Consider the following 57,671-nt stretch of genomic DNA (forward strand, 5'->3'; position numbering starts at 1 on the left):
GGGTTTACCTAATGCCAGACCGGTTTCCCGCGCGTGGGCCGCCATGGTGTGCAGCGGATTAAACGCGCTACGCGGGTTCTGCATAATGGTGGCGATTTTGACGCCGCGCAGATCGCAGGGGGAAATGTGTTTACCATCCGCCAGCAGGGATCCCGCCGTTTGACGTACGCCCGCAGGCAGAATGCCCAGCGCCGCCGCGCAGGTCAGCGATTTTCCGCTGCCGCTGCCGCCTACCAGCGCCAGTACCCGCCCGCGTTTGAGCGACAGTGAAACGCCATGCACCAGCGGTCTGTCCGCTGCCAGGGTAATATTCTGTAATTCAATCTGTTGCGGCATCAGTGAGCATGCTCCGTGTCCAGATGGGGATCGAGATGATCGCGCAGTGCGTCACCCACCAGGTTAAAGGCCATCACGCTGATAAACAGCGCCAGACCCGGCCAGAACATTTGTAATGGCTGAGTCCAGATATACTGGCGGGCATCGTTAATCATCACGCCCCATTCCGGGGTGGGCGCGGTGACGCCGAGGCCGAGGAATGACATCCCGGCAACGTGCAGCATCATGTGGCCAATATCCAGCGTCGCCAGCACCAGCAAAGAGGGGATCACCGCCCCGGCCAGATGGTCGACAAACACCCGTACATGACCCGCACCGGAAAGGCGCGATGCGAGCACAAATTCGCGCTGGCGCAGAGAGATGACCAGACTACGCACCATGCGGGCGTACCATGCCCAGTGTGAGAGCGCGATGGCAATGATGACGTTGGTCAGTCCCGTCCCCAACACGCCCACCATAAAAAAGGAGAGGATCGAGGTAGGGAAGGTCATAAACATATCCGCGATGCGCATGGTGATTTGATCAACACGACCGCCGATCAACCCGGCGCTACCGCCGACGGCAAGCCCCAGCGCCAGTACTAACAGCAGACAAGCCATCACCGAACCCAGCGAGACCCGCGTTGCCGCCAGCAGACGAGAAAAAATATCACGACCCAGATGGTCGGTGCCCAGCCAGTGCTGGCTATCCGGGGAGAGCAGACGCGACGATAAATTAATGGCCTGCGGATCGTACGGCAGCCACCACTGGCTGGTGAGCGCAATCATCGCCAGCAGGGCGATAATGACCATTGCCAGGCGCACCGACCAGCGCGAAGAGAGGAAAAAGTTCACGAATGCGCTCCTTCATGGCGGCGAATGCGCGGGTCCAGCGCAGCGTTCAGTAAATCCACAATCAGATTACAGACGACAAAAACCACCACCATCATCAGCGTAAAGCACTGAATAACGGGGTAGTCCCGGTTAAAAATCGCCGAAACCGCATAGCGCCCGACGCCAGGCCAGGCAAAGATGTTTTCGATAATCATGGTGCCGCCAATCAGCTCGCCAATGTGCATGCCCACCGCCGTAATCATCGGCAGTGACGCATTACGCAGAATATGATGACGTTCCGTTTGCTTCTCATTCAGGCCACGCAGACGCGCCCAGGTGACGTGCCGTTGTCCGGCGACCTCGAGCATGCTGGCGCGTAGCAAGCGGGCGTTGATCGCCAGTGACATAAAGGCTATCGACACGGCAGGCAAAACGATGTGCTGCCAGCCGCCGTAACCCATCGCGGGTAGCCATTGCAAATAGACGGAGAAGAACATCACCAGCAAAAAGGCGAGCCAGAAGTTAGGCATCGATACGCCGAGAAAGGCGATGAAACGCACGGCAAAATCTGGCAGACGGTCGCGGTGACGCGCCGCCCAGATGCCGAGCGGTACGGAGGTGAGCAGGATCAACACCAACGCCGCGCCCGCCAGTTGCAGTGTGGCGGGCAGGAAGTTGAGTACGTCATCCAGCACCGGACGCTGAGTGGCGAACGAGATGCCGAAATCCAGATGCAGCGCTTTCCACAGCCAGGTTCCGTACTGGATGGCCAGCGGCTGATCCAGTCCCAGCATGACCCGCGTAGAGGCGACCATTTCCGGCGTCGGCGGCAGGTTAGAGAGACGCAAATAGTCGAGTGCCGGGTCGCCAGTACCCAGGCGCAGCATCAAAAAGATAATCACCGAGGCGGCGAAAACCATCGGGATCAGCAGCAGAATACGCCGCAAAACATAACGTAACATCAGGGTTTCACCGCGCTTATCTGTTCAAATGGGATTTCAGTAGCGATAGGGGCATAAGGGATGGTTCCCAGTGCCGGTTTCGCGACCACCATCATGGAGATGTAGCTGATCGGGAGATAGACCGCGTCGTTGTGCAGGCGGGTCAGAATGTCGCGGTACAACGCCTGGCGCTTGTTCTCGTCGGTGGTGGAAAGCACCTCGCCAATCTCTTTATCGATCAGCGGTTTGTCTGCCAGTCCTTGCTGTGCCTGAAAATCAGCATGTGAGGGAACGCGCATTGAACTCATAAAGGCATGCGGATCGTACGGCGCGCCCCAGGTGCGGTTGAAAACCATGCCGAAGCGCCCGTCGCGCTGGCGGGCGTAAATACTGCTCTCTTCTTCACCGATAAGTAGAACATCGACGCCAACCTGACGCATATCAGCCTGAATGATTTCGGCCATCGATTTGCTCAGCGCATCGGTGCCGATAAACGACAGTTCAATGCGCAGCGGCTGGCCGTTTTTCTCGCGGATCTCTTTCCCTGCGGGCAGAACCCAACCGGCTTTTTCCAGCAGGGATTTGGCCTGCAGCGGGTCATATTCGCGTGGTTTCAGACCAATGTCGGCGTAAGGCACAGAGGGCGAAAACAGCGTATTTGCCACCTGTTGTGTGCCGTACAGCGCATTGTCGATGAGGGATTTTTTGTTCACGGCATGATTCAGCGCTTCGCGAACTGCCAGCTCGTTGGTGGGGGCTTTAGCAGAGTTGAGCGCCAGCATCACGGTTTCAATCGGTTGTGAAAGCTGGGTGTGGTAAGCCGGTGTCTGGCTAAACCGGGCGAACGTGTCGAGGGGCAGCAATCCTTCGTTACCGTAAAGCAGATCGATATCACCGGTTTCAAAGGCCACGGCGCGGGTGGTCGGGTCCGGGATCACCTTGACGGTGATCTGGCGAATCTGGGGTTTTTCTCCCCAGTAATGGTCGTTACGTACCAGCACGTCGTATTGATTGAGCTTCGATTCTTTCAGTATCCACGGACCGGTGCCGATGGGCGCTTTAATACCGTTCATCGTTTCGTTGTTTTTAAATTGCGATGGGGCGATAAAGCGGAATGGACGCGGCAGGGCGAGCTCCTGCAAGAAGGGGTAGTACGCGCTTTTCAGCGTGATTTGCAGCTCGGTTTTGCTCAACGCTTTGACGTCGGTTATCTGATTGGTCAACTCCAGCCAGCTGTGGCGTTGGCGGTTATCTAACACCGTGCGAAAATTCTCCGCCGCAGCGTGCGCATCAAAGACTTCGCCATTAGAGAATGTGACGTCATCGCGCAGGGTAAACACCCAGGTTTTGCCGTCTGCTGAGTGGGTCCAGCTTTTTGCCAGCCACGGTTTCACGGAACCGTCTGCCTGATATTTCACCAACGGTTCATACACCATGCTCTGGGCGAACATTTGATTAGGCGTGTAAAGGTGTGGGTTGAGTGGCCCCACATTTACCGGCCATGCGGTGGTTATCTCGTCAGGTGCGGCGGCATGTGCGAGGAATGACGCACAGGCCAGCAGCGCAAATATAGTGCGGCGTAATCTGGTCAAAATGGTGGCCCCGGATGATGAATAGAAGTACGACTAATTGGGTATGACGATTCTAGGGATTCATCATACTTTTGACGTGTTCTGGATCAATAGATGGGCAAGCAGAAGGGAAAAGTACACAAAAATCGTAGAGTAAATAGGGAGAAACGGGCGCGGGATGCCCGTGTTTCTCAGCGGTTGTATCAGGCAACCGCGTCCAGTCTCTGTACTGATGCGGCGGTTACCTGAAACGGTGTAGGGGTGCATACGGCCAGGCTTAGTGCGTCAAGCTGGCAGTGACTGACCGACAAGGCAGAAGCGAGTGTGCTGTCGACGCTGACAATTTGCCAGGCGGTGCCGCCGCGCTGTTTCACCATCGCTTCTTTGCGTGTCCAGATGCGCCAGAACGCGGCCAGTCGCTGGTCCGGATGCTCAGCTTCCATTTCGGCATGTTCCCCGAGGCTGAATACCGCATTGGCCAGCGCCTGCCAGTTATGGCGTGGACGGATGATTTCGATGTCGCAGCCCACTTCGCCTTCGTCGCTCAGCAGCAGGGCGATGTCATCACCGCTGTGGCTCAGGTTGAACCACAGCGGGGTTTGGGCTGAAAACGCCGGTTTACCCTGTTCGCCGTAAACAATCTCGGGCAAGGGTGAAAGCGCGTGGGAAAGCAGCACACGACCCGCCAGCCAGCGGGCACGGCGCCTGCCTTGTGGGGCTTGAGCGTACAGCGAAGACGGCAGTGCGCCTTGGCTCAGTGTCGACACTTTTCCCAGAACGATCCGGTACATATCAGGACCAACGTTTAATAATAATGGAATTTATACAGTGTATCATTTGTCATCTTATCCCGGTAATCGACTCTTGGGCCGTCCAGGCCCCAGTAATATCGCCAGTTTGCTGCCGCCTTTGGTGGTTTCCATCCAAATTTTGCACACGCTGGTTAAGGGAACAGAAAGTAACATACCTACCGGACCTAATAACCATCCCCATACCAGTAATGAGAGGAATACCACGAGAGTGGACATTCCCAGACGATGCCCCATGATGCGTGGCTCCAGGATATTACCAATAACCATATGGACCACTAAAAAGAGCGCCCCCACCAGGATACATTCATAAAACCCGTTAAATAACAGCGCCTGGATCATCGGCGGCACCGCAGAAATAACGGAACCAATATTGGGGACATAGTTCAGCAGGAAGGCCAGCACGCCCCACATGAGTGCAAACTGAATCCCCATCAGCGCAAGTCCCAGCCAGATAATGGCGCCGGTCCATAAACTCAGCAGCGTTTTCAGCGCCAGATAGTGTGAGACGCCTTTTAACGCCCGATGCAGACCGGCAATGTGGATCTGCGGATTGTTCAGCGCAAAACGCAGTTTGTAGGGGACGTGGCGGACTTCAAACAGCATGAACACGACGGTCATCACCAGCAGCACAACACTGGCCATCGCCCCTGACAGCCCGGTCATCAACGCCGTGGTGAAGGTCATCAGCTTGTCAGAATCAATGCGTTGCAGCATACGCTCCGGCGACAAATGGAGATTGAGAAACGGCACCATCTCTTGCAGATGCAGGAGTTTGCGCGTCAGCTCTTTGTTGTATTTCGGCAGCATAGCAATGAACTCATTCACCGAGGAGGCCAGCACGCCGATCACTGCGGTGAGAACGATGAGCATCACCACGACCACCAGCGTAATCGCCAGTGGACGATGCAAACCCCGACGGATGAACCAGGTGACCAGTGGGTTCAGAACAATGGCGAAAAAGAGCGCCAGTAAGAGTTGCACAATGATATCTGCTGCGGCATGAATCCCGGCCAGAATGACCACTAACGCTGCCAGTTTTAGCAGGATGTGCAAACCCGTTTTGTCAGGCTGAGGGGTCGTCATGTCTACGTCCTTCTTGTGTTCCGTTTGCTAAGTGTAGCGGCTGGCTTGCTACTGCTAATCTGAATCTTGCTGCTGATTTTCGTGGCCGGGCATGATAGAAATGAAACACTGTTGTAAGAACGTGGTGGATCCCATGTCAGAACCCGTCGCTGAACCGGCGCTCAATGGATTACGTCTTAATCTACGCATCGTCTCGGTTGTCATGTTTAACTTCGCCAGCTATCTGACCATCGGCCTGCCGCTCGCGGTACTGCCTGGCTATGTTCATGATGTGATGGGATTTAGCGCCTTCTGGGCGGGGCTGGTCATCAGTCTGCAATACTTTGCGACCCTCCTGAGTCGGCCCCATGCCGGACGATTCGCCGATCTCCTGGGACCGAAAAAAATCGTGGTATTCGGTCTGTGCGGCTGTTTTTTAAGTGGCCTGAGTTATTTTTTGGCAGGTGTCACCAGCGGTTGGCCGATAGCGAGCTTACTGCTGTTGTGTCTGGGACGGCTGATCTTAGGCATCGGCCAAAGCTTTGCGGGCACTGGCTCCACGCTGTGGGGCGTAGGGGTAGTGGGATCGTTGCACATTGGGCGGGTGATTTCGTGGAACGGGATTGTCACCTATGGGGCAATGGCGATGGGGGCGCCGCTCGGTGTGCTGTTCTACGCCTGGGGTGGTTTGCAAGGGCTGGCGATGACGATTATGGGCGTCGCTTTGCTGGCGGTGTTGTTTGCGCTTCCACGTCCCGCCGTGAAAGCCAGTAAAGGCAAACCTTTGCCGTTTCGCGCTGTTCTCGGACGGGTCTGGCTGTACGGCCTGGCCCTGTCGCTGGCGTCTGCCGGATTTGGCGTGATCGCCACCTTCATCACACTGTTTTATGACGCCAAAGGCTGGGACGGCGCGGCGTTCGCCCTCACACTGTTTAGCTGTGCGTTTGTCGGCACGCGTCTGTTGTTTCCCAATGGCATCAATCGGATCGGCGGTTTAAATGTGGCGATGATCTGCTTTGCGGTGGAAGTCGTCGGGCTGCTGCTGGTGGGGGTGGCGGTACTGCCGTGGATGGCGAAAATCGGCGTATTGCTGGCAGGGGCCGGGTTCTCGCTGGTCTTCCCGGCGCTGGGCGTGGTGGCGGTGAAAGCGGTGCCGCAGCAAAACCAGGGCGCAGCGTTGGCAACCTATACCGTGTTTATGGATTTATCGTTGGGCGTCACCGGGCCGCTGGCCGGGCTGGTTATGACATGGGCGGGTGTGCCGGTTATCTATCTAGCGGCGGCAGGACTGGTGGCGGTTGCGTTTTTGTTGACCTGGCGGTTAAAAAAACGGCCCCCGGCAACAATGCAGGAGGCCGTATCATCGTCTTAACCGTTACTGAATGACCAGCGTGTTAATGATGTTTTCAGCGGCAGTTTGCGCTTTTTGCTGATCGTCGGCAGGCAGTGTGATCTGCATGGTCAGCAGTTGGTCGCCCACTTTACCCAGTACGACGGAGGAGTAAGCGGTCTGGCCTTTCGCCGAGATAATGCTGTCTAACTGCTGGAACGTGTGGCCCTTCAGCTCGATAGATTTGTTGGTCACGACCTGCAATTGCGGGTCGCGGCTACGCTGTTGCTCTTCCAGACGTTTCGCCAGTACGGCCAGCTCTTCTTTGGTGTCGTCGCCCACAATCACAATCACGGCTTTCTGGCCGGTGGCGTCAGAATAGACGTGCATATTGTTGGCCTGAGTTCCCAGCTTGCCGCTCTGATCGGTCATCTCTGCCGGCAGTGAGAAGCTGAGTTTGCCATCCATCAGGCTGACAGGTTGTCCGGTTGCGTTACTTTCCGCTGTGGCACCCTCTGCCGGAGCTTTCGTATCGCTGTTATCACAGGCCGCAAGCCCCATAACCAGCAGGCCAATACCGACATATTTAACCAGATTGCGCATTGACTTCTTCCTTTCGATAAACGGCCATAACGGCTCATTCACCCATCTTATCACAACTCGGAAAATGAACCTTTAACTCGTCTGCAATGCCGAGATTTCAGATTTATCTGCCAGCCTTTTCAGCAACATATTCAGCAATACGCCATACATCGGCAGGAAGAAAACAAGGCTGATCAGCACCTTGAATGCGTAGTCGACGAGGGCGATTTCCATCCAGTGCTCGGCCATAAACGCGTCCGGGCTACGCCAGAAAGCGATAAAGAAGAAGGCGAGCGTATCACTGACGTTACCAAACAGCGTCGATGCTGTCGGCGCCAGCCACCAGCGACGATTCTGACGCAGGCGATTAAAGACATGCACATCCAGAATCTGCCCCAGCGCGTAAGCCATAAAACTGGCGGCGGCAATACGGGCGACAAACAGGTTGAAGTGCAACAGCGCGCCAAATCCCTGCCAGGAGCCCATATAGAACAACGACGAGATGACATAGGAGATCAGCAGCGCCGGGATCATTACGGCAAAGATGATTCGGCGTGCCAGCGGCGCGCCAAAAATACGCACGGTCAGATCGGTGGCGAGAAAAATAAAAGGAAAGCTGAACGCGCCCCACGTGGTGTGGAAACCAAAAATGGAAATCGGGAGCTGCACCAGATAGTTACTGGAGGTGATCACCAGCAAATGGAATAGCGATAGCCAGAACAACGCGTTTACGCGCTGCGTTTGAGAGAACTGCGTCATATTGTACCTTTTTAATTAAATTGGGGTGAGGGAACCCATTTCGTGCGACACGCTATTTTACTGGCCCCAATCAAAGGGCTGCGCCAATAACGCGTCTTAACATTTTCAAGCCGCCGCATGATACTGCTTTAACTACGCAATGCAATGGTTGTTTTTCACGCAATCGTTAACCTGATTGGCTTACTCGCAAACTGGGCGTAAACTACGGCCGTTTTTTGCGTAAATGAGACGATAATGACCGATCTGCTTTCTACCCCCGACCATACGCTTGATGCTCAGGGACTGCGCTGCCCGGAACCCGTCATGATGGTGCGTAAAACTGTGCGCAACATGCAGACAGGTGAAACGCTGTTGATTGTCGCCGACGATCCGGCGACGACCCGCGATATTCCTGGTTTTTGTACCTTTATGGAACATGAACTGTTAGCGAAAGAGACGGAATCACTGCCGTATCGCTATTTGATCCGTAAAGGACAGTAAGCGGTGCCGGATGGCGCTTACGCTTATCCGGCCTACAAAGAATAATACTCCACGTGCAGCCCGTAGGCCGGATAAGGCAACGCCGCCATCCGGCACAAACACATTAGCCTTTTCGCAACAACCGCAGCGCGTTCGCAGTCACCAGCACCGTCGCCCCCGTATCAGCCAGCACCGCCAGCCAAAGGCCAGTTATCCCCAGCAGCGTCGTGACGAGGAAAATCCCTTTTAATCCCAGCGCAATGGCGATGTTCTGCCGAATATTGGCGTGGGTCGCGCGCGCCAGTTGAATCATCTGCACCAGGCCGCGCAGGCGGTTATGGGTCAGGGCGGCATCGGCGGTTTCCAGCGCGACGTCCGTACCGCTTCCCATTGCGATGCCAATCGTGGCCGCTTTCATGGCGGGGGCGTCGTTAATACCGTCGCCAACCATCGCCAGCGGCGACTGCTGGTTAAGGGCAGATACGGCCTTGACCTTGTCTTCCGGCAGCAGTCCGGCTTTAAATTCCAGCCCAAGTTCACTGGCGATGGCTGCCGCGGCACGCGGGTTATCGCCGGTCAGGATCACGCCATTCACCCCTAACGTTTTGAGCTCGCTAACGGCGGTGTGGGCATCCTCACGCAACGTATCCTGTAGCGCAATCACGCCAAGTACCGTCTCGTTACGCAGCACCAGCACCACCGTTTGTCCGGCGTTTTCCAGCTCGCCGATCTGCCCGGAGAAGGCGTCGGCAGGTTGTTTACCCGCCGCACAAATCAGTACGCGCTCGCCGTTGACCAGCGCTTCAATGCCGGAGCCGACCAGTGCTCGTTGAGACTGCGCGGCGGGAATACTCAGCTTGCGCGTTTGGGCTTCAGCGACGATGGCCTGTGCCAGCGGGTGCGTCGCCCCTTGTTCCACCGCCGCTGCCAGCGCCAGCAGGTCAGATTCGCTCATTGCTGCAGCCGGATGGATAGCCGTAACACGGGGTTTCCCGACGGTCAGCGTACCGGTTTTATCAAAGGCGACATGGGTGACTCTGCCCAGTTGTTCCAGCGCTGCCCCCCCTTTGATCAGCGCGCCACGGCGCGCCGCGGCGGCCAGTCCGGAGGTAATGGCGGCGGGTGTTGAGATAACCAGCGCGCACGGGCAGCCAATCAGTAACAGCGTCAGACCCTTATAAATCCACTCCTGCCACGAAGCAGCGAACAGCAACGGCGGGACGAGGGTGACCAGCAGCGCGATGGCCATGATCGCCGGGGTATAAATTCGGCTGAAGCGATCGATAAATCGTTCGATCGGCGCGCGGCGTTCTTCGGCCTCTTCAATCAGCTTCAGAATGCGGTCAATCGCACTGGCGCCAGGTTCAGAAAGCACTTCGAGCGTAACAAGACGGTCAACGCTGGTAGCGCCCGCGGGCACTTTTTCGCCTGTTGCCCGTTCAACCGGGATGGATTCACCTGTCAGCGCGCTCTCATCAAAACTGGCAAAACCGGAAACCAGTTTACCGTCGGCGGGCAAGCGACCACCGGCGGCAACTTCAATCGTATCCCCCGGTTGCAGGGTAGCGATCGCCACCTCTTCACGCTGTCCGTTACGGATGCGCGTGGCGGTTTCTGGCTTGAGCGCCATCAGCGCGCTAACCCCTTTACGAGCGCGGCTGGCAGCCCAACCCTCCAGGCGTTCGCCAATCAGGAACAGCAGCAGCACCATTGCCGCCTCTGCGGTTGCGCCAATAAACAGCGCGCCAATGGCGGCGACGCTCATCAGCGTTTCAATGGCGAAGTAGCTGCCGGTTTTCATCAGGCGCAGCGCCTGGCGGGCAATCGGGTAGAGACCGACCAGCGTGGTGGCGATAAACGCGAACTGACCAAAAGGATGGTTGAACTGCTCCAGCCCCCAGCTGATAGCCATCATGATGGTAAGCGTAATCAATGGCAGGTTTTCTTTAAACCGGGACTCAGCGGCGTCTTCCGGTGCCTGTTCGTCGCGCAGGGTGTAGCCCGCGTTTTGGACGGCGCTTTCAATTTGCTGACGCAGATCGGGGCCTGCGTCTACCACCAGTTTTTCCGTCGCGAAGAGAACCTGAACCTGATTGACGCCGCTCACCTGGCGTACCGCATTCTCAACTTTTCGCGCGCAGGCGGCGCAATCCATACCCGCGACTTTCCAGGTATAACGGGTGCCTTCAATAGCGTCGGAAACAAGGGGGGCAGGGGTGCTACACGTCCCTTCACAGCAGCAGTCATCTGACTTCTGTGGCGCGGGAGCAAGGGTAAAGGATGAAAATTGTGGTGCCTTTTTGCCATCAGTTTCGGGTGTCGACATGGCATCCTCCGGTCGATGATAATTTTCTCATTAACCGAAGGATACACTCTGGAGTCGACTCCAGAGTCAAGCGTTATTAGAGATAAAGTGAGCGAACAATCAGGAAGTGCCCCGCGAAGTAGCAGGCGGCGGCAATCGCGTTATCCGCACGGAAGCGATAGCGATAGTGACTCCCCAGCCAGACAATATTGCCAATGAACAACAACGCCGCCCCCATAAACGCAGAAAATGCCGGAGCGGTGGGGCGGAAGAACCACAGTTCACCGGCCAGCCAGACCATCACCAGCGTCATCGCGATAAACGTACACACCGGTAAGCGTAACTCTTCCAGACGCGTCCAGATGACTGCGATCAGCAGCGCGCCCAGCACCAGCAGTACCAGCGGCAGCGGCCAGAAGAAAGAGAGTGTCATCTGGCTGGCGAAGTAGATGGTGTACAGCAGGTGCGACAGGAAGAACGCGCCAATGGCATACAACAGACGCTGGCGAGGCAGCAGTGTCAGCGCGTCGCCCACCAGTGTGGCGCACAACCCCGCGAGGACCAGGTAGCTGACGGCACTGAACATCGGCGCTTGCCAGGCCAGTAACAGCAGGAGTAATAGAGTGACGGGTTTAAAGACCCAACGTTGCCACGCAGGCCCACGATAAGAAGCATCCACAAATAACCATGCGGAAAGACAGACAGCGATAAACGACCAAAGCATCTTAGTTCCTTGAATTCGTTATTTTTTCGCAAGCGATATGCTCACGGCCATAGTGTCCAGTGTAGAGGCGGGTACAGGCGGATGACAACACCATAACAGGCAAGGTATGCTTATTTCCGTATTTTCTGATGGGTTAAGAACATGAGTAAGCCACCTCTTTTTTTCATTGTTATCATTGGGTTGATTGTCGTTGCTGCGTCGTTTCGCTTTGTTCAACAGCGGCGTGAAAAAGCGGATAACGAGAGCGCGCCGTTACTGCAAAAGGCGGTGGTGGTCAGTAATAAACGCGAAAAACCGATCGATGACCGACGCTCGCGCCAGCAGCAGGTCACCCCGGCGGGCACGAGTATGCGTTATGAAGTGAGCTTTAAACCGCAGAGTGGCGGTCTGGAACACACCTTCCGTCTGGATGCGCAGCAATATCATGCGCTGACCGTGGGAGACAAAGGCACGCTGAGTTACAAAGGAACGCGCTTTGTCGATTTTGTGGGTCAGACAGAGGCCCGGTAACTGTGGCGCCACCGGGCAAAAAAATCACTTCTTCATCTGTGACTTCAGTTTCTTCTGCCAGACCAGCAGTTCAAACACACCGAACAGGAAAATGCGGATTTTTTCACCGGTAGTCATTTGCGGCCCCTCTTTTGGCAAGGTGCTTTTCAGCAACGCGAGCTGCATACCGTGCATCAACGCCATAAAGATCAGCGCGACGTTCACGAAGATATTGAGTGGCCGTGGGAAAGGTTGTACTACGTTAAGCAACAAAAATGCCCAGACGCAGAGCATCAACAACCGTCCCAGATTAATCAACATTACGTTCTCCTTATTTTTCTCTTTGATATAAACGGTATGCGACTTGCCCGGCCACTTTTTCGCGATACAGCGACCAGTTTTCCGGGACGGGCGGCAGACCGTTTTCGACTTCGCTTTCGATATAAATATAGGCTTCATCAGCCAGCCAACCGTGCATTTCCAGTAACGTTAGCGTCTCTTCCAGCAGTCCTTTACGAAAGGGGGGATCGACGAAGACCACGTTGTGCGGTGTTCCGGTTTGGGCAAGGTGCGCCAGGGTGTTGGCGTTGATGACCCGGGCATTGCTGGCTTTCAGCGTCGCCAGATTTTTTTGCAACTGTTGGGAAACCGCGCGATCCATCTCCAGTAGCGTCGCGCCTGCCGCGTAGCGGGACAGCGCCTCCAGCCCCAGTGCGCCGCTGCCTGCAAAACAGTCCAGACAGTGGGCGTCGACCATGACGGGCGCCAGCCAGTTGAACAGCGTTTCGCGGACCCGGTCCGTCGTCGGGCGCAGACCCGGGCTGTCCGGAACCGGGAGTTTACGACCTCGCCATTGTCCGCCAATAATCCGGATTTGACCGCTGCCTGAGTGATTCGGTTTTTTCATGTCAATAATGGTCCAATCCGCGGCTGATACGTAATACCAGGCGGTGATGTGAATTAAGTTAAGTGATAGACTATTTCATCATTTTTATAGCTGCTATGTACATAGCGTTGACGCTGTGCCATGAAGCAACAGCGGGGAGTATGGTCGCAAATGGCGAAAGAGAAAAAACGTGGCTTTTTTTCCTGGCTGGGCTTTGGTCAAAAAGAGCAGGCACCGGAAAACGAGACAGAACTAAAAAGCGAAGAACAACAACAGGTTACTGATGAGGTTGTTGCGACTGAAGAGCAGCAGCACGCCCCGGAACCGCACAAAGACGCTGAATCGGAAGCTTTTGCCGCTGAAGTGGTAGAGGTCACTGAGCAAGTTGCCGAAAGTGAAAAATCGCAGCCGGAGCCAGCCATTGTTGACGCCGCGCCGGTCGAATCCGACGTTGAACCACAGCCAGAGGTCGTAGAAACGCCCGCTGCGATCGTCGAAGAACCGGTTGTTGAAACACCCGCCCCGGCCGTTGCTGTCGCCGATGTTATCGAACATGAAGTGCTGCCGTTGCCGGAAGAGGTGAAAGCCGAAGAGATTTCACCGCAAGAGTGGCAGGCGGAAGCGGAAACCGTCGAAATCATTGAGGCGGTCGAGGAAGCAGCGGAAAACGAACCCGAATTAACCGACGAAGAGCTGGAAGCGCAGGCGCTGGCCGCCGACGCGGAAGAAGAAGCGGCAGAAGAAGTCGAAGAGACAGAAGAGCCGGTTGTTGACGCCGCAGAGGTACAAGAAGAGACGCCGGTTGAAGAGAGCGCTCAGGAACAGGAAAAACCGACCAAAGAAGGTTTCTTTGCGCGCCTGAAACGCAGTCTGCTGAAAACCAAAGAAAACCTCGGTTCCGGATTTATCAGTCTGTTCCGTGGAAAGAAAATCGACGATGATCTCTTCGAAGAGCTGGAAGAGCAGTTGCTGATCGCCGATGTCGGGGTGGAAACCACCCGCAAGATTATTGCTAATCTGACCGACGGCGCGAGCCGTAAGCAACTGCGCGATGCCGAAGCGCTCTACGGGTTGCTCAAGGATGAAATGGGCGAGATTCTGGCGAAAGTCGAAGAACCGTTGAATGTGGAAGGCAAAACCCCGTTTGTTATTTTAATGGTTGGCGTGAATGGCGTGGGTAAAACCACCACCATCGGTAAGCTGGCGCGTCAATTTGAACAGCAGGGCAAATCCGTGATGCTGGCGGCAGGGGACACCTTCCGTGCCGCGGCGGTGGAGCAGTTGCAGGTTTGGGGGCAACGTAACAACATTCCGGTGATTGCTCAGCACACTGGCGCAGATTCCGCTTCCGTGATCTTTGATGCGATTCAGGCAGCGAAGGCGCGTAACGTTGACGTGTTGATCGCCGATACGGCAGGTCGCTTGCAGAACAAAGCGCACCTGATGGAAGAATTGAAGAAAATCGTTCGCGTCATGAAGAAACTGGATGAAGACGCGCCGCATGAAGTTATGCTGACTATCGATGCCAGCACCGGGCAGAATGCGATAAGCCAGGCCAAACTGTTCCACGAAGCGGTGGGTTTGACCGGTATCACTCTGACCAAGCTGGACGGAACGGCGAAAGGGGGAGTTATCTTCTCGGTTGCCGATCAGTTTGGCATTCCTATCCGCTATATTGGTGTGGGCGAACGTATCGAGGATTTACGTCCGTTTAAAGCGGGCGATTTTATAGAGGCACTTTTTGCCCGAGAGGATTAACAATGATTCGCTTTGAACATGTCAGCAAGGCCTATCTCGGTGGGAGACAAGCGCTGCAAGGGGTCACATTCCACATGCAGCCTGGCGAGATGGCGTTCCTGACCGGTCACTCAGGTGCGGGGAAAAGTACCCTGCTGAAGCTGATCTGTGGGATTGAGCGGCCAAGCGCCGGGAAAATCTATTTCAGCGGGCATGACATCACGCGTTTGAAAAACCGTGAAGTGCCGTTTCTGCGCCGTCAGATCGGGATGATTTTCCAGGATCACCACCTGTTGATGGATCGTACGGTCTTCGACAACGTGGCGATCCCGTTGATTATTGCGGGCGCCAGCGGAGACGACATTCGTCGTCGCGTCTCGGCGGCACTGGATAAAGTTGGCCTGTTGGACAAAGCGAAGAACTTCCCGATTCAACTTTCCGGCGGTGAGCAGCAACGTGTGGGCATCGCCCGGGCAGTGGTGAACAAACCGGCAGTATTACTGGCGGATGAACCGACCGGGAACCTGGATGACGCGCTGTCGGAAGGGATCTTACGTCTGTTCGAAGAGTTTAACCGCGTCGGGGTGACGGTACTGATGGCAACGCACGACATTGGGCTCATTTCCCGCCGTTCGTATCGGATGCTGACCCTGAGCGATGGACATTTGCATGGAGGCGAGGCCCGTGAATAAGCGCGACGCGATTAATCAAATCAGGCAATTCGGTGGTCGACTGGACCGCTTCCGTAAATCTGGCGGCGCGTCCCCAGACGGTGGCCGCAATGCGCCAAAGCGTGCGAAGTCTGCGCCAAAACCCAATTCGCGTAAAACCAACGTCTTTAACGAACAGGTTCGCTACGCGTTCCAGGGGGCGTTACAGGATCTGAAAAGCAAACCACTGGCGACGTTTCTGACGGTGATGGTTATCGCGATCTCCCTGACCCTGCCAAGCGTGTGCTACATGGTTTACAAAAACGTGAACCATGCGGCGACGCAATATTACCCTTCTCCGCAGATCACCGTATATCTGCAAAAAACGCTGGATGATGACGCAGCGGCAGGAGTGGTGGCGCAGTTACAGGGCGAGCAGGGCGTGGAAAAAGTGAATTACCTGTCGCGAGATGACGCACTGGGCGAGTTCCGTAACTGGTCCGGATTTGGCGGCGCGCTGGACATGCTGGAAGAGAACCCGCTGCCGGCCGTGGCGGTAGTGGTGCCGAAACTCGACTTCCAGGGAACGGACTCGTTGAATACGCTGCGCGATCGGATTTCGCAAATTAACGGTATCGACGAAGTGCGCATGGATGATAGCTGGTTTGCCCGTCTCGCAGCGCTGACTGGTCTGGTTGGCCGGGTATCGGCGATGATCGGCGTACTGATGGTGGCGGCGGTCTTCCTCGTCATCGGCAACAGCGTGCGCCTGAGCATCTTTGCCCGTCGCGACACCATTAACGTACAGAAATTGATCGGCGCGACAGACGGTTTTATTCTGCGTCCGTTCCTGTATGGCGGTGCACTGCTGGGCTTCTCTGGCGCATTTCTTTCTCTGATTTTGTCAGAAATTTTGGTGATGCGACTGTCGTCTGCCGTGACCGAAGTGGCGCAGGTTTTCGGAACGAAATTTGATATCAACGGATTATCGTTCGACGAGTGTCTGCTGTTGTTGCTGGTGTGCTCAATGATTGGCTGGGTGGCGGCCTGGCTTGCCACGGTACAACATTTACGTCACTTTACTCCCGACTAAAAAAACCGTGATATAATCTTTCCCTGCAATGAATTCCCGTTCGCAGGGAAAGAGCTTCAAAAAAATCTCCTGTCCCTGCCCCCGTATTTTTCAAAACGGTGTCACATTTTGTGCGTAGTTTATTCACAGCGTTGCATTGAACTTGTGGATAGAATCACTGTCTGATAAAAATGTGAATGATATTCTCGTTGCTCATAAGCTCTGGCATGATTGTTGTTGTAACGCCGGAAGATAAAGATTGAGAGGATTTGAATGACCAAAGAAATGCAAAATTTAGCTTTAGCCCCTGTTGGTAACCTGGAGTCTTACATCCGGGCTGCAAACGCGTGGCCGATGTTGTCGGCTGACGAGGAGCGGGCACTTGCTGAAAAGCTGCATTACCAGGGCGATCTGGAGGCAGCGAAGACGCTGATTCTGTCTCACCTGCGCTTTGTTGTTCATGTTGCTCGTAACTATGCGGGCTATGGCCTGCCGCAGGCGGATCTGATTCAGGAAGGTAACATCGGCCTGATGAAAGCCGTGCGCCGTTTCAACCCGGAAGTGGGTGTGCGCCTGGTCTCCTTCGCCGTGCACTGGATCAAAGCTGAGATCCACGAATATGTTCTGCGTAACTGGCGTATCGTCAAAGTGGCGACCACCAAAGCGCAGCGTAAGCTGTTCTTCAACCTGCGTAAAACCAAGCAGCGTCTGGGCTGGTTTAATCAGGATGAAGTCGAAATGGTGGCGCGCGAGCTGGGTGTCTCCAGCAAAGACGTTCGCGAAATGGAATCCCGTATGGCGGCGCAGGACATGACGTTTGATATGTCCTCGGACGATGAGTCCGACAGCCAGCCGATGGCGCCGGTGCTCTATCTGCAGGACAAATCGTCTAACTTTGCCGACGGCATTGAAGACGACAACTGGGAAGAGCAGGCGGCAAACCGTCTGACTGACGCCATGCAGGGGTTGGACGAACGTAGCCAGGACATCATTCGTGCGCGTTGGCTGGATGAAGACAACAAGTCTACTTTGCAGGAACTGGCCGATCGCTACGGCGTTTCCGCAGAACGTGTGCGCCAGCTTGAAAAGAACGCCATGAAAAAACTTCGCGCCGCTATCGAAGCGTAATTCCCGCGAAGTCCCCGAAAAAACCCTGGATAAATGTCCGGGGTTTTTGTTTTTTTAACGCCTGCTCTGGCGAATTTTCTCCCCCTGGCAAACACTTACCGATGGGTTGTGCGCATCTTAGGGGATGAAAATGAAAAATAACGAACTGAATGAACGGCGTTTACAGGCGACGCCGCGCGGTATCGGCGTGATGTGCGATTTTTATGCCGACAGAGCAGAAAACGCTACGCTGTGGGACGTGGAAGGCAATGAGGTGATTGATTTTGCCGCCGGTATTGCGGTGCTTAACACCGGCCATCGACACCCAAAAATTATCGCTGCCATTGAGAAGCAGCTTCAGTCATTCACCCATACGGCTTATCAAATCGTTCCTTATGAAAGCTACGTCCGGCTTGCGGAACGCATCAACGAACGTGTCCCCATCAACGGTCCGGTAAAAACCGCCTTTTTCTCTACCGGGGCGGAAGCGGTAGAGAACGCGGTAAAGATTGCCCGAGCCTACACCAAACGGCCCGGGCTGATTACCTTTGGCGGCGCCTTCCATGGGCGGACCTTTATGACCATGGCGCTGACCGGAAAGGTCGCTCCCTACAAAATTGGCTTTGGACCGTTCCCCGGGTCGGTGTATCACGCCCAGTATCCTAATGCGGTGCACGGGGTCAGCACGGCAGACGCGCTGCAAAGCCTGGAGCGAATTTTCAAAGCGGATATCGCGCCCGATCAGGTGGCGGCAATCATCCTTGAGCCGGTACAGGGTGAAGGGGGCTTTAACGTCGCGCCCGGTGAATTTATGCACGCGCTGCGCGCACTGTGCGATACCCACGGTATTCTCCTGATTGCCGATGAGGTGCAGACCGGTTTCGCCCGTACAGGCAAACTGTTTGCGATGGAGCATTACAGCGTGCAACCCGATCTCATCACGATGGCGAAAAGCCTGGCTGGCGGGATGCCGCTGTCGGCGGTTGCCGGACGCGCCGACATTATGGATGCGCCAGCGCCTGGAGGGCTCGGCGGCACCTACGCCGGGAATCCGCTGGCCGTTGCCGCCGCGCATGCCGTACTGGATGTGATTGACGACGAGAAGCTGTGCGCGCGTGCCGCCGCGTTAGGCCAACATCTGGTTGAGGCGCTCAACACGGCCAAAGCGAATTGTCCGCATATTGCGGATATTCGTGCACAGGGCTCCATGGTAGCGGTGGAGTTTAACTGCCCGTCTTCCGGCCAGCCATCCCCTGAATTTACCCGCCAGGTGCAGAGTAAAGCGCTGGCGCAAGGACTCTTGCTGCTCAGTTGCGGCGTTTACGGCAATGTGATTCGCTTTCTCTACCCGCTGACTATCCCCGACGCGCAATTTCGCAAAGCGCTGGAGATTATTACGCACTCGCTGACACGATAAACCTGCGCCGCCCATTGCGGCGGCCACTTTTTTTGTCATCAACTTGTTATCTGACTGTCAAATTAGCTATTCCAAAATCTTAAAAATCGGGTATGTTTTAGCAGAGTGTGCTGAAAAAGCGTGAACTGCACACCTATAATTGAAATAAAACGCTAAACAACAACATCACAACACACGTAATAACCACAATAATGGGGATTCTCAGGATGAATATGAAGGGTAAAGCGTTATTGGCAGGATGTATCGCCCTGTCTTTGAGCAATATGGCGTTTGCTAAGGATATTAAAGTCGCGGTCGTCGGCGCAATGTCAGGTCCGGTCGCGCAGTATGGCGATCAGGAATTTACGGGTGCGGAGCAGGCGATTGCCGATATCAACGCGAAAGGTGGCATTAAAGGCGACAAACTGGTCGTCGTGAAATATGACGATGCCTGTGACCCGAAACAAGCGGTTGCAGTCGCCAACAAAGTGGTTAACGACGGCATTAAGTACGTTATTGGTCACCTGTGCTCTTCATCCACCCAGCCTGCGTCTGACATCTATGAAGACGAAGGCATTCTGATGATCACGCCAGCGGCAACCGCGCCGGAACTGACTGCGCGTGGCTATAAATTGCTTCTGCGTACCACCGGTCTGGATTCTGACCAGGGACCCACGGCGGCGAAATACATTCTGAATAGCGTGAAACCGAAGCGTATCGCGATCATTCACGATAAACAGCAATACGGTGAAGGTCTGGCGCGTGCCGTTCAGGACGACCTGAAAAAAGGTAATGCCGACGTCGTATTCTTTGACGGTATTACGGCTGGCGAGAAAGATTTCTCTACGCTGGTGGCGCGTCTGAAGAAAGAGAATATCGACTTTGTCTACTACGGCGGTTACCACCCGGAGATGGGGCAGATCCTGCGTCAGGCTCGCGCGGCGGGTCTGAAAACGCAGTTTATGGGACCAGAAGGGGTGGCGAACGTCTCCCTGTCTAACATTGCCGGTGAATCTGCCGAAGGGATGTTGGTAACGAAGCCGAAGAACTACGATCAGGTGCCGGCGAACAAACCAATTGTGGATGCCATCAAGGCGAAGAAGCAGGATCCGAGCGGTGCGTTCGTATGGACCACCTATGCGGCACTGCAATCTCTGCAGGCAGGTCTGAATCAGTCTGAAGATCCGGCTGAGATCGCCAACTACCTGAAAGCGAACACCGTAGAAACCGTGATGGGGCCGCTCTCCTGGGATGAGAAAGGCGATCTGAAGGGCTTCGAATTCGGCGTCTTTGACTGGCACGCCAACGGTACGGCGACCGACGCTAAATGACGGCATTGCCCGGTGACGCTTTGCTTACCGGGCCTACAACGAGCAATTCCCAGGCCGGGTAAGGCGCAGTCGCCACCCGGTTTTTTTACCGCTTCTCCCAGCCATTCTCCTGGGCTGTAAAACCCAACGCCTGCATAAACGCCGCCATCACAACCCGGTTCTCAACGCCGACATCCGCCATCCACCAGGAGACGACGTTCGGGTTATCGCGCAGCACTTCTTCGACCAAATATTGCCCCACGCCACGGCGTCGTGTGACTTCGCGTATACGCAATGAATCCAGCGCGCCTTGCGTTGTCCCGAGAGTGACCCGCACTGCTCCCAGTAGACGCTCATTAAAGCGCGCGGCGTAGATCCGGTGCGTTTCATCAAGTGTTAACGAGGAGGCTGAATATTCCGGCCAAATTTTGCCCAGATCGATGCGATCCTGGGCGCTGAAGTTTTCTAAACGAATGATGGTCAGCTTCATCAACAGCATGTCCAAATCTCAAAAGATAGGGACAGTTTACCGAAATAATTTCCCCGGAGGCTTTCTCTTTTTTCTATCATTTGTTAGGTGATTAATGTTTTGACAGCGAAAAGTACAGTTTGAAACATTAGAGAATGAAAATTAGGCAGAATAATTCCCTGAAAGGCAGTGTTTTATTCCGCCCTTTGTATCGTTATTTTATGCTGACAACGGCGCTTTTTTTTGTTTATCTATAGTGAAAAGCAGAATATTATCTTTTCTTAATAGACTGAAAAATAGAGATTTTAATCTGTATTTGCTTAAAAGGCATCGCTAAACCATTAATGGGATTGATAAAAGTAGCGAAGTTCAAAAAAAGCACAGACTGCTTTTTGACCATATAAATACAAACTATAAATCACATCACAAATGGGGTTCTCAGAAATGAAACGGAATGCGAAAACGGTCATCGCAGGGGTCATTGCATTAGCGATATCGCATGCAGCAATGGCTGAGGATATTAAAGTGGCGGTCGTGGGGGCGATGTCCGGCCCGGTGGCGCAATGGGGAGACATGGAATTTAATGGTGCGCGTCAGGCCATTAAAGACATCAACGCCAAAGGCGGCATCAAAGGCGACAAGCTGGTTGGCGTTGAGTATGACGATGCCTGCGATCCGAAACAGGCCGTGGCGGTGGCGAACAAGATCGTCAACGACGGCATTCAGTATGTTATTGGCCACCTGTGTTCTTCTTCCACCCAACCTGCATCTGACATCTATGAAGAAGAAGGCATTCTGATGATCACCCCGGGGGCGACGAACCCGGAGCTGACGCAGCGTGGCTATGAACACATCATGCGTACGGCGGGCCTGGACTCTTCTCAGGGACCGACTGCCGCCAAATATATTCTTGAAACCGTGAAGCCGCAGCGTATTGCCATCATTCACGATAAGCAGCAATACGGCGAAGGGCTGGCACGTTCGGTGCAGGACGGCCTGAAAGCGGGCAACGCCAATATCGTCTTCTTTGACGGGATCACGGCCGGAGAGAAAGATTTCTCTGCGCTGATTGCGCGTCTGCAAAAAGACAACATCGACTTCGTCTATTACGGCGGCTACTACCCGGAAATGGGCCAGATGCTGCGCCAGGCGCGCGCTGTCAGCCTGAAAACGCAGTTTATGGGACCGGAAGGCGTGGGTAATGCGTCATTGTCGAACATCGCGGGCGAGGCGGGCGAAGGCATGCTGGTGACGATGCCGAAACGCTATGACCAGGATCCGGCAAACAAAGCCATCGTGGGTGAGTTGAAAGCAGAGAAAAAAGATCCGAGCGGTCCGTACGTGTGGATCACCTATGCTGCGGTGCAGTCGCTGGCGACGGCCCTGGAGCGTAGCGGCAGCAAAGTGCCGCTGGATTTGGTGAAAGATCTGAAAGCACACGGGGCTGATACCGTGATTGGGCCGCTGAAATGGGATGAAAAAGGCGATCTAAAGGGATTTGAATTTGGTGTCTTCCAGTGGCACGCCGACGGTTCTTCCTCGGTAGCCAAATAATCATCCCACCGCCCGGCGTTACCGGGCGGAATGAGAAAGGTAGTCTTATGTCCGAGCAGTTTCTCTATTTTCTGCAGCAGATGTTTAACGGCGTCACGCTGGGAAGCACCTATGCGCTGATCGCTATCGGTTACACGATGGTGTACGGCATTATCGGCATGATCAACTTCGCCCACGGCGAGGTGTATATGATCGGCAGCTATGTCTCTTTTATGATCATTGCCGCGCTAATGATGATGGGCATTGATACCGGCTGGCTACTGGTGGCCGCCGGGTTTGTTGGCGCCATTGTGATCGCCAGCGCCTATGGCTGGAGTATCGAGCGGGTGGCCTACCGGCCCGTGCGCAGCTCCAAGCGCCTGATTGCGCTGATCTCCGCCATCGGGATGTCCATCTTTCTGCAAAACTACGTCAGCCTGACCGAAGGGTCGCGCGACGTGGCGCTGCCAAGCCTGTTCAACGGCCAGTGGGTTGTCGGGTCCAGCGAGAACTTCTCTGCCAGCATCACCACCATGCAGCTGGTTATCTGGATTGTCACCTTCGTGGCGATGCTGGCATTGACGCTGTTCATCCGTTATTCCCGTATGGGCCGCGCCTGCCGCGCCTGCGCAGAAGACCTGAAAATGGCGAGTCTGCTGGGGATTAATACCGACCGTGTGATTGCGCTGACCTTTGTGATCGGCGCGGCAATGGCGGCGGTAGCGGGTGTGCTGCTCGGACAATTTTACGGCGTCATCAACCCGTACATCGGCTTTATGGCCGGGATGAAAGCCTTCACCGCGGCGGTACTGGGCGGTATCGGCAGTATTCCTGGCGCCATGATCGGCGGCCTGATCCTCGGTGTTGCTGAAGCGCTCTCCTCTGCTTACCTGAGTACAGAATACAAAGATGTGGTGTCGTTTGCCCTGCTGATTCTGGTGCTGTTGGTGATGCCGACCGGTATTCTGGGTCGTCCGGAGGTAGAGAAAGTATGAAACCGATGCATTTTGCGATGGCGCTGCTCTCTGCCGCGATGTTCTTCGTGCTGGCGAGCGTTTTTATGGGCGTCCAGTTAGAGCTGGATGGCACTAAACTGGTGGTCGACACTGCGGGCGACATCCGCTGGCAGTGGGTGTTTATCGGCACGGCGGTGGTCTTTATCTTCCAGATGCTGCGCCCGACCTTACAGAAGGGGCTGAAGAGCGTCTCCGGACCGAAATTTATTCTGCCGGCAATTGACGGTTCAACCGCCAAACAGAAGCTGTTCCTTGTGGCATTGTTGGTCATCGCCGTGGCGTGGCCGTTTATGGTGTCGCGCGGGACGGTGGATATCGCCACCCTGACCATGATTTACATCATCCTCGGTCTCGGGCTGAACGTGGTGGTCGGGCTTTCCGGTCTGCTGGTGCTGGGTTATGGCGGCTTTTACGCTATTGGCGCTTACACCTTCGCGCTGCTGAACCACTATTACGGCCTCGGCTTCTGGACCTGTTTGCCGCTGGCGGGGCTGGTTTCTGCGGCGGCGGGCTTCCTGCTCGGTTTCCCGGTGCTGCGTCTGCGCGGCGACTATCTGGCGATTGTCACCCTGGGCTTTGGTGAAATCGTCCGTATTCTGCTGCTCAACAACACCGAGGTGACCGGCGGCCCGAACGGCATCAGCCAGATCCCGAAACCGACCTTCTTTGGTCTGGAGTTCAGTCGCACCGCCCGTGAAGGCGGTTGGGACACTTTCAGTAATTTCTTCGGCATGAAGTATGACCCATCCGACCGCGTGATTTGGCTTTATCTGGTGGCGCTGTTGCTGGTGGTGTTCTCACTGTTCGTGATTAACCGTCTGCTGCGTATGCCGCTGGGCCGCGCATGGGAAGCGCTGCGTGAAGATGAAATCGCCTGTCGTTCACTGGGGTTAAACCCGACGCGCATCAAGCTGACGGCCTTTACCATCAGCGCCGCGTTTGCCGGTTTTGCCGGAACGCTGTTCGCCGCGCGCCAGGGCTTTGTCAGTCCGGAGTCGTTCACGTTTGCTGAATCGGCGTTTGTGCTGGCGATTGTGGTTCTGGGAGGCATGGGGTCGCAGTTTGCGGTGATCCTGGCGGCTATTCTGCTGGTGGTTTCGCGCGAGCTGATGCGTGACTTCAACGAATACAGCATGTTGATGCTGGGTGGCTTGATGGTACTGATGATGATCTGGCGTCCGCAGGGCTTGCTGCCGATGACCCGTCCACAGTTGAAACTGAAAAACGGGCAACCGAAAGGAGAGCAGGCATGAGTCAGCCATTATTATCTGTTAACGGTCTGATGATGCGCTTCGGCGGTTTGCTGGCGGTGAATAACGTCAACCTGGAGCTGCACCCGCAGGAAATCGTCTCCCTGATTGGTCCGAACGGTGCGGGTAAGACGACGGTCTTTAACTGCCTGACCGGTTTTTATAAACCCACGGGCGGCACCATCACGTTACGTGACCAGCATCTGGAAGGGCTTCCGGGCCAGCAAATTGCCCGTATGGGCGTGGTGCGTACCTTCCAGCACGTGCGTCTGTTTCGTGAAATGACGGTGATTGAAAACCTGCTGGTAGCACAACATCAACAGCTGAAAACCGGCGTCTTTTCGGGGTTGTTCAAAACGCCGTCCTTCCGACGGGCGCAAAGCGAAGCGCTGGACCGCGCGGCGAGCTGGCTGGAGCGTATTGGTTTGCTGGAGCACGCCAACCGTCAGGCCAGTAACCTGGCGTACGGCGATCAGCGCCGTCTGGAGATCGCTCGCTGCATGGTAACGCAACCGGAGATCCTGATGCTTGACGAACCGGCGGCGGGCCTGAACCCGAAAGAGACCAAAGAGCTGGACGAGCTGATTGCTGAACTGCGTAACCATCACAACACCACGATTTTGCTGATTGAACATGATATGAAGCTGGTGATGGGTATCTCTGATCGCATTTATGTGGTGAATCAGGGAACGCCGCTGGCGCACGGGACGCCGGAGCAAATTCGTAACAACCCGGACGTGATCCGCGCATACCTTGGTGAGGCATAAGATGGAAAAAGTCATGTTGTCTTTTGACAAAGTCAGCGCCCACTACGGCAAAATTCAGGCGTTGCACGAGGTGAGCCTGCACATCAATCAGGGTGAAATCGTCACCCTGATTGGCGCGAACGGCGCAGGGAAAACCACCTTGCTGGGGACGCTGTGCGGCGATCCGCGTGCGACCAGCGGGCGGGTTGTGTTTGACGGCAAAGATATTACCGACTGGCAGACGGCGAAAATCATGCGCGAAGCGGTGGCGATTGTTCCGGAAGGGCGTCGCGTCTTCTCACGCATGACCGTGGAAGAGAACCTGGCGATGGGCGGCTTCTTTGCCGAACGCGACCAGTTCCAGCAGCGCATCAAGTGGGTGTACGAACTGTTCCCCCGTTTGCATGAGCGCCGCATTCAGCGTGCGGGCACCATGTCCGGCGGTGAACAGCAGATGCTGGCAATTGGTCGTGCGCTGATGAGCAACCCGCGCCTGCTGCTGCTGGACGAACCGTCGCTGGGGCTTGCGCCGATCATCATTCAGCAAATTTTCGACACCATCGAACAACTGCGCGAGCAGGGGATGACCATTTTCCTCGTTGAGCAGAACGCCAACCAGGCGCTGAAGCTTGCCGACCGCGGCTATGTGCTCGAAAACGGTCATGTGGTGCTTTCCGATACTGGCGATGCACTGCTGGCGAATGAAGCGGTAAGAAGCGCCTATCTGGGCGGGTAATACCGCGATGTCATGAATCCCAGGCCGGGTAAGGTGATGCCACCACCCGGCTTTTTATTTGGCTTATACGTGCCTCAGCTCCCATTTTCCTGTCACCGTGCCTTCATCGTCTTGCCATCCCACTGACGCCTTACTATCTTTTTTTTGTAATCAAAACGTTATTTTTTTGTAATTCGAGCATGGCATGTTACTTCCGCGAACATAAAACGCGTGAAATCGCGCATTCGAAACAACAAGAGAGATAATCAATGAAACCGTTACGACATACAGCCTTAGGACTGGCGCTCAGCCTGGCATTGGCTGGCCAGGCACTGGCAGTGACCTCTATTCCATTCTGGCACTCAATGGAAGGGGAGTTAGGTAAAGAAGTTGATTCTCTGGCGCAACGTTTCAATGCGGCCAACCCGGATTACAAGGTGGTTCCTGTCTACAAGGGTAACTACGAGCAAAACCTCAGTGCAGGTATTGCAGCATTCCGTACCGGTAACGCCCCGGCGATTTTGCAGGTCTATGAAGTCGGCACCGCCACCATGATGGCGTCGAAGGCGATTAAACCGGTCCATGAAGTGTTTAAAGATGCGGGCATCAGCTTTGATGAATCGCAGTTTGTGCCGACGGTTTCCGGTTACTACACCGATGGTAAAAGCGGGCACCTCCTTTCACAGCCATTCAACAGTTCGACTCCGGTGCTCTACTACAACAAAGATGCCTTCAAAAAAGCGGGTTTAGATCCGGAGCAGCCGCCGAAAACCTGGCAGGATCTGGCGGCTTATACCGAGAAGCTGAAAGCGGCGGGCATGAAGTGCGGTTACGCCAGCGGCTGGCAGGGCTGGATCCAACTGGAAAACTTCAGCGCCTGGAACGGTTTACCCTTTGCGACTAAAAACAATGGTTTTGACGGCGCGGACGCGGTGCTTGAGTTCAACAAACCGGAGCAGGTGAAACATATTGCGCTGCTGCAGGAGATGAACAAGAAGGGCGATTTCAGCTACGTGGGTCGCAAAGATGAGTCCACCGAGAAGTTCTACAACGGGGATTGCGCCATTACGACGGCCTCTTCCGGATCGCTTGCCAACATTCGTCAATATGCCAAATTCAATTACGGCGTCGGCATGATGCCATACGATGGTGATGTGAAAGGCGCGCCGCAGAACGCCATCATTGGCGGGGCGAGCCTGTGGGTGATGCAGGGTAAAGACAAAGAGACCTACGCCGGGGTGGCGAAATTCCTCAATTTCCTGGCGCAGCCGGAAAATGCGGCTGAGTGGCACCAGAAGACCGGTTATCTGCCGATCACCACCGCAGCGTATGACCTGACCCGCGAGCAGGGATACTACGATAAGAACCCTGGCTCAGATATCGCGACGCGTCAGATGCTGAACAAACCGCCGTTGCCGTACACCAAAGGGTTGCGTCTGGGCAATATGCCGCAAATCCGCACCATTGTGGATGAAGAGCTGGAAAGCGTGTGGACCGGCAAGAAAACCCCTCAGCAGGCGCTGGACTCCGCCGTTGAGCGCGGAAATCAGCTGTTGCGTCGTTTTGAACAGTCAACGAAATCTTAATGAGTGAAATGCCGGGTGGCGGCTTCGCCTTACCCGGCCTACACGAACCTGTAGGCCGGATAAGCGTAGCGTCATCCGGCGTTGTTCAGGAATCAACCCCTTATGTCTTCATCCCGTCCGGTGTTCCGCTCGCGTTGGTTGCCCTATTTGTTGGTCGCTCCGCAGTTGGTTATCACCCTTATTTTCTTTATCTGGCCTGCGGGTGAAGCGCTGTGGTATTCCCTACAAAGCGTCGATCCGTTTGGTTTCTCCAGCCGGTTCGTTGGGCTGGAGAACTTCGTCGCGCTGTTTCATGACAGCTACTATCTCGACTCTTTCTGGACGACGATTAAATTCAGCACCCTGGTCACCGTCAGCGGCCTGCTGGTCTCGCTGTTCTTCGCCGCGCTGGTGGAGTACATCGTGCGCGGTAGCCGCATCTATCAAACCTTGATGTTGCTGCCCTACGCTGTTGCGCCCGCAGTGGCCGCCGTGCTGTGGATCTTCCTGTTTAACCCCGGTCGCGGACTGATCACCCATTTTCTCGCCGAGTTTGGTTACGACTGGAACCACGCGCAATACAGCGGTCAGGCGATGTTCCTCGTGGTGTTCGCTTCTGTCTGGAAGCAGATTAGTTACAACTTCCTTTTCTTCTATGCCGCGCTGCAATCCATTCCTCGATCGCTTATCGAAGCGGCGGCGATTGATGGCGCTGGCCCGATTCGCCGCTTCTTTAAGCTCGCCCTGCCGCTGATTGCGCCGGTGAGTTTCTTCCTGCTGGTGGTCAATCTGGTGTACGCCTTCTTCGACACTTTCCCGGTGATCGACGCGGCCACCGCCGGGGGACCAGTACAGGCGACGACGACGCTTATCTATAAGATCTACCGTGAAGGTTTTACCGGGCTGGATCTCTCGGCTTCCGCCGCGCAGTCGGTGGTGCTGATGTTCCTTGTCATTGTGCTGACGGTGGTGCAGTTCCGCTATGTCGAAAGTAAGGTGCGCTACCAATGATTGAGAACCGTCCGTGGCTGACAATATTCAGCCATACCATGTTGATTTTGGGGATCGCGGTGATTCTCTTCCCGCTGTATGTCGCGTTTGTGGCGGCGACGCTGGATGACCAGGCGGTGTTTGCCGCGCCGATGACGCTGATCCCCGGCAGGCATTTGCTGGAAAATATGCACACCATCTGGATCAACGGCGTCGGCGTGAACAGCGCGCCGTTCTGGCGGATGATGCTCAACAGCTTTGTGATGGCGTTCAGCATCACGGTGGGCAAAATCACGGTTTCGATGCTCTCGGCGTTCGCTATCGTCTGGTTTCGTTTTCCACTGCGTAACCTGTTCTTCTGGATGATCTTTATCACCCTGATGCTGCCAGTTGAAGTGCGTATTTTCCCGACGGTAGAAGTGATCGCCAACCTGAAAATGCTCGACAGCTACGCCGGTCTGACGCTGCCGCTGATGGCGTCGGCCACCGCGACCTTTCTGTTCCGCCAGTTCTTTATGACGTTGCCGGATGAACTGGTGGAAGCAGCACGCATCGACGGCGCTTCGCCGATGCGCTTCTTTCGCGACATCGTCTTTCCGCTGTCGAAAACCAACCTCGCGGCGCTGTTCGTGATCACCTTTATCTACGGCTGGAACCAGTATCTGTGGCCGCTGCTGATTATCACCGATGTTGATCTCGGCACCGCCGTGGCGGGTATTAAGGGGATGATCGCCACCGGCGAAGGCACGACTCAATGGAATCATGTGATGGCGGCAATGTTGTTAACGCTTATCCCACCGGTGGTGGTTGTTTTAGTGATGCAGCGTGCCTTCGTACGCGGTTTAGTGGACAGTGAGAAATAAGATGGCGGGATTAACGTTACAGGCAGTAACCAAAAGCTGGGATGGCAAAACCCAGGTCATTAAACCGCTGACGCTGGAAGTGGCAGACGGTGAATTTATCGTGATGGTGGGTCCCTCCGGCTGCGGGAAATCGACGCTGCTGAGGATGGTCGCCGGGCTGGAGCGGGCGACCAGCGGCGATATCTGGATCGACGGCCAGTGTGTGACCGAACTAGAGCCGAAAGATCGCGGCATTGCGATGGTGTTCCAGAACTACGCGCTCTACCCCCATATGAGCGTGGAGGAGAACATGGCGTGGGGGCTGAAGATTCGTGGAATGGACAAAGGTCAGATTGCTGAACGCGTTAAAGAGGCCGCCCGCATTCTGGAACTGGACGGTTTGCTCAAACGCCGCCCGCGTGAGCTTTCCGGCGGCCAGCGCCAGCGTGTGGCGATGGGGCGCGCCATCGTGCGTGACCCGGCGGTGTTCCTGTTCGATGAGCCGCTCTCTAACCTCGATGCCAAACTGCGCGTGCAGATGCGTCTTGAACTGCAACAACTGCACCGTCGCCTGAAAACGACCTCGCTGTACGTCACCCATGATCAGGTGGAAGCGATGACCCTCGCCCAGCGGGTGATGGTGATGAATAACGGTGTTGCCGAGCAAATCGGTACGCCGGTGGAAGTCTACGAAAAACCCGCCAGCCTGTTTGTGGCGAGTTTTATCGGCAGCCCGGCGATGAATCTGCTGGCGGGGCGACTTAACAGCGAAGGCACTCACTTTGAACTGGAAGGCGGCCTCGCACTGGCGCTTAACGGTGAGCATCGCCAACACGCCGGACGTAAAATGACCCTCGGTATCCGCCCGGAGCATATTGCGCTAAGCTCGCAGGCAGAAGGCGGCGTGCCGCTGGTGGTGGAGACACTGGAGATGCTGGGCGCGGATAATCTCGCGCACGGGCGCTGGGGCGAGCAGAAGCTGGTGGTGCGCCTCGCGCATCAGGAACGCCCAACCGCAGGCAACACACTGTGGCTCCATCTGCCGGACAATCATTTGCATCTTTTTGATGGTGAAACAGGACAACGACTATGAGTAACTGGCCTTACCCCCACGTTGCAGCCCATCGCGGCGGCGGCAAACTGGCTCCGGAAAACACCCTGGCGGCCATTGACGTGGGGGCGCGTTATGGGCACACCATGATCGAATTTGACGTTAAATTGTCGAAAGACGGCGAAATCTTCCTGTTGCATGACGACAATCTCGAGCGCACCAGCAACGGCTGGGGCGTGGCAGGGGAGTTGGCCTGGCAGGACCTCTTGCGCGTGGATGCGGGCGGCTGGTTCAGCGGTGAGTTCAAAGGTGAACCGTTACCGTTGCTCGCACAGGTGGCGGAGCGCTGTCGGAAATACGGCATGATGGCCAATATCGAAATTAAACCCACCACCGGCACCGGGCCGTTGACGGGCAACGCGGTGGCGCTGGCGGCGCGCGCGCTGTGGGCGGATATGACGCCACCGCTACTCTCTTCGTTTGAAATTGATGCGCTGGAAGCTGCACAACAGGCTGCGCCGGAACTACCGCGTGGGCTGTTGCTGGATGAGTGGCGTGATGACTGGCGTGAACTGACCACGCAACTGGAGTGCGTCTCCATTCATCTTAATCATCATCTGCTGAATGAAGCGCGGGTCGAAAGCCTGCGCGAGGCGGGGCTGAAGATTCTGGTCTACACCGTCAACAAACCCCAGCGCGCCGCACAATTGCTGCGCTGGGGGGTGAACTGCATCTGCACCGATGCGATCGACGTTATAGGCCCGGACTTTACCGCTGCGAATTATTAAGCATATCGCCATTCTGACGCGGCGGCAGCATATGCTGCTGACCGCTATTCTGACCTGTTCCGCTGTTCAGCATGCCGCCGTTGGTATTCGGTAACGGTTGTTCGCGTACCTGACCTTGCTGGACCCGCTGGGTGTTATTGTTCATCTGCGTTTGCAGATGCTGCTGCTGAAGTTGAGTTTGTGTTTTCAGCTGTTGGTTGAGCATCCCTTTCTGCTGGATTTGCTGCGACTGCATTTGCGTCTGCATGCGTTGCTGACTGGGTATCTGATAACCTTGCTGGTTCGGGTTATTCATGGTGTTGATGGGCTGTGCAAAAACAGCAAACGGCAGCAGCGCCGTTAAAATAAAGAATCGTTTCATCGTCTTTCCTCCTCTGGGGGGATCTCTTAAGTTTACTCCTTTCTTACCGTAACGATGGTTATTTCAGAGTTATGCACCAGGATTAGTGGGGGGCTGACCCCGGAACTTCTGGAGAATCATAATGATGAAACCGACGTTTTTTCGCCGGGTAGCGCTTGCTGCTCTGCTGTCAGGAAGCTGCTTTAGTGTTGTTGCTGCGCCGCCAGCGCCATCTCCGGTGTCATACGGCGTTGAAGAGGATGTGTTCCATCCTGTGCGGGCGACGCAGGGGATGGTGGCTTCAGTGGATGCGATGGCCACCCAGGTGGGGGTCGATATTCTTAAGCAGGGCGGTAACGCCGTGGATGCCGCAGTGGCGGTGGGCTATGCGCTGGCCGTCACCCATCCGCAGGCCGGTAATTTAGGCGGTGGCGGATTTATGCTGCTGCGCACCAAAGACGGTAATACCACGGCAATCGATTTTCGTGAAATGGCGCCAGCCGGTGCCACCCGTGACATGTTCCTCGACGATCAGGGTAATCCCGACAGCAATAAATCGCTGACCTCGCATCTGGCTTCCGGTACGCCGGGAACTGTCGCGGGCTTCTCGCTGGCGCTGGAGAAATACGGCACGATGCCGCTGAACAAAGTGGTGCGCCCGGCAATGAAACTGGCGGAGGAGGGGTTTATCGTTAACGATGCGCTGGCCGACGATCTGAAAACCTACGGCAGCGAAGTGCTCCCCAACCATGAGAACAGTAAAGCGATTTTCTGGAAAGACGGCGAGCCGCTGAAAAAGGGTGACAAACTGGTGCAAAAAGATCTGGCGAAAAGTCTGGAACTGATTGCGGAAAACGGCCCGGATGCCTTTTATAAAGGGGCGATAGCAGACCAGATTGCACAAGAGATGCAGAAGAACGGCGGGTTGATGACCAAAGACGATCTGGCGGCCTATAAAGCGGTGGAACGCACGCCGATCAGCGGCGACTATCGTGGCTATCAGGTCTTCTCCATGCCGCCACCGTCCTCCGGCGGTATTCATATCGTGCAGATCCTTAATATCCTTGAAAACTTCGATATGAAGAAATACGGATTCGGCAGCGCGGACGCGATGCAAGTGATGGCGGAGGCCGAGAAACATGCCTATGCCGACCGCTCTGAATATCTCGGCGACCCGGATTTTGTGAAGGTGCCGTGGCAGGCGTTAACGAATAAAGCGTATGCAAAATCTATTTCTGATCAGATAGATATCAACAAGGCCAAACCGTCCAGCGAAATAAAACCGGGTAAACTTGCGCCGTACGAAAGTAACCAGACCACCCACTTCTCAGTGGTGGATAAAGACGGTAACGCCGTGGCGGTGACCTACACCCTGAACACCACGTTTGGCACCGGGATTGTGGCCGGAAACAGCGGGATTCTGCTCAATAACGAGATGGACGACTTTTCTGCCAAACCGGGTGTGCCAAACGTCTACGGTCTGGTGGGCGGCGATGCCAATGCAGTGGGGCCGAAGAAACGCCCGCTGTCGTCCATGTCGCCAACCATCGTGGTGAAAGACGGCAAAACCTGGCTGGTGACCGGCAGCCCTGGCGGTAGCCGAATTATCACGACTGTGCTGCAAATGGTGGTGAACAGTGTTGATTTTGGAATGAACGTCGCTGAAGCAACCAATGCGCCGCGTTTCCATCATCAGTGGTTACCGGATGAGTTGCGCGTGGAGAAAGGGTTTAGCCCGGATACCGTCAAACTGCTGGAACAAAAGGGGCAGAAAGTCGTGCTGAAAGAGGCGATGGGCAGCACCCAGAGCATTATGGTGGGACCGGATGGCGCGTTGTATGGCGCGTCAGACCCACGTTCAGTCGATGATTTAACGGCAGGATATTGATTTGAAATGCCCGGTGGCGCTACGCCTGCCGGGCAATAAGCCCGTGTTTGCCGGATAACGCGCTGCGCCATCCGGCAAACATCATTTCACTCGCGCCATAAAATACGCATCCACATACTCACCATTGCGCAGACCGTATTTCTTCCCGGTGCCTTCAATCACGAATCCCAGCTTTTTGTACACCGCAATCGCCGGGGCGTTATCGACAAATACCGTTAACTCGATGCGATCCACCCGCAGCCAGTTGTCGCACATGTCGATCATCGTACGGATTAACGCACTGGCGACGCCGCGATTTTGCCACTGCGCACCGACGCAAATACCAAAATCGGCGACATGGCTACGGCGCGGGCGCTGGGCGACCGCAATGGAGAGATGCCCCACCACAATATCATCAATACAGGCAACCAGTTGTTTGATGCCGGGGCGATCGGCTAGTCGCTCCTGCCACATTTCCATGGATGGATGAGGAACCTGTAGCGTGTTGTGATACACCTCTGGCTGGGCATGGATTTGACGGATAGCGTCGTAATCTCTCGGTTCTGCATGGCGTATCACAATGTCACTCATTCCTTCGTCCTCTGTGGGGTAAATGTCCTTTTAAACATCATTGACTTTGAAATTTGAGTCAACCGTCTTTTTTTGCAAAAAGTATTGGACAAGTGCGAATGATAATGATTATTATTGCCGTGCGTTCAGGGAAACCCATGCGGAGAACCTGAAAGCACGACATTGCTCACATTGCTTCCAGTATTATTTTAGCCAGCCTTGCGCTGGCTTTTTTTTGAGTGTGTTTCGGGCTAGTTTGCTTGCCAGCTTAATCCCGGGCTGTGCTCGCACAAAACGCATTGCGTTTTGAACGCACTTTAGTGCGGTCCCGAAGGGGTGAGCGAAGCGAATAATCCTCACGTACTCTATGTACGCTCCGGTTGCTGCGCGCAGGCCGTGAATAATCTGCCTGCGCCACTGACGCCCGAGGCGCGGGCATTTGTGAAAGTGGTGTGTGGGCATCTGTGTTTTGTAGGCCGGATAAGGTAACGCCGCCATCCGGCGCTGCACGGCTGTTGCGGATGGCGCTGGCGCTTATCCGGTCTACAACGTTCAATGTTTTGTCCCTCTCCGCTTTGCGCTATGGTGTATGCAATCACCGTCAAAAGGACGCTTTCATGACCTTACACTGCGCATTCATCGGGTTCGGTAAAAGTACCACTCGCTACCACCTTCCGTATGTCCTTCATCGTAAAGACCGCTGGCACGTTGCGCATATCTATCGTCGCAGCGCGAAGCCGGAGGAGCAGCACCCGCAGTACTCCCACATCCATTTCACCAGTGATCTCGATGAGGTGTTTAACGATCCGCAGGTGACGTTGGTGATTGTATGTACCCACGCTGACAGCCACTTCGATTACGCCAGGCGCGCGCTGGAAGCCGGGAAGAACGTACTGGTTGAAAAACCGTTTACCCCGACGCTGGCGCAAGCGAAAGTGCTGTTTGAACTGGCGAAAAGCAAAGGGCTGACCGTTACGCCGTACCAGAATCGTCGCTTTGATTCCTGCTTCCTGACCGCTAAAAAAGCGATCGAAAGCGGCAAGCTGGGCGACATCGTGGAAGTCGAAAGTCACTTTGACTATTACCGCCCGGTGGTGGAAACCAAACCCGGTTTACCGCAGGATGGTGCCTTTTACGGTCTTGGCGTGCATACCCTGGACCAAATCATCTCGCTGTTTGGCCGACCAAATAATGTGGCCTACGACATCCGTAGCGTGCGCAACTGCGCTAACCCGGATGACACCTTTGAAGCGCAGCTCTTTTACGGCAACCTCAAAGCCATCGTCAAAACCAGTCATCTGGTGAAAATCGAGTATCCGAAGTTTATCGTCCACGGGACGAAAGGCTCGTTTGTGAAATATGGTATCGACCAGCAGGAAACCAGCCTGAAGGCCAATATCATGCCCGGCGAACCCGGATTTGCGGCTGATGATTCGGTTGGTCGACTGGAGTATGTGAACGAAGACGGCATCACCGTAAGAGAAGAGATGACGCCAGAGCCCGGTGACTACGGACGCGTCTATGATGCGTTGTATGAGACGTTAACCACCGGCAAACCGAACTACGTCAAGGAATCTGACGTTCTCACCAATCTGGAAATCCTCGAACGCGCCTTCGAACAGGCTTCTCCAGCGACGATTACCCTCGCCAGATAAGTAAAACAGGCTCCTCTGTAATTGTTCATAATTTTTGAACAGAGGAGTCAATTTTCACCCTCTATGATCGCAGAAGGATTGGGTCCACACTGAGTCCATCGAAAACATCCGGGGGTGAATACAATGATCTACTTACGTAAAGCAAACGACCGTGGCCACGCCAATCATGGTTGGCTGGATTCCAGGCATACCTTCTCGTTTGCCAACTATTACGACGCGAACTTTATGGGATTCTCGGCGCTGCGTGTCATCAACGATGACGTGATTGAAGCCGGTCAGGGCTTTGGAACTCACCCCCATAAAGACATGGAAATCCTGACGTATGTTCTGGAAGGCGCGGTTGAGCATCAGGACAGTATGGGCAATAAAGAGCAGGTTCCGGCGGGCGAATTTCAGATCATGAGCGCCGGGACGGGGATCCGTCACTCGGAGTACAACCCGAGCGACACTGAGAAGCTGCATCTGTACCAGATCTGGATCATGCCGCAGGAAAACGGGATTACGCCACGCTACGAACAGCGTCGCTTTGATGCCGTACAGGGCAAGCAATTGGTGCTGTCGCCGGATGCGCGTGACGGTTCGCTGAAGGTGTATCAGGATATGGAGCTGTATCGCTGGGCGTTGCTGAAAGATGAGCAGTCAGTGCATCAGATCTCCGCTGAGCGCCGCGTCTGGATCCAGGTGGTGAAAGGTAATGTCACCATTAATGGCACCAAAGCGTCGACCAGCGACGGTCTGGCAATCTGGGATGAGCAGGCAATCTCTATTCATGCCGACAGCGACAGTGAAGTGTTGTTGTTTGATCTGCCGCCAGTATAAAAATACACGTCATTACTTTCCCAGGGCCGGATAAGACGCGTGAGCGTTGCCATCCGGCCTTCATCGTTTGTCATTAATTTTGCAAGTCCGTGATAAACTCGGGGGAATGATCCCCTTTTTGTACCTTTCAGGACGATGAAAAAGAAAAGACCCGTACTTCAGGATGTGGCCGACCGCGTGGGCGTGACCAAAATGACGGTCAGCCGTTTTTTGCGTAATCCAGAGCAGGTCTCTGTTGCGCTGCGCGGCAAAATTGCAGCTGCACTTGATGAACTGGGTTATATTCCCAATCGTGCTCCTGATATCCTTTCTAACGCCACCAGCCGTGCAATCGGCGTGCTGTTACCCTCTCTCACCAACCAGGTTTTTGCTGAAGTATTACGCGGCATTGAGGCCGTCACTGACGCCCACGGTTATCAGACCATGCTGGCGCACTATGGCTATAAACCTGAGATGGAACAGGAGCGTCTGGAATCGATGCTGTCGTGGAATATCGATGGCCTGATCCTCACTGAACGTACCCACACGGCGCGCACCCTGAAGATGATTGAGGTCGCGGGTATTCCGGTTGTCGAACTGATGGACAGCCAGTCTCCGTGTCTGGACATTGCGGTGGGTTTTGACAACTTTGAAGCCGGGCGTCAGATGACTGCCGCGATTATCGCGCGTGGCCATCGCCATATCGCCTATCTGGGGGCGCGTCTCGATGAACGTACTATCATCAAACAGAAGGGCTACGAACAGGCGATGCTGGATGCTGGCCTGGTGCCTTACAGCGTGATGGTGGAACAGTCTTCTTCTTACTCTGCCGGTATTGAGCTGATTCGTCAGGCAAGACGCGAATATCCTCAACTGGATGGTGTGTTTTGTACCAACGATGACCTGGCTGTCGGTGCGGCGTTTGAGTGCCAGCGTTTAGGACTCAAAATTCCTGATGATATAGCGATCGCCGGTTTCCACGGACATGATATCGGTCAGGTGATGGAACCCCGTCTGGCCAGCGTACTCACGCCACGTGAGCGAATGGGCAGCATTGGTGCAGAACGTCTGCTGGCGCGCATTCGTGGCGAAACAGTGACACCTAAAATGTTAGATTTAGGTTTCACCTTGTCACCGGGCGGATCTATTTAACCCAACAAGTTTGAAGTAGCTCACACTTATTCACTTCTGGCACGAATGGATATTGCTTCTCTATTTGTCCGGCCGGACAATGTTACCGATAACAGTTACCCGTAACAATTCTCTGAACCTTGTACTGTGGGGGCCCACTTTGAGCACGACTAACCATGATCACCACGTTTACGTTCTGATGGGCGTATCAGGCAGCGGTAAATCCGCTGTCGCCAGCGAAGTGGCGCATCAACTGAATGCCGCGTTTCTTGATGGCGATTTTCTCCATCCGCGCTGCAACATCACGAAAATGGCGTCCGGCGAGCCGCTGAATGACGACGACCGTAAACCGTGGTTACAGGCGCTGAATGATGCTGCGTTCGCGATGCAGCGTACCAACAAGGTTTCGCTGATCGTCTGTTCCGCCTTGAAAAAACATTACCGTGACCTGCTGCGCGACGGTAACCCGAACCTCTCTTTCATCTATCTGAAAGGGGACTTTGAAGTGATCGAAAACCGCCTGAAGGCGCGTAAAGGCCACTTCTTCAAAACGCAGATGTTGGTGACCCAGTTTGAAACACTGGAAGAACCGGGCGCTGACGAGAGCGATGTCCTGGTGGTGAATATCGATCAGCCACTGGAAGGTGTTGTCGCAAGCACCGTTGAGGTTATTAACAAAGGCAGTAAGTAGTGAGTACATTAACGCTTGTTTTAACAGCAGTAGGGTCTGTTTTACTGCTGTTGTTTTTAGTGATGAAGGCGCGTATGCACGCCTTCGTTGCTTTGATGGTGGTGTCTATTGGTGCAGGTCTCTTTTCCGGAATGCCGCTCGACAAAATCGCAGCGACGATGGAAAAGGGAATGGGGGGAACCCTGGGCTTCCTGGCGATTGTGGTCGCCCTGGGAGCCATGTTCGGCAAGATTTTGCATGAAACCGGGGCGGTCGATCAGATCGCCGTCAAAATGCTCAAATCTTTCGGCCACAGCCGGGCGCATTATGCGATTGGTCTGGCGGGTCTGATTTGCGCGCTGCCGCTATTCTTTGAGGTGGCGATCGTCCTGCTGATTAGCGTCGCGTTCTCTATGGCGCGTCATACGGGCACCAACCTCGTGAAGCTGGTGATCCCGCTGTTTGCGGGTGTGGCTGCCGCCGCCGCATTTCTGTTGCCGGGGCCTGCGCCGATGCTGCTGGCCTCCCAAATGCACGCCGATTTTGGCTGGATGATCCTGATTGGCCTGTGCGCGGCAATCCCCGGCATGATTATCGCCGGGCCGCTGTGGGGCAATTTCATTAGCCGTTATGTCGAACTGAATATTCCTGACGACATTACCGAACCGCATCTGGGCGAGGGCAAAATGCCGTCCTTCGGCTTTAGTCTGTCGCTGATCCTGCTGCCGCTGGTGCTGGTTGGGTTTAAAACTATCGCGGCACGCTTTGTGCCGGTCGGGTCTGACGCTTACCAATGGTTTGAATTTATTGGTCATCCGTTCACCGCGATTCTGGTGGCGTGTCTGGTGGCGATTTATGGCCTGGCAATGCGTCAGGGCATGCCGAAAGACAAAGTGATGGAAATTTGTGGTCATGCGCTGCAACCGGCGGGGATTATTCTGCTGGTGATTGGTGCAGGTGGCGTGTTCAAACAGGTACTGGTCGATTCCGGCGTGGGTCCTGCACTGGGCGAAGCGTTGACTGGCATGGGCTTACCGATTGCCATTACCTGCTTCGTGCTGGCGGCGGCGGTCCGTATCATTCAGGGTTCTGCGACGGTCGCGTGCTTAACGGCGGTCGGTCTGGTGATGCCGGTAATTGAACAACTGAACTTCTCCGGTGCGCAGATGGCGGCACTGTCCATCTGTATTGCAGGCGGTTCAATCGTGGTCAGTCACGTTAACGACGCCGGTTTCTGGTTGTTCGGTAAGTTTACCGGCGCGACCGAAGCACAAACGTTGAAGACCTGGACGATGATGGAAACCATCCTCGGCACCGTTGGCGCGATTGTCGGTATGATTGCGTTCCAGCTGCTGAGCTGAGTCCGATGCCCGGTGGCGCTTGCGCTTACCGGGCCTGGATCCGCGCACCTATTCAGGCCGTAGGCCGGGTAAGCGTAAGCGCCACCCGGCTTTTTTACAGCATCACCACACCATTCTCGGTTTTCAACCAACGCGGTGCTTTCAGCGTATCGGCGAAATAACCCACCAGATCCTGTAGCAAATCACCCGCAACCCGTTCCATATCATCAGAAAGCGTTTTGCTCATCAGTAAGAGTGTTAATAACTGGCAGTAACGCCCCATTTGATCGGGTTCAGGCTCGAAGAGGGGGAAACGGGTCGGTAATGTTTCTACCGTCAGGCTGGCTTGCAGGTGTTGCGGTACGGGTTCCGTCAGCGTCGGTTGCAATAACGCGAGACAGGCCGACAGACGCGCGCAAATCGCCAGTTTTTCAACCGGGTCATGACATTCAACAAGCCCTTCGACAAAACGCTCGCAGTTATCCGCCAGCTCGGTGAAATCCGTGGCATGGCTAAAGGGCAGGGTAAATAAAGCGTGTGAAAAGAGAGGGGTAGTAGCCATAGGGGCAGCCTCCGATGAGTGATTTTCATCCGCCACTGGAGAGGCTAATCTCCATGGGTGGCGGAACCGGGCAGGGTTAGCCTTACCGGCCTCATCGGATACCGGCGCGTCTTACGACGCCCCCGCCCGGCCCACCATTGAAGTGTAGCTAAGCGTGCGACACAAAAATACTTGCGTCACCGATGAGGATTTTCAGAAGGCTAATTCTGGCACCTGATTTTGCAGGCGCAGCGAGAAGATAATGCTTATCTGTGAGGCTGACAAGAGGGCATTCCGGAAGGCGCTTCGCAGAAATGAAAATACGTTTTTTCAGCGACTTAAAAGCTTGAGGTGTTTCTTAAAAACACATTCACGTTGTTGATTGCCCGGTGGCGCTACGCTTACCGGGCCTACACACGAGCACATATTCGACATCGTAGGCCGGGTAAGGCGAAGCCGCCACCCGGCACAACGTCACCCCTTCATCCACATCCGAACGCCATCCAGGAACATCTGGGTCGCCATCATCACCAGAATCAGCCCCATCAGACGCTCCAGCGCGTTAACCCCTTTCTCGCCCAGCAGGCGTAAAAACAGCGACGATTGCAGCAAAATCACAAATGTTCCGCCCCAGGCGATCAGCAGGGCAATCACCAGATGCCCCATCTGATTCGGGTATTGGTGCGATAACAGCATCAACGATGCCAGGATCGTCGGGCCTGCAACCAGCGGGATCGCCAGCGGTACGATAAACGGCTCTTCACCCGCCGGAAGCCCGGCGCTATTCCCGGTGGCGCTGGGGAAAATCATCTTGATGGCGATCAGGAACAGAATGATGCCCCCGGAAATCGACACGGTTTCTGCACGCAGGTTAAGAAATGCCAGAATTTTCTCGCCCGCAAACAGGAATATCAGCATCACCAACAGCGCAATAAACAGCTCGCGAACCATAATTGCGCGTCGGCGTTTGGGTTCGGTATGTTTCAGTACGGACATGAAAATGGGCAGATTTCCGAGTGGATCCATAATCAAGATCAACAAAACTGCCGCCGAAATGATTTCATTCATAAGTCAAATTCCCAGATAATCAGTACGGACTTTCTGCTTGTTTGCGCAGCGGGATAAGTCGCATTACTGATGGCTTCGCTATCATTGATTAATTTCACTTGCGACTTTGGCTGCTTTTTGTATGGTGAAGGATGTGCCGCAGGATACTGGCACACATACACAGCACACATCTCTGCAGGAAAAAAACGCTATGAAAAATGTTGGTTTTATCGGCTGGCGCGGTATGGTCGGCTCTGTACTCATGCAACGCATGGTTGAAGAGCGCGACTTCGACGCCATTCGCCCTGTTTTCTTTTCTACTTCCCAGCTCGGGCAGGCGGCACCGACGTTTGGTGCGACCTCCACCGGCATGCTTCAGGACGCGTTTGATCTGGAAGCGCTGAAAGCGCTCGATATCATCGTGACCTGCCAGGGCGGCGATTATACCAACGAAATCTATCCAAAGCTTCGTGAAAGCGGTTGGCAGGGTTACTGGATTGATGCCGCTTCCTCACTGCGTATGAAAGACGACGCCATCATCATTCTCGACCCGGTTAACCAGGATGTCATCACCGACGGCTTAAACAAAGGCATTAAGACCTTCGTCGGCGGCAACTGCACCGTGAGTCTGATGCTGATGTCGCTTGGCGGCCTGTTCGCCAACGATCTGGTTGACTGGGTATCTGTCGCGACCTACCAGGCCGCTTCCGGCGGCGGCGCACGCCATATGCGCGAACTGCTGAGCCAGATGGGCCATTTGTATGGTCATGTGGTCGAGGAACTGGCGACCCCTTCTTCTGCGATCCTCGATATCGAACGTAAAGTCACCACCCTGAGCCGTAGCGGCGAGTTACCGGTTGATAACTTTGGCGTACCGCTGGCGGGCAGCCTGATCCCGTGGATCGACAAACAGCTTGATAACGGCCAGAGCCGTGAAGAGTGGAAGGGACAAGCGGAAACCAACAAGATCCTCAACACCGCCTCCGTGATCCCGGTGGATGGTCTGTGCGTGCGCGTGGGCGCGCTGCGCTGCCACAGCCAGGCGTTCACCATTAAACTTAAAAAAGATGTCTCTATTCCGACCGTGGAAGAACTGCTGGCGGCCCATAACCCGTGGGCGAAAGTCGTACCTAACGATCGTGAAATTACCATGCGTGAGTTAACCCCGGCGGCCGTTACCGGCACGCTAACCACGCCAGTAGGGCGTCTGCGTAAGCTGAACATGGGACCCGAGTTCCTGTCAGCCTTTACCGTCGGCGATCAACTGCTGTGGGGCGCTGCAGAACCGCTGCGCAGAATGCTGCGTCAGTTGGCCTAACAGTGTGTTAAATATACAGGGGTGCTGAGTCACCCCTTTTTTGCGTAATACAGGAGTAAACGCGATGTTTCATTATTTACCAGGAGTTAGATAAAGCATTGGCTATTCTTTAAGGGTGGCTAAATACGGTGCGTATTTAGACCTTGCCTGGAGGTAGGACGGAGCAGAAAGGATGCACATTGTGCTGCGCCGTTCAGGTCAAAGAAGTGTCGCTACCTGATGTCGAAGATCAGTTGGAAGGGGCGATACCATAAAACAGGATGACAACCATGTCCGTTCGTATCGATAGAGACGTGATTAATGCGCTTATTGCAGGCCACTTTGCGGATCCTTTTTCCGTACTCGGTATGCATCAAACTGACGCTGGACTTGAGGTCCGGGCCCTATTACCTGACGCCACCGAAGTGTGGGTGATTGAACCTAAAACCGGGCGTAAAGTCGGCAATCTGGAATGCCTCGACTCACGGGGTTTTTTCTGCGGCGTAATGCCCCGGCGTAAAAATGTCTTCCGCTATCAACTCGCTGTTGTCTGGCATGGGCAACAGAATCTGATTGATGATCCTTATCGCTTTGGCCCTCTGATCCAGGAAATGGATGCCTGGTTATTATCTGAAGGCACCCATCTGCGTCCGTATGAAACCCTGGGGGCGCATGCGGATACGATGGACGGCGTTACCGGTACGCGTTTCTCTGTCTGGGCGCCTAACGCCCGACGCGTCTCGGTGGTCGGGCAGTTCAACTACTGGGATGGTCGTCGCCACCCAATGCGTCTGCGCAAAGAGAGCGGCATCTGGGAGCTGTTTATCCCCGGCGCGCAAAATGGTCAGCTGTATAAATATGAAATGATCGACGCACATGGCCGCCTGCGCGTTAAAGCCGACCCCTATGCGTTTGAGGCGCAAATGCGCCCGGAGACGGCGTCGCTCATTTGCGGTTTGCCGGAAAAGGTCGTCCAGAGCGAGGCGCGCAAACAGGCCAATCAATTCGACGCGCCCATCTCCATTTATGAGGTGCATCTCGGCTCCTGGCGTCGTCACACCGACAATAATTTCTGGCTCAGTTATCGTGAGCTGGCAGATCAGTTGATTCCCTACGTGAAGTGGATGGGCTTCACGCACATTGAGTTACTGCCGATTAATGAACACCCGTTTGACGGCAGTTGGGGCTACCAGCCTACCGGCCTGTATGCGCCGACGCGTCGTTTTGGTACGCGCGACGACTTCCGTTACTTCGTCAATGCCGCACATCAGGCGGGGCTGAACGTCATTCTCGACTGGGTCCCGGGGCATTTTCCGTCAGACGACTTTGGCCTGGCGGAGTTTGACGGCACCGACCTTTACGAACACAGCGACCCACGCGAAGGCTACCATCAGGACTGGAACACGCTGATCTACAACTACGGTCGCCGCGAAGTCAGTAACTATCTGGTCGGTAACGCCCTGTACTGGATTGAACGTTTCGGGATTGATGCGCTGCGCGTGGACGCCGTCGCGTCGATGATTTATCGCGACTACAGCCGCAAAGAAGGTGAGTGGATCCCTAACGAGTATGGCGGTCGCGAAAACCTCGAAGCGATCGAATTTTTACGCAATACCAACCGTATTCTGGGCGAACAGGTGCCCGGCGCGGTCAGTATGGCGGAAGAGTCTACGGATTTTCCGGGGGTTTCTCGCCCGCAGGACATGGGGGGGCTGGGCTTCTGGTTCAAATGGAACCTCGGCTGGATGCATGACACGCTGGACTATATGAAGCTGGATCCGGTCCATCGTCAGTATCATCATGATAAGCTGACCTTCGGCATGCTGTACAACTACACCGAAAACTTTGTTCTGCCGCTGTCGCATGACGAAGTGGTCCACGGCAAAAAATCCATTCTTGATCGCATGCCCGGCGACGCCTGGCAGAAATTTGCCAACCTGCGTGCCTATTACGGCTGGATGTGGGCTTTCCCTGGTAAGAAGTTACTGTTTATGGGCAACGAGTTTGCCCAGGGACGCGAATGGAACCACGACGCCAGCCTTGACTGGCATCTGCTGGAAGGCGGCGACAACTGGCACCACGGCGTCCAGCGCCTGGTCCGCGATCTGAACCACACCTACCGTCACCATAAAGCGCTGCATGAGGTTGATTTTGATGGGTATGGATTCGAATGGCTGGTGGTGGACGACAACGAACGTTCGGTGCTGATTTTTGCCCGTCGGGACAAAGCAGGTAACGAAATTATTGTCGCCAGCAACTTTACGCCGGTCCCACGTCCTGGCTATCGCTTCGGCATTAATCAGCCGGGGAAATGGCGCGAGATAGTGAATACCGACTCCATGCACTATCACGGCAGTAATACCGGCAATGGCGGAGCCGTACAAAGCGATGAAATTGCCAGTCACGGTCGCCAGCACTCACTGAGCCTAACTTTGCCGCCGTTAGCCACCATCTGGCTGATGCGGGAGGGGGAATGAGCCAACTGGCCATCGGTAACGCCACGCCGCATGGCGCAACCTACGACGGTCATGGCGTTAACTTTACGCTCTTTTCGGTGAATGCCGCGCGCGTTGAACTGTGCGTTTTCGATGCGCAGGGGGGCGAGCAGCGTTATGAGCTTCCGGGGCGGAGCGGCGATGTCTGGCATGGTTATCTGGCCGATGCCAGGCCCGGCCTGCGTTACGGTTATCGTGTGTATGGTCCGTGGAAACCTGAACAGGGGTTGCTTTTCAATCCGGCGAAATTGCTGATTGACCCTTATGCCCGCCGGGTGGAAGGCGAACTGAAAGATTATCCCGAGTTGCATGGCGGATATGACGCGCCGGATCGCCGTGACAGCGCCGCCTTCGCGCCAAAATGCGTGGTGGTGGCCGACCATTATGACTGGGAAGACGATGCCCCGCCGCGCACGCCGTGGGGCAATTCGGTGATCTACGAGGCGCACGTGAAGGGGCTGACGTATCTGCATCCGGGGATCCCGGAGGAGATACGCGGCACTTACAAGGCGCTTGGTCATCCGGTGATGGTGGCTTATTTCAAACAGTTGGGAATCACCGCCCTGGAGCTGTTGCCGGTGGTGCATTTCGCCAGCGAACCGCGTTTACAACGGCTGGGGCTGTCGAACTACTGGGGCTATAACCCCATGGCGATGTTCTCGCTTCATCCGGCATATGCCTGCTCCCCGGAGACTGCGCTCGATGAATTTCGCGACGCGGTGAAAGCGCTGCATAAAGCCGGTATTGAAGTCATTCTCGACATTGTTCTCAATCATAGTGCGGAGTTGGATCTCGACGGTCCGTTCTTCTCTCTGCGCGGAATCGACAACCGTAGCTATTATTGGATTAAGGAGGATGGTGATTACCACAACTGGACCGGCTGTGGTAATACGCTCAATTTAAGCCATCCCGGCGTGGTGGAGTATGCGTGCGAGTGCCTGCGTTACTGGGTTGAGACGTGCCATGTTGATGGTTTTCGTTTTGATCTGGCCTCCGTCATGGGGCGTACGCCTGAGTTTCGTCAGGATGCGCCGCTGTTTAACGCCATCAAAAACTGCCCGTTGCTTTCAAATATTAAGCTGATTGCTGAGCCATGGGATATTGGTGAAGGGGGATATCAGGTCGGTAATTTCCCGCCACCGTTTGCCGAGTGGAACGATCATTTCCGCGACGCGGCCCGGCGTTTTTGGTTGCAACGCAATTTGTCTCCGGGTGATTTTGCGCAGCGTTTTGCCGCCTCCAGCGATGTATTTAAACGCAATGGCCGTAAACCCAGCGCAACAGTGAATCTGGTTACTGCCCATGACGGATTTACGATCAGAGACTGTGTTTGTTTCAATCAGAAACATAATGAGGCAAACGGTGAGGAAAATCGCGACGGCACCAACAACAATTATAGTAACAATCATGGTAAAGAAGGATTAGGCGGTACGTTAGACCTGATTGAACGGCGGCGCGACAGCATTCATGCCCTGTTGACGACGTTACTGCTCTCTCAGGGGACGCCGATGTTGCTTGCGGGCGATGAGCATGGTCACAGCCAGCATGGCAACAACAACGCTTACTGCCAGGATAATGCCTTAACCTGGCTGGACTGGCAGCAGGCGAACAGTGGGTTAACCCTGTTCACTGCCGCGTTGATTCATCTTCGCCAGAAGATCCCTGCGTTAACCCGGGATAGCTGGTGGGAAGAGAACGACGGCAATGTGCAGTGGCTTAATCAGTACGCACAACCCTTGAGTGCGGATGAGTGGCAAAACGGACCGAAACAGATGCAAATCTTGCTGTCGGGTCGTTTTCTGATCGCAATAAACGCCACGCTTGAGGTAACAGATATCGTTTTACCTGAAGGGGAATGGCGCGCTATTCCTCCATTTGCTGGAGAGGATAATCCAGTGATTACGGCTATCTGGCAGGGACCTGCGCACGGACTGTGTGTGTTCCAAAGATGATAAAAAAGGAGTTAGTCATGGTGAGTTTAGATAAAAACGATCGTTTAATGTTGGCGCGCCAGCTGCCATTGAAATCTGTTGCCCTGATCCTGGCCGGTGGCCGTGGTACCCGTCTAAAAGACTTAACCAACAAACGCGCCAAGCCAGCCGTTCACTTTGGCGGCAAGTTCCGCATTATCGATTTTGCGTTATCCAATTGCATTAACTCTGGGATCCGCCGTATCGGCGTCATCACGCAGTATCAGTCCCATACCCTGGTGCAGCATATTCAACGCGGCTGGTCATTCTTCAGTGAAGAGATGAATGAGTTTGTTGACTTGCTGCCCGCTCAGCAAAGGATGCAGGGCGAAAACTGGTATCGTGGCACCGCAGATGCCGTCACCCAAAACCTGGACATCATTCGTCGCTATAAAGCGGAATATGTGGTGATCCTCGCGGGCGATCACATCTATAAGCAAGATTACTCTCGCATGCTGATAGACCATGTTGAGAAAGGGGCGCGTTGTACCGTGGCATGTATGCCGGTGCCTATCGAAGAAGCCAGCGCGTTTGGCGTGATGGCTGTTGATGAGACCGACAAAATTATCGAGTTTGTGGAAAAACCGGCGAACCCGCCAGCGATGCCAAACGATCCGACCAGGTCCCTCGCCAGTATGGGCATCTATGTTTTTGATGCTGATTACCTCTATGAACTGCTGGCAGAAGATGATGAGAATGACGCGTCCAGCCATGACTTCGGCAAAGATATTATTCCGAAAATTACCGAAGCTGGCCTGGCTTTTGCGCATCCATTCCCATTGTCCTGCGTGCAGTCAGACGCGGATGCCGAACCGTACTGGCGCGATGTTGGAACCCTGGAAGCATACTGGAAAGCCAACCTCGATCTGGCGTCTGTCACGCCTGAGCTCGATATGTACGACCAGGAATGGCCCATCCGTACGCACATGGAACCGTTGCCGCCCGCGAAATTTGTGCAGGACCGCTCCGGCAGTCACGGGATGACGCTCAACTCGCTGGTTTCCGGCGGCTGTATTATTTCCGGTTCGGTGGTGGTGCAGTCGGTTCTGTTCCCACGGGTAAGGGTGAATTCGTTCTGTAACATTGATTCGGCAGTCTTGTTGCCAGAAGTTTGGGTCGGGCGTTCCTGCCGTTTGCGCCGTTGCATCGTCGATCGCGCTTGTGTGATCCCGGAAGGCATGGTGATTGGTGAAAACGCGGAAGAGGATGCGCGTCGTTTTTACCGTTCAGAAGAAGGCATTGTGCTGGTCACGCGTGAGATGCTGCGCAAACTGCAGGTCAACCAGGAGCGATAATGCAGGTTATACATGTATGTTCAGAGATGTTCCCTCTGTTGAAAACCGGGGGGCTGGCGGATGTGATTGGCGCATTGCCGGCGGCACAAATTGCGGATGGCGTGGATGCCCGTGTATTGCTTCCTGCATTTCCTGACATTCGTCGGGGGGTAACCGATGCAAAGGTGGTTACCCGACGCGACACCTTCGCAGGAAGGATCACGCTGTTGTTCGGTCATTACAACGGTGTCGGTATCTACCTGATTGATGCTCCCCATTTGTATGACCGTCCGGGTAGCCCGTATCACGACACCAACTTATTTGCGTACACCGATAACGTGCTGCGTTTTGCGTTGCTGGGGTGGGTCGGATGTGAAATGGCCTGCGGCCTTGATCCATTCTGGCGCCCGGATGTGGTGCATGCGCACGACTGGCATGCAGGTCTGGCGCCAGCCTATCTGGCGGCGCGCGGCCATCCGGCGAAATCGGTGTTCACCGTACACAACCTGGCATATCAAGGCATGTTTTATGCAAAGCATATGGATGACATCCAATTGCCATGGTCGTTCTTTAATGTGCACGGACTGGAGTTTAACGGACAGATTTCATTCCTGAAGGCGGGGTTGTACTACGCCGACCATATCACGGCGGTCAGCCCGACCTATGCACGTGAAATCACGGAAGCGCAGTTTGCCTACGGGATGGAAGGTTTGCTGCAACAACGGCATCGTGAAGGACGTCTGTCCGGCGTGTTGAACGGTGTGGACGAGAATATCTGGAGCCCGGAAACCGATCTTCTGCTGGCGTCACGCTACACGCGTGATTCGCTGGAAGAGAAAGCGGAAAACAAACGGCAGTTGCAGATAGCGATGGGCTTAAAGGTCAATGACAAGGCCCCGTTGTTTGCGGTCGTCAGCCGCCTGACCAGCCAGAAAGGTCTGGATCTGGTGCTGGAAGCCTTACCGGGTTTGTTAGAGCAGGGCGGGCAACTGGCGTTGCTCGGCGCAGGCGACCCCATATTGCAGGAAGGGTTTCTTGCCGCCGCCGCAGAGCACCCGGGTCAGGTCGGCGTGCAGATCGGCTATCACGAGGCGTTCTCACATCGCATTATGGGTGGCGCGGATGTGATTCTGGTGCCCAGCCGCTTTGAACCTTGCGGCTTAACGCAATTATATGGATTGAAGTACGGCACGCTGCCGCTAGTGCGGCGCACCGGTGGGCTGGCTGATACGGTGTCTGATAGTTCGCTGGAAAACCTGGCGGACGGTATCGCCAGTGGGTTTGTATTTGAAGATAGTAACGCCTGGTCGCTATTAAGAGCGATTAGACGGGCTTTCGTGTTGTGGTCCCGGCCTTCGCTCTGGCGTTTTGTGCAACGGCAGGCAATGGCCATGGATTTTAGCTGGCACGTCGCGGCGAAGTCGTACCGCGAGCTTTACTATCGTTTGAAATAGTTATCCAGGAATCACTTATATGAATGCTCCATTTTCTTATGCATCGCCCACACTCAGCGTAGAGGCCCTTAAGCATTCTATTGCCTATAAGCTGATGTTTACGATTGGCAAAGATCCGGTCATTGCCAACAAACATGAGTGGCTGAACGCTACATTGTTCGCGGTGCGCGATCGTCTCGTGGAGCGCTGGCTGCGTTCTAACCGTGCTCAACTGTCACAGGAAACCCGTCAGGTGTACTACCTGTCGATGGAGTTCCTGATTGGCCGCACCCTTTCCAATGCGCTGTTATCGTTAGGTATTTATGACGATGTCAAAGGTGCGCTGGAAGGCATGGGGCTAGACCTTGAGGAATTGATTGATGAAGAGAACGACCCGGGCCTCGGTAACGGCGGTCTGGGGCGTCTGGCGGCGTGTTTCCTCGACTCGCTGGCAACGTTAGGTCTGCCGGGTCGTGGGTACGGTATCCGCTACGACTACGGCATGTTCCGGCAGAATATTGTCGACGGGCGGCAGAAAGAGTCTCCGGACTACTGGCTGGAATACGGCAACCCGTGGGAGTTCAAACGTCATAACAAGCGCTATAAAGTGCGTTTTGGCGGACGTATCCAGCAGGAAGGTAAGAAGACACGCTGGATTGAAACCGAAGAGATTCTGGCCGTCGCCTACGACCAGATCATCCCAGGTTACGACACCGATGCCACCAACACGTTACGTTTGTGGAATGCGCAGGCCAGCAGTGAAATCAACCTTGGTAAATTTAACCAGGGTGACTACTTCGCGGCGGTGGAAGACAAAAACCATTCCGAAAACGTTTCCCGCGTCCTCTATCCGGATGATTCGACCTATTCGGGGCGTGAACTGCGTTTGCGCCAGGAGTACTTCCTGGTCTCTTCGACTATCCAGGACATCCTGAGTCGCCACTACCAGCTGCACAAAACCTACGACAATCTGGCGGATAAAATTGCTATCCACCTCAACGACACCCACCCGGTGCTGTCGATTCCTGAAATGATGCGTCTGCTTATCGACGACCACAAATTCAGTTGGGATGATGCGTTTGAAGTGTGCTGCCAGGTGTTCTCCTACACCAACCACACGTTGATGAGTGAGGCGCTGGAAACCTGGCCGGTCGATATGCTGGGTAAAATTCTGCCGCGTCATTTGCAGATAATCTTTGAGATCAACGACTACTTCCTGAAAACCTTGCAGGAACAGTACCCCAACGATACTGCTTTGTTGGGACGCGCGTCGATCATTGACGAGTCCAACGGTCGTCGCGTGCGCATGGCGTGGCTGGCGGTGGTGGTGAGTCACAAAGTTAACGGCGTCTCCGAACTGCACTCCAACCTGATGGTACAGTCGCTGTTTGCCGATTTTGCGAAGATCTTCCCGACGCGATTCTGCAATGTCACTAACGGTGTGACGCCGCGCCGCTGGTTGGCGCTGGCGAACCCGCCGCTCTCCGACGTGCTGGATGAGAACATTGGCCGCACCTGGCGTACCGATCTCAGCCAGTTGAGCGAGCTTGAACAGCACTGCGATTTCCCGCTGGTCAACCATGCGGTGCGTCAGGCGAAGCTGGAGAACAAAAAACGTCTGGCGCTGCTTATCGCTCAGAACCTGAATGTGGTGGTGAATCCGAAAGCGCTGTTTGATGTGCAGATCAAACGTATTCACGAGTACAAACGCCAGTTGATGAACGTGCTGCATGTGATCACCCGTTACAACCGTATCAAGGCTGAGCCTGATGCCGAGTGGGTGCCGCGTGTGAATATTTTCGCGGGGAAAGCGGCTTCCGCTTACTACATGGCGAAACACATCATTCACTTGATCAACGATGTCGCGAAGGTGATCAACAACGATCCGCAGATTGGCGACAAGCTGAAGGTGGTCTTTATCCCTAACTACAGCGTCAGCCTGGCGCAGGTGATCGTTCCTGCCGCCGACCTGTCTGAGCAGATTTCACTGGCAGGAACAGAAGCGTCCGGCACCAGTAATATGAAATTTGCCCTCAACGGCGCGCTGACGATCGGTACGCTGGACGGCGCCAACGTCGAGATGCTGGAGCATGTGGGTGCGGAAAATATCTTTATCTTTGGTAATACGGCGGAAGAGGTCGAGGCGCTGCGCAGTAAGGGCTACAAACCTCGCGAGTATTACGAGAAAGACGAAGAGCTGCATCAGGTGCTGACGCAAATTGGCAGCGGCGTGTTCAGTCCGGACGAACCAGGCCGTTATCGTGACCTGGTGGACTCGCTGATTAACTTTGGCGACCACTATCAGGTGTTGGCGGATTACCGCAGCTATGTTGACTGTCAGGATAAGGTCGACGAACTGTATCTGCGTCCGGAAGAGTGGACCGCGAAGACCATGCTCAACATCGCCAATATGGGGTATTTCTCCTCCGACAGGACGATCAAAGAGTATGCCGACACCATCTGGCATATTGATTCGGTGCGGTTGTAATGAAGAAAGGCCCGGTAGTTTTACCGGGCCTGCGGGTTAATGCCGTTCTGTAGGCCGGAAAAGCGAAGTCGCCATCCGGCCTTTATATTAAGACGCTAACGACAGTTGGCGTTTATCTAGGTATTCCGCCAACCAGTGGGTGATGCGGGACTGCTGTTCAGCGTTGAGCCACATCCCTTCTTTGGTGCGACGCCACAGCGCATCGTCTGCTCGGCGTACCCACTCGTGCTCGACCAGATACTTCAGCTCCGCTTCGTAGAATTCGTGACCGAAATCTTCACCTAAGTCCGCAATCGACGTGGCTTCACCCAGAATCCATTCCGTGTTGCTGCCGTAGGTGCGCGAGTAGTGGCGTGCCAGCGATTCCGTCAGGAAAGGGTAGCGACGGCGCAGTTTTGCCGCATAATCTTCACGGTCATTGCCAATTTCGCCGCCTGGCAGGATGCACTCTTTGGTCCAGGCCGGGCCAATACCCTGATAGTAAGATGACAGTTTTTCCACTGCGTGTTCGGCCAGCTTACGGTAGGTGGTCAGCTTGCCGCCAAACACAGACAGCAGCGGGGCTTTGCCGTTTTCGTCGTGAATATCCAGCGTGTAGTCACGCGTGATGGCCTGTGGCGAATCGGATTCGTCATCACACAGCGGGCGTACGCCAGAGTAAGTCCAGACGATATCGTCGCGTCCCAGTTGTTTCTTAAAGTGCGCGTTGTAAACCTTCAGCAGGTAATTGATTTCACTTTCGTCAATTTTCACCGCTTTCGGGTCGCCATTATATTCAACGTCGGTGGTGCCGATTATTGAGAACTCATCCATCCACGGGATCACAAACACAATGCGTTTGTCTTCGTTTTGCAGGATGTAAGCCTGCTTCTGCGTGTGGACGCGCGGCACCACGATATGGCTGCCTTTGATCAGGCGGATACCGTACGGTGAAGGCAGATGCATACCGTCGTCGAAGAACTGTTTCACCCACGGGCCCGTCGCGTTAACCAGACCACGCGCCTGCCAGCTGTATTTTTTGCCGGTATCGATGTCTTCCGCTTCTACTATCCACAATCCGTTTTCACGGCGGGCGGAGGTTGCGCGGGTACGGGTTAACACTTCACCCCCTTTGCGAACCACCATTTGGGCGTTTGCCAGAACCAGTCGCGCATCGTCTACCCAGCAGTCAGAATATTCGAAACCGCGCACGATCTCAGGTTTCAGCACAGAATCTGCGCCAAAACGCAAACCGGTTGAACCAGGCAAACTGGTGCGTTTGCCCAGGTGATCGTACATAAAAAGACCTACGCGGATCATCCATGCCGGACGCAGGTGCGGGCGGTGCGGCAGACGAAAACGCATCGGGAAGGCTATATGCGGTGCCATTTTCAACAGCACTTCACGCTCGGCCAGCGCTTCGCTGACCAGGCGGAATTCGTAGTGTTCCAGGTAGCGCAAGCCACCGTGGATGAGTTTAGAACTCGCAGAGGAGGTGGCGCAGGCTAAATCCTGCGCTTCCAGCATCAGCACGGATAAACCACGTCCAGCGGCGTCTGCCGCGATACCGGCACCGTTAATGCCCCCGCCTATCACAATCAGATCTTTGGTTTCCATGCTGCCCTCTTGCGCTTTCGTTATAGCTCAGAAATGTTCGTTATCGAACATAATAGCAAAGAAACGCGCCATTGGTAACATCGAAAAAACATTTTAGAGTGATACATATAACATTATGGTGTTTCCCTGCCGTCTGAACGTACACTGGGCGTTACTATGGCTTACCGGCAATAAAAGAAAGAGAGTCTATGGATCAGTTTGAATGTATTAACGTTGAAGAAGCTCACCAGAAACTGCATCACGGAAAAGCGGTACTGGTCGATATCCGTGATCCGCAAAGCTATGCAATGGGGCATGCGCCGCAAGCGTTTCATTTGACCAATGACACGCTGGGAACGTTTATGCGCGAGCATGACTTCGATAGCGTGGTGATGGTGATGTGCTACCACGGCAATAGCAGCAAAGGGGCGGCGCAGTATCTTCTCCAGCAAGGCTATGACGCGGTCTACAGTGTTGATGGCGGCTTTGATGCCTGGCACCGCCATTTTCCCTCAGAGGTGGCATACGGCTCGTAAGCCTTTATACTGTCCTCTTTTGTGTGGACTAAGCGACAGCAACGATGTTGATGATTACCTCTTTTGCTAACCCCCGCGTGGCGCAGGCATTTGTTGATTATATGGCGACGCAGGGCGTTATCCTGACGATTCAACAACATGACCAAAGCGACGTCTGGCTGGCGGATGAATCCCAGGCCGAGCGCGTCCAGGCGGAGCTGGCGCGATTCCTCGAAAACCCGGGCGATCCGCGTTATCTGGCGGCGAGCTGGCAGTCCGGTCATACCGACAGCGGACTCCACTACCGCCGTTTCCCGTTTATTGCCACGCTGCGTGAACGGGCAGGTCCCGTTACCTGGCTTGTCATGGCGGCATGCATCCTGGTGTTTCTCGCGATGAACATCATGGGCGATCAGAACGTGATGCTTTGGCTGGCCTGGCCGTTTGACCCGTCGCTGAAATATGAGTTCTGGCGCTATTTCACCCATGCGTTTATGCACTTCTCGCTGATGCACATTCTCTTTAACCTGCTGTGGTGGTGGTACCTTGGCGGGGCGGTCGAAAAACGTCTGGGCAGCGGCAAACTGGTCGTCATTACGGTGATCAGCGCACTGCTGAGCGGCTATGTGCAGCAGAAATTTAGCGGTCCGTGGTTTGGCGGGCTTTCGGGTGTTGTTTATGCATTGATGGGTTATGTCTGGCTGCGCGGTGAACGCGATCCGCAAAGTGGTATATACCTTCAGCGTGGTTTGATTATTTTTGCGTTGATTTGGATAGTAGCCGGCTGGTTTGACGTGTTTGGGATGTCGATGGCGAATGGCGCACACATCGCCGGGCTGGCGGTAGGTTTGGCAATGGCATTGGCTGATACGGTTAATGTGCGAAAACGAACATAGAAATTCCAGGGAATCAGAATGAAACAAACACAACGACATGACGCGATCATTGAACTGGTAAAAAAACAGGGATACGTCAGCACCGAAGAGCTGGTGGAGCATTTCTCCGTCAGCCCGCAGACGATTCGCCGCGATCTCAACGATCTGGCCGATCAAAACCTGATTCTGCGCCATCACGGTGGGGCGGCGCTGCCTTCCAGTTCCGTGAACACGCCGTGGCACGATCGAAAAGCAACACAGACGGCGGAAAAAGAGCGTATCGCGCGTAAAGTCGCCACGCAAATACCGAATGGCTCCACGCTGTTTATCGATATCGGTACAACGCCGGAAGCGGTCGCGCATGCGCTGCTGGACCACAGCAATCTGCGTATTGTGACCAACAACCTCAACGTGGCGAACACGCTGATGGTGAAAGAGGATTTTCGCATTATTCTGGCCGGCGGTGAGCTTCGCAGCCGTGATGGCGGGATCATTGGCGAAGCAACGCTCGATTTTATCTCTCAGTTCCGCCTCGATTTTGGCATTTTGGGGATCAGCGGCATCGACAGCGATGGCTCATTGCTGGAGTTTGATTATCACGAAGTACGCACCAAACGCGCGATCATTGAGAACTCACGTCACGTCATGCTGGTGGTGGATCACTCGAAGTTTGGTCGTAATGCGATGGTGAACATGGGCAGCATTAGCCTCGTCGATGCGGTCTATACCGATACCATGCCGCCCGCAGGCGTGATGCAGGTGATTGCCGAGCACCACATTCAGCTGGAGCTGTGTTAATGACGTTTGCCGGATGACGGCTAACGCCGGTCCGGCCTACAAAATCACCCGCCCTCGTAGGCCCGGTAAGCGTTAGCGCCACCGGGCAAAATCACACCCCATAACCCATCATCTTCAACAATTGCTGCGCGTGCTGCACCGCATCCTGCCGGTGTGCGACGCCTAGTTTCTGATACAGGTTACGAATGTGCGTTTTGATGGTGGTTGCGGCGACTGCCAGCTCGCCAGCGATCTGTTCATTGCTGTAACCGGAATAGATAAGCCCCAGAACCTGCCATTCGCGTTGCGTGAGCGGGCTTGTGCGGATCAGTTCCGGCACCTCCGGATGCGTGAGCAGACGCTCAACGAAACCCTCGTCAAAATGGGCGAACTTATGTCGGTGATGCTGGTTAATCTCCCGCAGGATACGCTGTGCCCGGTGTTGATCGAGTTCCGGTAGCGTGTTGAGCTGAAGCAACTGGCGAAGTTGCTGTGCCATCGCTTCCCCTTCAATCACAAAGTGGCTGATGAAACCGGTACGATTCGCCAGTTGCAGCGCCTCAAGCAGCACGCGCTGGGCATCGTTTTTACGTCCTGCCTGCCAGTACAGTTGATTGAGCAGCAGCAGGTTGCGGTTCAGGTCGCTCATCAGACGCAGGCTACGTGCATTTTCGTTCAGCTCTTCCAGCACAATTTCTGCGGGTTCGAACTCGCCTAACAGGATCTGCACCCTGGCGATGTTGCGCCACTGGCTTTGCAGGAAGTGGTTGTTGGCAAACGCCGGTTTTGGCGTGTGTCGCAGCCAGTGAGCGGCCGATTTTTTATCGCCGGTCATCTGCCAGTAAATCACCCGGACTTTATCCGCATTGGAGATCCAGTCACTGTGATATTGGCCGTTACCCAGCAGGTTTTCCAGCCGGTTCAACTGGCTACGGGCATTATCCAGATCGCCACGCGCGAGCGAGCATTGCACGAGGAGCGCCAGACACTGCAACTGTTGTTGCGGCTGGAAGCCAGAGAGCACATCAATCCCGCTACGGGCTGAGGCTTCAGCCTCATCCAGACGCGCCCACGCCCACAGGAGCTGCGCGCGAATGCGTACCAGGAATTCGTGCATCGGCAACTGTTCCAGGTGCTGATCTTTGATCAACTGGAACGCTTTCTCTTGCGTTTCCCAGGCTGCTTGCAGGAAGCCCTGGGCAAACAGAATTTCGCTTTGCTGGATAAGGCTCCACAGCGCGTAGTGCCAGACATCGTGGTGACGCGCCATTTGCTCTGTTTGCTGCATCAATGACAGCGATTGGGCAAGATCGCCTTTACAGTGCAGAACTTCACCGTGTACGGAAGTGGCGACAATCCGGCTATAGAACCAGGCAATCGGCAGTTCGTCCAGCGCCAGTTTTGCCAGCCGCTCTGCTTCATCCGGGTTGCCGTCGTTGATCGCCACCTGCGCGCGCAATGCGTTAAATTCCGCATGCAGTGTTCCGTCCATCACGCCGTTGATCTCTTGCTCGGCGCGCGCCAGCAGCGTGTTGACCTCGCTGTAACGGTGCTGGCTTTGCATCAGCCAGGCTTGCAGCAGCACCAGTCGTGGATTTTCCAGCAGGCTTTCCCACGGCAGCGCTTTCAGTGACTCTTCCAGCAACGCCAGTTCGCTGTGGTTGAACAGACCCCACGCATGATTAAGCAGAATGTCGCGCAGCATATG

General features: G+C 54.9%; 53 protein-coding genes (2 of these 53 only partly in view). 34 read left to right on the forward strand and 19 right to left on the reverse strand.

From position 1 onward, the window contains the following. The 6 genes from nikD to JM656_RS01065 form a co-directional block, all read right to left on the reverse strand. On the reverse strand, positions 1-336 hold the 5' end (the start) of the coding sequence (gene nikD, locus JM656_RS01040; protein WP_203359678.1) for a nickel import ATP-binding protein NikD. Its footprint begins 429 nt before the window's first position; 336 of the gene's 765 nt are visible here — the first part of the coding sequence; its start codon is at positions 334-336; its stop codon lies off the left edge, out of view. Then, entirely contained in the window at positions 336-1,169 is an 834-nt protein-coding gene (gene nikC, locus JM656_RS01045; protein WP_203359679.1) for a nickel ABC transporter permease subunit NikC, read from the reverse strand. The genes nikD and nikC overlap by 1 nt, the downstream gene beginning before the upstream one ends. Beyond that, positions 1,166-2,110, reverse strand: a complete 945-nt coding sequence (nikB, locus tag JM656_RS01050; protein WP_203359680.1) for a nickel ABC transporter permease subunit NikB — start codon at positions 2,108-2,110, stop codon at positions 1,166-1,168. Before nikB ends, nikC begins: the two co-directional genes overlap by 4 nt. After that, positions 2,110-3,684, reverse strand: coding sequence for a nickel ABC transporter substrate-binding protein (gene nikA, locus JM656_RS01055; RefSeq protein WP_203361190.1), 1,575 nt, complete (start codon positions 3,682-3,684; stop codon positions 2,110-2,112). Before nikA ends, nikB begins: the two co-directional genes overlap by 1 nt. Positions 3,685-3,863: 179 nt before the next feature. Further along, positions 3,864-4,451 carry a 4'-phosphopantetheinyl transferase AcpT gene (gene acpT / locus JM656_RS01060; RefSeq protein WP_203359681.1) on the reverse strand — a complete coding sequence of 196 codons (588 nt, stop codon included), beginning with the start codon at positions 4,449-4,451 and terminating at the stop codon, positions 3,864-3,866. A 54-nt stretch (positions 4,452-4,505) separates the two neighbouring features. Continuing rightward, the gene (locus JM656_RS01065) at positions 4,506-5,555 is read right to left on the reverse strand and encodes an AI-2E family transporter (protein WP_203359682.1); all 1,050 of its coding nucleotides are present in this window, start codon (positions 5,553-5,555) and stop codon (positions 4,506-4,508) included. A gap of 91 nt (positions 5,556-5,646) precedes the next feature. Here JM656_RS01065 and JM656_RS01070 point away from each other — a divergent pair, with 91 nt between their 5' ends. After that, on the forward strand, positions 5,647-6,906 hold the full coding sequence (locus JM656_RS01070; protein ID WP_203359683.1) for an MFS transporter: 1,260 nt from the start codon (positions 5,647-5,649) through the stop codon (positions 6,904-6,906). A 3-nt stretch (positions 6,907-6,909) separates the two neighbouring features. On the opposite strand, the gene JM656_RS01075 is transcribed toward JM656_RS01070, so the two are convergent. Both JM656_RS01075 and JM656_RS01080 read right to left on the reverse strand, forming a co-directional pair. After that, positions 6,910-7,467, reverse strand: a complete 558-nt coding sequence (locus JM656_RS01075) for a DcrB family lipoprotein (protein WP_192614221.1) — start codon at positions 7,465-7,467, stop codon at positions 6,910-6,912. A 72-nt stretch (positions 7,468-7,539) separates the two neighbouring features. Continuing rightward, positions 7,540-8,205, reverse strand: a complete 666-nt coding sequence (locus tag JM656_RS01080) for a 7-cyano-7-deazaguanine/7-aminomethyl-7-deazaguanine transporter (protein ID WP_203359684.1) — start codon at positions 8,203-8,205, stop codon at positions 7,540-7,542. 234 nt (positions 8,206-8,439) lie between these two features. Between JM656_RS01080 and tusA the strand changes: the two genes are divergently transcribed. Continuing rightward, a complete protein-coding gene (tusA, locus tag JM656_RS01085) occupies positions 8,440-8,685 on the forward strand; it encodes a sulfurtransferase TusA (protein ID WP_162380688.1) in 246 nt (81 codons plus the stop codon). Between the two features lie 103 nt (positions 8,686-8,788). Here tusA and zntA read toward each other — a convergent pair whose 3' ends face one another. Then, complete coding sequence (gene zntA, locus JM656_RS01090; RefSeq protein WP_203359685.1) at positions 8,789-10,990, reverse strand: Zn(II)/Cd(II)/Pb(II) translocating P-type ATPase ZntA; 2,202 nt, start codon at positions 10,988-10,990, stop codon at positions 8,789-8,791. A 76-nt stretch (positions 10,991-11,066) separates the two neighbouring features. After that, on the reverse strand, positions 11,067-11,693 hold the full coding sequence (locus JM656_RS01095; protein ID WP_203359686.1) for a lysoplasmalogenase: 627 nt from the start codon (positions 11,691-11,693) through the stop codon (positions 11,067-11,069). A 141-nt stretch (positions 11,694-11,834) separates the two neighbouring features. On the opposite strand from JM656_RS01095, the gene JM656_RS01100 reads away from it, so the two are divergent. Continuing rightward, positions 11,835-12,203 carry a DUF2500 domain-containing protein gene (locus tag JM656_RS01100; protein ID WP_203359687.1) on the forward strand — a complete coding sequence of 123 codons (369 nt, stop codon included), beginning with the start codon at positions 11,835-11,837 and terminating at the stop codon, positions 12,201-12,203. Positions 12,204-12,227: 24 nt separating this feature from the next. Here JM656_RS01100 and JM656_RS01105 read toward each other — a convergent pair whose 3' ends face one another. Both JM656_RS01105 and rsmD read right to left on the reverse strand, forming a co-directional pair. Beyond that, positions 12,228-12,503, reverse strand: coding sequence for a DUF1145 family protein (locus JM656_RS01105; protein WP_192614226.1), 276 nt, complete (start codon positions 12,501-12,503; stop codon positions 12,228-12,230). Between the two features lie 10 nt (positions 12,504-12,513). Further along, positions 12,514-13,089, reverse strand: coding sequence for a 16S rRNA (guanine(966)-N(2))-methyltransferase (gene rsmD, locus JM656_RS01110; protein ID WP_203359688.1), 576 nt, complete (start codon positions 13,087-13,089; stop codon positions 12,514-12,516). A 150-nt stretch (positions 13,090-13,239) separates the two neighbouring features. On the opposite strand from rsmD, the gene ftsY reads away from it, so the two are divergent. The 6 genes from ftsY to JM656_RS01140 all read left to right on the forward strand — a co-directional run bounded on the left by ftsY (position 13,240) and on the right by JM656_RS01140 (position 20,361). After that, a complete protein-coding gene (ftsY, locus tag JM656_RS01115; RefSeq protein ID WP_203359689.1) occupies positions 13,240-14,826 on the forward strand; it encodes a signal recognition particle-docking protein FtsY in 1,587 nt (528 codons plus the stop codon). 2 nt (positions 14,827-14,828) lie between these two features. After that, on the forward strand, positions 14,829-15,497 hold the full coding sequence (gene ftsE, locus JM656_RS01120) for a cell division ATP-binding protein FtsE (protein WP_192614228.1): 669 nt from the start codon (positions 14,829-14,831) through the stop codon (positions 15,495-15,497). Continuing rightward, complete coding sequence (gene ftsX, locus JM656_RS01125; protein ID WP_203359690.1) at positions 15,490-16,548, forward strand: permease-like cell division protein FtsX; 1,059 nt, start codon at positions 15,490-15,492, stop codon at positions 16,546-16,548. Before ftsE ends, ftsX begins: the two co-directional genes overlap by 8 nt. Positions 16,549-16,800: 252 nt before the next feature. Then, complete coding sequence (gene rpoH / locus JM656_RS01130; protein ID WP_045448525.1) at positions 16,801-17,655, forward strand: RNA polymerase sigma factor RpoH; 855 nt, start codon at positions 16,801-16,803, stop codon at positions 17,653-17,655. A 130-nt stretch (positions 17,656-17,785) separates the two neighbouring features. Beyond that, the gene (locus tag JM656_RS01135) at positions 17,786-19,051 is read left to right on the forward strand and encodes a 4-aminobutyrate--2-oxoglutarate transaminase (protein WP_203359691.1); all 1,266 of its coding nucleotides are present in this window, start codon (positions 17,786-17,788) and stop codon (positions 19,049-19,051) included. A gap of 206 nt (positions 19,052-19,257) precedes the next feature. After that, on the forward strand, positions 19,258-20,361 hold the full coding sequence (locus JM656_RS01140) for a branched-chain amino acid ABC transporter substrate-binding protein (RefSeq protein WP_203359692.1): 1,104 nt from the start codon (positions 19,258-19,260) through the stop codon (positions 20,359-20,361). Between the two features lie 85 nt (positions 20,362-20,446). On the opposite strand, the gene panM is transcribed toward JM656_RS01140, so the two are convergent. Continuing rightward, complete coding sequence (gene panM, locus JM656_RS01145) at positions 20,447-20,830, reverse strand: aspartate 1-decarboxylase autocleavage activator PanM (protein ID WP_203361191.1); 384 nt, start codon at positions 20,828-20,830, stop codon at positions 20,447-20,449. A gap of 423 nt (positions 20,831-21,253) precedes the next feature. Here panM and livK point away from each other — a divergent pair, with 423 nt between their 5' ends. The 10 genes from livK (at position 21,254) to ugpQ (ending at position 31,305) form a co-directional block, all read left to right on the forward strand. Further along, complete coding sequence (gene livK / locus JM656_RS01150) at positions 21,254-22,363, forward strand: high-affinity branched-chain amino acid ABC transporter substrate-binding protein LivK (protein WP_203359693.1); 1,110 nt, start codon at positions 21,254-21,256, stop codon at positions 22,361-22,363. Positions 22,364-22,410: 47 nt separating this feature from the next. Then, positions 22,411-23,337 carry a high-affinity branched-chain amino acid ABC transporter permease LivH gene (livH, locus tag JM656_RS01155; RefSeq protein WP_192614234.1) on the forward strand — a complete coding sequence of 309 codons (927 nt, stop codon included), beginning with the start codon at positions 22,411-22,413 and terminating at the stop codon, positions 23,335-23,337. Then, positions 23,334-24,611 (forward strand): branched chain amino acid ABC transporter permease LivM, encoded by a 1,278-nt coding sequence (gene livM / locus JM656_RS01160; protein ID WP_203359694.1) that lies wholly within the window; start codon positions 23,334-23,336, stop codon positions 24,609-24,611. The genes livH and livM overlap by 4 nt, the downstream gene beginning before the upstream one ends. Next, positions 24,608-25,375 (forward strand): high-affinity branched-chain amino acid ABC transporter ATP-binding protein LivG, encoded by a 768-nt coding sequence (gene livG, locus JM656_RS01165; RefSeq protein WP_192614236.1) that lies wholly within the window; start codon positions 24,608-24,610, stop codon positions 25,373-25,375. The genes livM and livG overlap by 4 nt, the downstream gene beginning before the upstream one ends. Position 25,376: 1 nt before the next feature. After that, a complete protein-coding gene (gene livF, locus JM656_RS01170) occupies positions 25,377-26,090 on the forward strand; it encodes a high-affinity branched-chain amino acid ABC transporter ATP-binding protein LivF (RefSeq protein WP_192614237.1) in 714 nt (237 codons plus the stop codon). Between the two features lie 248 nt (positions 26,091-26,338). Then, positions 26,339-27,655 carry a sn-glycerol-3-phosphate ABC transporter substrate-binding protein UgpB gene (gene ugpB, locus JM656_RS01175; protein ID WP_203359695.1) on the forward strand — a complete coding sequence of 439 codons (1,317 nt, stop codon included), beginning with the start codon at positions 26,339-26,341 and terminating at the stop codon, positions 27,653-27,655. A gap of 102 nt (positions 27,656-27,757) precedes the next feature. Continuing rightward, positions 27,758-28,645 (forward strand): sn-glycerol-3-phosphate ABC transporter permease UgpA, encoded by an 888-nt coding sequence (gene ugpA, locus JM656_RS01180; protein WP_203359696.1) that lies wholly within the window; start codon positions 27,758-27,760, stop codon positions 28,643-28,645. After that, on the forward strand, positions 28,642-29,487 hold the full coding sequence (gene ugpE / locus JM656_RS01185) for a sn-glycerol-3-phosphate ABC transporter permease UgpE (RefSeq protein WP_203359697.1): 846 nt from the start codon (positions 28,642-28,644) through the stop codon (positions 29,485-29,487). Before ugpA ends, ugpE begins: the two co-directional genes overlap by 4 nt. A 1-nt stretch (position 29,488) precedes the next feature. Further along, positions 29,489-30,559, forward strand: a complete 1,071-nt coding sequence (locus tag JM656_RS01190) for a sn-glycerol-3-phosphate import ATP-binding protein UgpC (RefSeq protein WP_203359698.1) — start codon at positions 29,489-29,491, stop codon at positions 30,557-30,559. Further along, complete coding sequence (gene ugpQ / locus JM656_RS01195; RefSeq protein WP_203359699.1) at positions 30,556-31,305, forward strand: glycerophosphodiester phosphodiesterase; 750 nt, start codon at positions 30,556-30,558, stop codon at positions 31,303-31,305. Before JM656_RS01190 ends, ugpQ begins: the two co-directional genes overlap by 4 nt. On the opposite strand, the gene JM656_RS01200 is transcribed toward ugpQ, so the two are convergent. Continuing rightward, entirely contained in the window at positions 31,286-31,666 is a 381-nt protein-coding gene (locus tag JM656_RS01200; protein ID WP_203359700.1) for a DUF2756 family protein, read from the reverse strand. The two genes, ugpQ and JM656_RS01200, sit on opposite strands and share 20 nt — an antisense overlap. Before the next feature lie 121 nt (positions 31,667-31,787). Here JM656_RS01200 and ggt point away from each other — a divergent pair, with 121 nt between their 5' ends. Further along, positions 31,788-33,533 carry a gamma-glutamyltransferase gene (gene ggt / locus JM656_RS01205; RefSeq protein WP_203359701.1) on the forward strand — a complete coding sequence of 582 codons (1,746 nt, stop codon included), beginning with the start codon at positions 31,788-31,790 and terminating at the stop codon, positions 33,531-33,533. Positions 33,534-33,614: 81 nt separating this feature from the next. Here ggt and yhhY read toward each other — a convergent pair whose 3' ends face one another. After that, positions 33,615-34,103, reverse strand: coding sequence for an N-acetyltransferase (gene yhhY, locus JM656_RS01210; RefSeq protein ID WP_203359702.1), 489 nt, complete (start codon positions 34,101-34,103; stop codon positions 33,615-33,617). Positions 34,104-34,699: 596 nt separating this feature from the next. Between yhhY and JM656_RS01215 the strand changes: the two genes are divergently transcribed. The 5 genes from JM656_RS01215 (at position 34,700) to gntU (ending at position 39,697) form a co-directional block, all read left to right on the forward strand. Beyond that, positions 34,700-35,737 carry an oxidoreductase gene (locus JM656_RS01215; RefSeq protein ID WP_203359703.1) on the forward strand — a complete coding sequence of 346 codons (1,038 nt, stop codon included), beginning with the start codon at positions 34,700-34,702 and terminating at the stop codon, positions 35,735-35,737. A gap of 123 nt (positions 35,738-35,860) precedes the next feature. Beyond that, a complete protein-coding gene (yhhW, locus tag JM656_RS01220; protein WP_203359704.1) occupies positions 35,861-36,556 on the forward strand; it encodes a quercetin 2,3-dioxygenase in 696 nt (231 codons plus the stop codon). A 135-nt stretch (positions 36,557-36,691) separates the two neighbouring features. Then, a complete protein-coding gene (gene gntR, locus JM656_RS01225) occupies positions 36,692-37,687 on the forward strand; it encodes a gluconate operon transcriptional repressor GntR (protein ID WP_203359705.1) in 996 nt (331 codons plus the stop codon). A 139-nt stretch (positions 37,688-37,826) separates the two neighbouring features. After that, positions 37,827-38,357 (forward strand): gluconokinase, encoded by a 531-nt coding sequence (gntK, locus tag JM656_RS01230; protein ID WP_203359706.1) that lies wholly within the window; start codon positions 37,827-37,829, stop codon positions 38,355-38,357. Beyond that, complete coding sequence (gene gntU / locus JM656_RS01235; protein ID WP_192614253.1) at positions 38,357-39,697, forward strand: gluconate transporter; 1,341 nt, start codon at positions 38,357-38,359, stop codon at positions 39,695-39,697. The genes gntK and gntU overlap by 1 nt, the downstream gene beginning before the upstream one ends. Before the next feature lie 94 nt (positions 39,698-39,791). Here gntU and JM656_RS01240 read toward each other — a convergent pair whose 3' ends face one another. Both JM656_RS01240 and yhgN read right to left on the reverse strand, forming a co-directional pair. Further along, positions 39,792-40,238 carry a hypothetical protein gene (locus JM656_RS01240; protein ID WP_203359707.1) on the reverse strand — a complete coding sequence of 149 codons (447 nt, stop codon included), beginning with the start codon at positions 40,236-40,238 and terminating at the stop codon, positions 39,792-39,794. 453 nt (positions 40,239-40,691) lie between these two features. After that, positions 40,692-41,285 carry an NAAT family transporter YhgN gene (gene yhgN / locus JM656_RS01245; protein WP_192614255.1) on the reverse strand — a complete coding sequence of 198 codons (594 nt, stop codon included), beginning with the start codon at positions 41,283-41,285 and terminating at the stop codon, positions 40,692-40,694. A 190-nt stretch (positions 41,286-41,475) separates the two neighbouring features. On the opposite strand from yhgN, the gene asd reads away from it, so the two are divergent. The 6 genes from asd (at position 41,476) to glgP (ending at position 52,221) form a co-directional block, all read left to right on the forward strand. Further along, the gene (gene asd / locus JM656_RS01250; RefSeq protein WP_203359708.1) at positions 41,476-42,582 is read left to right on the forward strand and encodes an aspartate-semialdehyde dehydrogenase; all 1,107 of its coding nucleotides are present in this window, start codon (positions 41,476-41,478) and stop codon (positions 42,580-42,582) included. Between the two features lie 269 nt (positions 42,583-42,851). Beyond that, the gene (gene glgB, locus JM656_RS01255; protein ID WP_203359709.1) at positions 42,852-45,038 is read left to right on the forward strand and encodes a 1,4-alpha-glucan branching enzyme; all 2,187 of its coding nucleotides are present in this window, start codon (positions 42,852-42,854) and stop codon (positions 45,036-45,038) included. Further along, on the forward strand, positions 45,035-47,008 hold the full coding sequence (gene glgX, locus JM656_RS01260; protein WP_203359710.1) for a glycogen debranching protein GlgX: 1,974 nt from the start codon (positions 45,035-45,037) through the stop codon (positions 47,006-47,008). Before glgB ends, glgX begins: the two co-directional genes overlap by 4 nt. 17 nt (positions 47,009-47,025) lie before the next feature. After that, positions 47,026-48,321, forward strand: coding sequence for a glucose-1-phosphate adenylyltransferase (gene glgC, locus JM656_RS01265; RefSeq protein ID WP_203359711.1), 1,296 nt, complete (start codon positions 47,026-47,028; stop codon positions 48,319-48,321). Continuing rightward, positions 48,321-49,754: a glycogen synthase GlgA gene (gene glgA / locus JM656_RS01270; protein ID WP_192614260.1), complete on the forward strand. Its 1,434-nt coding sequence runs from the start codon at positions 48,321-48,323 to the stop codon at positions 49,752-49,754. The genes glgC and glgA overlap by 1 nt, the downstream gene beginning before the upstream one ends. A gap of 19 nt (positions 49,755-49,773) precedes the next feature. Continuing rightward, positions 49,774-52,221 (forward strand): glycogen phosphorylase, encoded by a 2,448-nt coding sequence (gene glgP / locus JM656_RS01275; protein ID WP_203359712.1) that lies wholly within the window; start codon positions 49,774-49,776, stop codon positions 52,219-52,221. An 87-nt stretch (positions 52,222-52,308) separates the two neighbouring features. On the opposite strand, the gene glpD is transcribed toward glgP, so the two are convergent. Next, positions 52,309-53,817 (reverse strand): glycerol-3-phosphate dehydrogenase, encoded by a 1,509-nt coding sequence (gene glpD / locus JM656_RS01280; protein WP_203359713.1) that lies wholly within the window; start codon positions 53,815-53,817, stop codon positions 52,309-52,311. Positions 53,818-54,005: 188 nt separating this feature from the next. On the opposite strand from glpD, the gene glpE reads away from it, so the two are divergent. Genes glpE through JM656_RS01295 form a run of 3 tightly spaced genes read left to right on the forward strand, consistent with a single transcriptional unit; the run spans position 54,006 to position 55,984 of the window. After that, positions 54,006-54,332, forward strand: a complete 327-nt coding sequence (gene glpE, locus JM656_RS01285) for a thiosulfate sulfurtransferase GlpE (protein WP_203359714.1) — start codon at positions 54,006-54,008, stop codon at positions 54,330-54,332. A 44-nt stretch (positions 54,333-54,376) separates the two neighbouring features. Then, a complete protein-coding gene (gene glpG / locus JM656_RS01290) occupies positions 54,377-55,207 on the forward strand; it encodes a rhomboid family intramembrane serine protease GlpG (RefSeq protein WP_203359715.1) in 831 nt (276 codons plus the stop codon). Between the two features lie 18 nt (positions 55,208-55,225). Next, complete coding sequence (locus JM656_RS01295) at positions 55,226-55,984, forward strand: DeoR/GlpR family transcriptional regulator (RefSeq protein WP_162383311.1); 759 nt, start codon at positions 55,226-55,228, stop codon at positions 55,982-55,984. A 91-nt stretch (positions 55,985-56,075) separates the two neighbouring features. Here the strand turns inward: JM656_RS01295 and malT are convergent, their stop codons facing one another. Beyond that, positions 56,076-57,671: the 3' portion of an HTH-type transcriptional regulator MalT gene (gene malT / locus JM656_RS01300; RefSeq protein ID WP_203359716.1), read on the reverse strand. The gene runs 1,110 nt beyond the window's last position; the window shows 1,596 of its 2,706 coding nt (coding positions 1,111-2,706); the start codon falls outside the window, past its right edge — the gene reads right to left on this strand; its stop codon occupies positions 56,076-56,078.

The organism is Citrobacter sp. R56, from assembly GCF_016811995.1.
In the GTDB taxonomy this organism is placed as follows: domain Bacteria; phylum Pseudomonadota; class Gammaproteobacteria; order Enterobacterales; family Enterobacteriaceae; genus Citrobacter_D; species Citrobacter_D enshiensis.

Bases quoted from the DNA above. Each gene is read 5' to 3' on its own strand.
- nikB (WP_203359680.1), bottom strand. From the start codon at position 2,110: ATGTTACGTTATGTTTTGCGGCGTATTCTGCTGCTGATCCCGATGGTT.
- acpT (WP_203359681.1), bottom strand. From the start codon at position 4,451: ATGTACCGGATCGTTCTGGGAAAAGTGTCGACACTGAGCCAAGGCGCA.
- JM656_RS01065 (WP_203359682.1), bottom strand. From the start codon at position 5,555: ATGACGACCCCTCAGCCTGACAAAACGGGTTTGCACATCCTGCTAAAA.
- JM656_RS01070 (WP_203359683.1), top strand. From the start codon at position 5,647: ATGATAGAAATGAAACACTGTTGTAAGAACGTGGTGGATCCCATGTCA.
- JM656_RS01075 (WP_192614221.1), bottom strand. From the start codon at position 7,467: ATGCGCAATCTGGTTAAATATGTCGGTATTGGCCTGCTGGTTATGGGG.
- JM656_RS01080 (WP_203359684.1), bottom strand. From the start codon at position 8,205: ATGACGCAGTTCTCTCAAACGCAGCGCGTAAACGCGTTGTTCTGGCTA.
- tusA (WP_162380688.1), top strand. From the start codon at position 8,440: ATGACCGATCTGCTTTCTACCCCCGACCATACGCTTGATGCTCAGGGA.
- zntA (WP_203359685.1), bottom strand. From the start codon at position 10,990: ATGTCGACACCCGAAACTGATGGCAAAAAGGCACCACAATTTTCATCC.
- JM656_RS01095 (WP_203359686.1), bottom strand. From the start codon at position 11,693: ATGCTTTGGTCGTTTATCGCTGTCTGTCTTTCCGCATGGTTATTTGTG.
- JM656_RS01100 (WP_203359687.1), top strand. From the start codon at position 11,835: ATGAGTAAGCCACCTCTTTTTTTCATTGTTATCATTGGGTTGATTGTC.
- JM656_RS01105 (WP_192614226.1), bottom strand. From the start codon at position 12,503: ATGTTGATTAATCTGGGACGGTTGTTGATGCTCTGCGTCTGGGCATTT.
- rsmD (WP_203359688.1), bottom strand. From the start codon at position 13,089: ATGAAAAAACCGAATCACTCAGGCAGCGGTCAAATCCGGATTATTGGC.
- ftsY (WP_203359689.1), top strand. From the start codon at position 13,240: ATGGCGAAAGAGAAAAAACGTGGCTTTTTTTCCTGGCTGGGCTTTGGT.
- ftsE (WP_192614228.1), top strand. From the start codon at position 14,829: ATGATTCGCTTTGAACATGTCAGCAAGGCCTATCTCGGTGGGAGACAA.
- rpoH (WP_045448525.1), top strand. From the start codon at position 16,801: ATGACCAAAGAAATGCAAAATTTAGCTTTAGCCCCTGTTGGTAACCTG.
- JM656_RS01135 (WP_203359691.1), top strand. From the start codon at position 17,786: ATGAAAAATAACGAACTGAATGAACGGCGTTTACAGGCGACGCCGCGC.
- JM656_RS01140 (WP_203359692.1), top strand. From the start codon at position 19,258: ATGAATATGAAGGGTAAAGCGTTATTGGCAGGATGTATCGCCCTGTCT.
- panM (WP_203361191.1), bottom strand. From the start codon at position 20,830: ATGAAGCTGACCATCATTCGTTTAGAAAACTTCAGCGCCCAGGATCGC.
- livK (WP_203359693.1), top strand. From the start codon at position 21,254: ATGAAACGGAATGCGAAAACGGTCATCGCAGGGGTCATTGCATTAGCG.
- livH (WP_192614234.1), top strand. From the start codon at position 22,411: ATGTCCGAGCAGTTTCTCTATTTTCTGCAGCAGATGTTTAACGGCGTC.
- livM (WP_203359694.1), top strand. From the start codon at position 23,334: ATGAAACCGATGCATTTTGCGATGGCGCTGCTCTCTGCCGCGATGTTC.
- livG (WP_192614236.1), top strand. From the start codon at position 24,608: ATGAGTCAGCCATTATTATCTGTTAACGGTCTGATGATGCGCTTCGGC.
- livF (WP_192614237.1), top strand. From the start codon at position 25,377: ATGGAAAAAGTCATGTTGTCTTTTGACAAAGTCAGCGCCCACTACGGC.
- ugpB (WP_203359695.1), top strand. From the start codon at position 26,339: ATGAAACCGTTACGACATACAGCCTTAGGACTGGCGCTCAGCCTGGCA.
- ugpA (WP_203359696.1), top strand. From the start codon at position 27,758: ATGTCTTCATCCCGTCCGGTGTTCCGCTCGCGTTGGTTGCCCTATTTG.
- ugpE (WP_203359697.1), top strand. From the start codon at position 28,642: ATGATTGAGAACCGTCCGTGGCTGACAATATTCAGCCATACCATGTTG.
- JM656_RS01190 (WP_203359698.1), top strand. From the start codon at position 29,489: ATGGCGGGATTAACGTTACAGGCAGTAACCAAAAGCTGGGATGGCAAA.
- ugpQ (WP_203359699.1), top strand. From the start codon at position 30,556: ATGAGTAACTGGCCTTACCCCCACGTTGCAGCCCATCGCGGCGGCGGC.
- JM656_RS01200 (WP_203359700.1), bottom strand. From the start codon at position 31,666: ATGAAACGATTCTTTATTTTAACGGCGCTGCTGCCGTTTGCTGTTTTT.
- ggt (WP_203359701.1), top strand. From the start codon at position 31,788: ATGATGAAACCGACGTTTTTTCGCCGGGTAGCGCTTGCTGCTCTGCTG.
- yhhY (WP_203359702.1), bottom strand. From the start codon at position 34,103: ATGAGTGACATTGTGATACGCCATGCAGAACCGAGAGATTACGACGCT.
- JM656_RS01215 (WP_203359703.1), top strand. From the start codon at position 34,700: ATGACCTTACACTGCGCATTCATCGGGTTCGGTAAAAGTACCACTCGC.
- yhhW (WP_203359704.1), top strand. From the start codon at position 35,861: ATGATCTACTTACGTAAAGCAAACGACCGTGGCCACGCCAATCATGGT.
- gntR (WP_203359705.1), top strand. From the start codon at position 36,692: ATGAAAAAGAAAAGACCCGTACTTCAGGATGTGGCCGACCGCGTGGGC.
- JM656_RS01240 (WP_203359707.1), bottom strand. From the start codon at position 40,238: ATGGCTACTACCCCTCTCTTTTCACACGCTTTATTTACCCTGCCCTTT.
- yhgN (WP_192614255.1), bottom strand. From the start codon at position 41,285: ATGAATGAAATCATTTCGGCGGCAGTTTTGTTGATCTTGATTATGGAT.
- asd (WP_203359708.1), top strand. From the start codon at position 41,476: ATGAAAAATGTTGGTTTTATCGGCTGGCGCGGTATGGTCGGCTCTGTA.
- glgB (WP_203359709.1), top strand. From the start codon at position 42,852: ATGTCCGTTCGTATCGATAGAGACGTGATTAATGCGCTTATTGCAGGC.
- glgX (WP_203359710.1), top strand. From the start codon at position 45,035: ATGAGCCAACTGGCCATCGGTAACGCCACGCCGCATGGCGCAACCTAC.
- glgC (WP_203359711.1), top strand. From the start codon at position 47,026: ATGGTGAGTTTAGATAAAAACGATCGTTTAATGTTGGCGCGCCAGCTG.
- glgA (WP_192614260.1), top strand. From the start codon at position 48,321: ATGCAGGTTATACATGTATGTTCAGAGATGTTCCCTCTGTTGAAAACC.
- glgP (WP_203359712.1), top strand. From the start codon at position 49,774: ATGAATGCTCCATTTTCTTATGCATCGCCCACACTCAGCGTAGAGGCC.
- glpD (WP_203359713.1), bottom strand. From the start codon at position 53,817: ATGGAAACCAAAGATCTGATTGTGATAGGCGGGGGCATTAACGGTGCC.
- glpE (WP_203359714.1), top strand. From the start codon at position 54,006: ATGGATCAGTTTGAATGTATTAACGTTGAAGAAGCTCACCAGAAACTG.
- glpG (WP_203359715.1), top strand. From the start codon at position 54,377: ATGTTGATGATTACCTCTTTTGCTAACCCCCGCGTGGCGCAGGCATTT.
- JM656_RS01295 (WP_162383311.1), top strand. From the start codon at position 55,226: ATGAAACAAACACAACGACATGACGCGATCATTGAACTGGTAAAAAAA.